This window comes from Streptomyces sp. NPDC052299, from assembly GCF_040679335.1.
In the GTDB taxonomy this organism is placed as follows: Bacteria; Actinomycetota; Actinomycetes; order Streptomycetales; family Streptomycetaceae; genus Streptomyces.
In genome coordinates, this window is the sequence record NZ_JBFAUP010000002.1 from 282994 (window position 1) to 339786 (window position 56793).

Sequence of the window (56793 nt, forward strand, 5' to 3'; positions counted from 1 at the left end):
CGGCCCGGACGACGCGGGCGACCAGGGCGTGCCCCAGCGGGTGAAGGCGCTGCTCCGACCGGCGGTCACACCCCCGCAGGGTGGCCGTGCGCGCGGGTCAGGCCGATGACAGCTGCTCTGCGATCTCCTTGACCCACGCGGCGCTCCTGGCGGGGTCGTCGAGGGAGTCCGCCCACTCGTCCGGGGTCAGGCCGTGGTGGGCGGGACCCGCTTTGAGCGCGATGAGGAGGGCTCTGGCCGATTCCCGCAGGGCGGACGACGTCTCGCCGCTTCCGTCGATCCCCGGGCCCGCCGCCAGTCCGTAGATCTTGCGCGCCATGGCCTGGCGTTCACCGTTCTCGACCTTCTTCCAGAACTTCAGGGCCTCCTTGAGCGCATCGGGGCGTGAGGCCGGTTCGGCGTGGGTTCCGTCCGCCGCCCAGCGTTCCGGGTGGCGGGCCCCGTCGTAGCGCTTCATGCCCGCGCGGCCCGCCTTGTACGCGGTGACACCGAGGATGAGGCCGGCGGCCCCGGCGGCCAGGCCCCAGCCGACGGGATTGCTCGCCAGCCCGGCTCCTCCCGCGGTGGCGGCGACCGCCGTCACGATGCCTCCGGCCGCCTTGGCGGACTCGCCCACAGCGGTGAACGCCTGCTTGCCCATCTTGTTGCGCTGCTTGCCCAAGGCGTACGAGTGCACGGTGTTCATGGTGTTCGCGTCTTCGGCACGGCGTACGTCGGCGGCCGCGTCACGGGCCGCGCCCGTCGCCGCCCAGGCGGCATCGATGGCCTCGGAGACGCGCGCCATCCGGTCCTCGCCCTCGTGGTCCCAGTGGCCGTCCAGAGCGGCGTACGCGTCGTCCGCGGCCTGTTCGGCCGCCTGCCGGGCCCGGTCGAGCCGGGCCATGGCACCCTCGTCGGTGCGGTCGTGCCTCTCAAGCCCTTTCAGAGCGTGGTACTTGCGAGCGGTCAGTCCGACACGCGTCGCCGCGCGCGCCCCCTTCACCGCTCCGACCACGCCGGAGCCGATACCGCCGGCCTCGGACAGCGCCGCGGCGTTCGCCGCCATCTGTGCCTTCGTCAGTTCCTTGGCGATGCCGAGCACGTAGTTCCCCGCTCCGGCGGCACCGATGACCGCGTCGGCCGTCTTGGAGTTGGCCTTCTTGTCCGCCGTGTGGAAGGCGGCCCCCTCCTTGTGCTTGGTGGCGTCCCTCCTGGCTTTGACCGCCTCCATGCCACTGAGCGCGGCGCCGGCGGCCTCCGTGACCAGGTTCTCGGACGCCGCGGCGGCGCCCGACGCGCCGGTGGAGTGCTTGAGACCCTCGCTCGCCGTCACGGATGCCTGCTGGGAGAAGCCCGCGTTGGCGGGCACATGGACGCCCTTGACGAACGTGTCGATGAGTTCGAGGTTCTTCTTGACCTTGTCGAGGACCGCGGCGATCCGGTCGCGGTAGCTCTTGGGGGCGGGCGGCGGACCGGCGTTCTCCGGTTCCCCGGACCGAGCGGCTTCGTCCGCGCGCTGCACCAGCGCGACTGCGGCCCGATTGCCCAGGCGGGCCTGGATCGCCAGGAGCGGGCGGTTCGGCGGGACGAGGGACGGACCCCCGGCCCGGCCCCGCTCCGGTTGCTGCGGGGCTCGGGGCAGGACCGCCTGCCGAGCCGGGGTGCGGTGGACCGGGGTGCTCATGACGTACCTCTCCTGTGCCGGGCCGGGCGACTGGAAAGTAGCCAGGCCCGGCCAACAGCAGGGGTACGGCGGGAAGATCTTTGACCGACACCGGTCGGCGCGTTCCGTACGAGGCGTCGGATGACGGCGTCGCGCCGCGTCAGGGCGTCGGCGAGGCACCGGTGAGCGCCGTCCAACCGCGGAGCGTCCCCTGATGGGATCCCTCCGCCGTACTGGCCGCCACCGCCGCGGCGTCCTCGGGGGAGCGCGGCGCTCCCGCCCGGGTGAGCAGGACGAGCGGCCACGCGGGCCCGGTGCCGACCGGTTCCCCGTCGAAGGGTGTCCAGTCCCAGGGCCCGTCGAACCGCCACGCCCGGCCGTCGGCATCGGCGACCTCATCGCCGAGTCGGAGGGACGCGTACGGGCGCAGCAGGAGCTCGAAGGCGAAGGGGATCCCGTCGCCGGGGTGGAGGGTGTATCCCGAGCCGTCGAGATGGCTTCCGTCGGGGAACTCGCGATAGGACACACCTCGGGGCAGTACGGTCACGGACCGGGTGGGGTGTGGCAGCCAGGCCGTCTCCAGCGGGGGATCGTGGTGCGCGACGGCCGTCACGTGCACGACGGTGGGGGGAACGCCGACCCGGCAGACGTCCCCCGCCTTCAGCCGCTCGGGCTGGGGCTCCGTCCGGAAGAGTTCGGCCGCGACGTCGGGCGAGACGTTCCCTCCGGTGTCCACGCCGAGGGCGACGACCCCGGTCCAGCGCGCGAACTCGTTGTCCGTGTCGATCTCCCACCACGGCCATCGCACCGAGACCTCGTTCCACCTGAGGCCCCGCTCGACGCGGGTGACGGTGAAGGGACAGGCGACCGACAGCACGTCCCCGACCCTGAAGTCGTCGTCATCGGTCATGTGGGCGGCCGTGCCTAGAGGCCCCGGCATATTTCGCGAGCACGGTTCAGATCCTTCTTCACCCTCGCGTCGAACTCGAAGACCTGGGCGTGGCGGTCCTGGGAGCGGCGGATGGTCCGTGCGAGCTCCTTGTACGTCGCGTCGCCCGCTGCCGCCGACGCGGAGAGCGCCCCGGCGGCCGCGTAGCGGTTGACGGCCACCTCACCGGCAGTTCCCTCCTCCGTGTACTTCGCCGGGTCGAACCCCTTGAGTGCCGCGCAGGCGGCACGGGCGTCCGCCGCCGGCGTCCCTGCTGCATCGATGGCGTCGGAGCGCAGCGCCCATGCGGCGCCCGTCCCCGCGATGCCGAGAACGAGCCCCGCGACGAGGCAGAGCACCATGTGCCTGGTGCGGGACGGGTGCCGGGAGGACGAGTCCGGTGCGAGCGCGGGCGGTTGCTGTGGATGCATCAGGCCAAAGTAGCGCGACCGGCCAGGACGGCCGAACCGGCTTCGGGACAGCCCTCAGGCGAGAAGGACCCCCACGCCGAGTGTCCTGAGTCGCTCGATGGCCGTGTCCTGGGGATCGGCGTCGGTGATCAGTCCGGTGATCTTCTCCCACGGCAGGACGCGGTACGGCGATGCGGTGCCGATCTTCTCGTAGGACGCGAGGATGTAGGTTTCCGCGGCCCGTGCGGCGAGGGCGCGCTTCATCGCCGCCTCCTCGGCGTCCCCCGTGGTCAGTCCGGCCTCGGGGTGGACTCCGGTGACGCCGAGCAGGCACAAGTCGGCGGAGACGTTCTGCGCGGCCTCGACCGCGGCGGCACCGCAGGCGACCGCGGAGTGCTTGAAGACGCGCCCCCCGAGGAGGAAGAGCTCTGCCCGCGGGTGGTCGATCAGTTGCGTGGCGATCGTCGGGCTGTGGGTGATCACCGTGCAGGCGAGGTCCTTCGGAAGCGCCTGCGCCACGGCGAGGGCGGTGGTGCCGCCGTCGAGGATCACCGAGCCGCCGGGCCGTACCAGTGCGGCCGCCGCCGCGGCGACCTTCCGCTTGCCGTCCGGAGCCACCGCACGCCGGGCGTCGTAGTCCACCACCGCGGGAGACGCGGGGAGCGCACCCCCGTACACCCGTTGGCACAACCCCTCGGCGGCGAGATCGCGAAGGTCACGCCGCACGCTGTCTTCGGAAATGCCCAGTTCGGCGGCGACGTCCTTGGCGACGATCTTGCCCTCGCGGACGAGCAGACCGAGCAGGTGGTCACGCCGTTCAGCAGCCAGCATTCGCGTTCTCTCCTGTTCTTGCACGTTTCTGCGTGTATCGTAGCGGCCGTGAACGACAAGCCCAAGCTCATCCTGATCGCCGGCCCCTACCGCTCCGGCACCGGCGGTGACCCGCAGGCCATGGCCGCGAATCTCGCCCGCCTCGAAGCCGCCGCCTGGCCGATCTTCGCGGCGGGACATCTCCCCGTGATCGGGGAATGGATCGCCCTGCCCGTCCTGCGCTCGGCCGACGCCGGCCCGACGGACCCGCTCGCCGACCAGGTGCTCTACCCGGCCGCCGACCGCCTGCTCGCCCATTGCGACGCCGTGCTGCGCCTGCCGGGCGCATCCGCCGGGGCCGACCAGGACGTCGCCACCGCCCGCCGCCGCGGCCTGGCCGTCTACTACGACGTGGCGGAGATCCCGCCCCGCACCTCACAGGAGGCCGCGTGAAGGGCCGCCCCGGCATCGACATCCCCGACCATCGCGGCCGCACCGGCCTCGACCGGGCCGGACGAGGACTGGACCGCAATCCCGGCGTGCGGGTACGCGACGTCGAGCTCACCTCCCAGGGGTGGCACGTCCTGCGCCGCACCACCTTCGACTACCGGCGCCGCGACGGCCGGTGGGAGACCCAGCAGCGCGAGACCTACGACCGCGGTGACGGCGCCGTCGTCCTGCCCTACGACACCGGGCGCGGCCGTGTGCTGCTCACCCGTCAGTTCCGCTACCCCGCCTACGTGAACGGCCACCCCGACGGCATGCTCATCGAAGCGGCGGCCGGACTGCTCGACGCGCAGGACCCCCGCACCGCGATCCGCCGGGAGAGCGCCGAAGAACTCGGCGTCCGACTCGGCCCCCTCACCCGCGTCTTCGACGCCTACATGAGCCCGGGCTCCGTCACCGAGCGCCTCCATTTCTTCGCCGCTCCCTACGCCCCGGCCGACCGGACCGGCAAGGGCGGAGGAGTCGCGGAAGAAGGCGAGGACATCGAAGTGCTCGAACTTCCCTTTGCCGAAGCCCTCGTCATGGCCCACGACGGACGTATCACCGACGGCAAGACCATCATGCTCCTGCAGTGGGCAGCCCTGCACGGGCCCTTCGCCCCACGGCAGAAGGTGTGAGAACCAGCCGTCACCGGACGTGGGCCGGACGTTCCGGCCGTAGGTGTCACCCCCGGCGGCCCGGCGCCGGTCCCGCGTCAGTACACCGTGTCCTGCTGGTCCGGTACGACGCTGCCGTCGCCACGCCGCACCGGGCTCAGCGTGCCGTCGGGTTCGGTGTAGGCGGCGGTCGCGCAGGGGTAGGCCGTTGCCTTGCGGGGCAGCGGATCGATGAACATGGGATTCACGACCCAGCGGCCGTCGGCGTTGTCGTAGGCGCGGCACATCACCTCGTTCTTGTTCCGGTTGAGCACCAGGTGCGCGCCCGTGGCATCGCCGACGAACGTCACGTCGGTGTCGGCGTCACCGCCGCCCAGCGCGATGCGCCGGTGGGGAGCCTGCTGGTTCCAGGCGGCCCGGCCCTTGATCCCGAAGATCTCCTGGTTGATCCAGCAGCGCTTGCCGTCGATGTAGGGGATGGCCTCGCCCTCGGTGACGCCGACGCCGCCGCAGCCCTCGTTGCGGGTCGTGATGCGCCCCTTGCCGTCGAGTACGGACCGGATGGCCACGGTGTGCGCACGGTCGATCCCGATGCCGCGCGACCACACCTCGGTGACCGGCTCGGAACCGGCCGAGACGATCCAGACGTCGAACCCGGCCTTCTGGAGCGTGCGGACGAGGTCGCGTTGCTGGTCGTAGTAGCGGACGTAGGCGGGAAGGACGTGGGTGCCGACGGTGCGGGTCGCACCGATGGGCGCGGCCAGGGCCTCCGTGCGTGCGGCCTCGGCGTACGCACGGAGTTCGGGGACGGTGTGTCCGGCGAACAGCTGGGGCACCCACGCGTACTGCGGCACCGTACGCCGGTGGTTCCACTCTCCCGCGAAGGCCGCGTCGCCGCTCATCGTCGTGCCGTGCTCACGGATTTCGAGGATCTCGTCGGCGCAGCGGGCGTTGGTTGAGGTGCGCAGGGGCGTTCCCACCTCCACCTCGGTTCCGCACGCCTCGGTGAGCGCCTTGTCCGCCGTGCTGGTCAGCCATGTGCTGGTGTCCTTCCAGCTGGCGGGGCGAAGGATCTTGTCGTGGCGCAGGGACCAGCTGATGGTGGCATCGGTGACGTCGTTCTTGGTGATCGTGTTGTCCCAGTCGAAGGCGGCGACCGGGCGCGGTCCACCTCTGCCGTGGCAGGTGCCGCGCTCGTCGATCACGCGCTGCAGCTGGGCACGGTTGCCGCCGTACCAGGGGAGTTCGTCGGAGAGCTGAGGGCAGCGGGCCGTCGGCTTCGCGGCCACGCGGCCGACCGGTGCGGCCGCCGCGGGGCCGATTGCGGCCGCGACTGCGAATGCGGCCGTCACGGCCGAGGTCCACGCGAGAACAAGTCGGGTGCGCATGCGAGTGGACCGTACATCAATGTTCCGACGATGTAGAGGGGGCACGCGCCCACGTGTGAACGCCAACTGACGGGCACTCACTTCCGCCGCTCACGACTGGGCGACCACGAGATGGGCGGCAAGCCCGACGATCACGGCGCTGGACACCAGGGAGGTGAGCAAACGTCCGCGAGCACCCGTCAGTACGCGGCCGAGCAGGGCTCCGCCGGCGGCGAGCAGCAGTTGCCAACTGGCGGAGGCCAGAAAGGCCGCCAGTACGAACACGGCCTCACCCCAGCGGTCCGGAACAGTGGTGCCCTGACCGGCGAGTACCAGCGCCGCGAAGTAGAGCACGGTGATCGGATTCATCATCGTGATGCCGAGCAACTCCGTATACGCCCGCACCGGACTCATCGCCCCCCGGCCGGTCCTGCCCGCGACCTCCCGCCTGCGGTACTGGACGATGGCCGTCCTGGCACTCCGGCAGGCCAGCGCGACGAGCACCACGGCGGAGGCCCAGTGCAGAGGCAGCGTGACGGGCTGGATGAGGGGCGCGAGCGCCGAGCCTCCGAGCACCGAGATGAGCGCGTACAGCCCGTCAGCAGTCGCGACACCCAGAGCGGCACACGCACCGACTCCGAGCGACGTCCGGGCGGTGAGGGCGACGAGATACGTCGCGACGGCTCCCACGGGCATGGCGATGCCGTAGCCGGCCAGGAGCCCGGCGACCAGAGCCGCGCTCACGAGCGGGGCGGAATCGACCTCCGCGGACAGCCGGGCTGCTGCATGCCCCGCCCCGCGGCAGCGGAGGAGCACATCGGCAGCACGGGAACAGTGGTCGTGGTCATGGGCAGATCCTCGGGGGAGCCCGGCCGGGCGTACAACCCATTTACGAGGCCGTCGCGGTCAGGTGGTGATCCGGCGGATACCCTCCGGGCATGACACGGGAGTTCGATCTTGCGGTATCCCTGGCCGGCGGCGTTGCCGACCGCGGCGGTGCGTGGACCTTCGTCCAGGGCTTCGCCGCTCACTGGGGCGAAGCGCTGCGGAACGGCGACGGATGGACGGAGGCCGATCTGGCCGCCGCGGAGGAGAGGCTCGGCGTCCGGCTGCCCGCGGCGCTGCGCGAGGCGTATCTGCTGTTCGGGCGCCGCCGGGATCTCACCAGCAACCACGACGAGCTGCTGGGCCCGGCGGACCTCTATGTCGATGACGCCGGAGAGGCCCTGGTGTTCCGGCACGAGAACCAGGGGGCCGCATCATGGGGCCTTCTCATCGAAGAACTCCGCGAAGACGATCCCGCGGTGTTCGTCCGGCTCGACCTGGCCGACAAGTCCGCCGAGCGGTGGGAGGGCTGGACCGAGCGGCTTTCGCTCTGCTTCGTCGAGATCGTCCTGTCCGAGGCCGTACAGGCCGACGGTGCGACCTGCGACTTCCTCGACCCCGATGCCGACAGCGGCCGACTGCTGGAAGAAGCCTGCGTCCAGCTGCCGTTCCCTGCCTGCCCCCTCGGTGACGAGGAAGGCGCGGCTCGCTGGTTCCTGGGCCAGGACGTCCTTCTGCGCGACGACGGCATGACCATCCTGGCCCGTGGCCGCACTCCCGAAGACCTCGACCGCCTTCGTGAGTTGATTCCGGGCGACTGGCTCAACTCCTACTAGAAGCAGAGTTCGCAGTGCGGCTCATTCATGGCCCACGGAACACGGACTGCGGGTACAGGAACGGAGCGGTCAGGGGTGTTTGCTCTCGGCGTACATGGTGAGCCCCTTGGGAGTGGGCGTGAGCTCCAGGCTCATGCCGATCTTCCGGCCCGGCCGCGCCGGGCGCAGCGTACGCGAGCCGGCCAGGGTGGCCAGGGCCACGGGCAGCATGGCATCGGCCGCGGCTGCGCCGGGGCAGTATCGGGGACCCAGGCCGTAGGCGAGCAGCGCGGCGGGCGCCGCCGGCGGCTCGGCGTGGGGGAGCCAGCGCTGCGGGTCGAACACCTCCGGGGCGGGGTAGCGCTTCCTGTCGCGGCGCAGGGCCCCGAGAGGCAGGGTGACCAGGGCTCCGGCCGGGATCTGCACACCGCCCTGGCAGGTCTGGCGGCTGGTGCGGCGGACCAGGAACGGGATGCCGTGGAGGCGGGTGACTTCGTGGAGGAAGGCGGTCGCCAGCGGGAGCTGGTGTGCCTGGAGGCGGCTCGGATCGGGCGCGGCGTCGGCTTCGTCCCGGAGCGCTTGCTGATGGTGCGGGTGGCGGCCCAGCTCGTAGCAGGCCCAGGCCAGGGTGGAGGCGCTGGTCTCCATGCCGGCCATCAGCAGGGCGCGAATGTCGCGCTGCACCACGTGGGGCTCCCCGGGCGCCGCGGCTTCGAGCAGGGACACCAGGTCCTGGCCGTCCGGGGCGGGCCGGTGGTTGGCGCGCACCTGGCGGACGGCCTCGTCCAGTTCGGCCAGCGCACGGCGGGAGGCGCGGCGCCGGGGCACGGGCACCCAGGGCCAGGGTGAGAGGGCGTAGCGCCAGAAGATGCCGCCGGACAGGGTGGAACGGGCGGCCGCGACCCCGGCAAGGGTCTCGGGAGCCAGTTCGCTGTTGAGGACACAGTCCACGAGGAGCCCGCAGGCGAGCCGGCTCATCTCGACCCGCATGTCGAGCGGTCGGTCCGTGGGCAGGTCGGCGAGGAGCCGCTGGGTACAGGTCTGGACGCCGGGGCCGACGCCGGTGAGCCGGGACGCGGCGAACGCGGGCCTCATCACGGCGCGCCGCTCCCGGTGGGCGGCACCTTCGAGGCCGACCACCCCGTGCTCGTTGAAGTCGCGCAGGCTCGGGTGAGGGCCCCAGAACCGGAAGGTTTCCTCATCACTGCCGACCTTGCGCAGGAGCGAGGGGTCGTTGACCTGGAAGGCGGTCGTCGGGCCGGTCCGGGTCCGCACGACCGGATCGGCCTCGTCGCGGGAGGTCGCGAGATTGGCCGGGTCCAGCCAGAACTGCAGGGCCCGGGAGTGGGTGAGCACTTCCTCGCCGGGCGGCACGGGCGGTTGTCCGGGGCAGGCTGTCCTGTCCACGCGCATCAGCTTCGCTGTCCTGTCTACGTTGCGTTCGTCGGCCTTCGCGGCTCCGGCGGCCGGTACGGATGGGCAACGATTCGACGGCAAGGGCGGTCACGGGTGGGCGAGCTGCCATTGCAATCGGGCCGGCTCAGGCGTGCCGTGCGCCGCCGGAACCCGGGCCGCGGGGAGCCGGCGTCGACGGAGTGACCAGGCCGGATTCGTAGGCGAGGACCACGAGTTGGGCGCGATCACGGGCGTGGAGCTTGGCCATGGCCCGGTTGATGTGGGTCTTGGCGGTCGCCGGGCTGATGACGAGGCGGTCGGCGATCTCGTCGTTGGACAGGCCGTACGCGGCCAGGGCGACCGCCTCGCGTTCGCGGCCGGTCAGTCCATCCGGGCCGCTGCCGAGACGGGCGGGCGGCGGCTGGGTGACGTACCGGTCGATGAGCTTGCGCGTGATGGCGGGCGCGAGCAGAGCGTCACCTCGGGCAGCGACGCGTACCGCGTGGAGGAAGTCCTCCGGCAGGATGTCCTTGACGAGGAAGCCCGCGGCGCCCGCGCGCAGTGCGTCGAAGACGTACTCGTCCAGGCCGTAGTTGGTCAGCACCACCACATGAACGCCGGCCAGGGCCGGGTCCGCGGCGATGCGCCGGGTCGCTTCGATGCCGTCCATGACGGGCATCTGGATGTCGATGAGGACGACGTCGGGCAGTCGCTCCCTGACGAGCGCGAGGCACGCCCGGCCGTCCGCGGCCTCGGCCACCACCTCGATGTCGTCTTCCAGGTCGAGCAGCGCGCGGAAGCCACTGCGGATGAGTGGCTGGTCATCGACCAGCAGGACCCGGATCACGGCGCTCCATTCGTGGGGAGTTCGGCCTGGACGGTGAAGCCGCCCGTGCTGCGCGGCCCGGTGTGCAGTCGGCCGCCCAGGGCCGTGACGCGTTCGCGCATCCCGAGGAGCCCGAGTCCGGGCGTCGGTGCGTGGCGCGAGGTGGCCTTTCCGTTGTCGTCGACGCGGATGGCCAGGGCGTCCGGCCGGTAGCCGATCAGCACCGAGGCAGTGGTGGCGGCGGCGTGCCGGGTGACGTTGGTGAGCGACTCCTGAACGATCCGGTAGGCGGTGCGGCTCACCGCGGTGGGCAGGGCGTGCGGAAGCCCTTCGATCGTCAGTGTCGCCTCCAGGCCGGTCACCTGGAAGCCCTCCACCAGGCCGGGGACATGGTCGAGTCCGCGCGGTGGGGTCGTGTCGTCGTCGCGCAGCGCCTCCAGGGTCGCCCGCAGCTCCCGGCTCGCCTCCCGGCCGGCTTCCTGGATCGCGAGCAGGGCTGTCGGCACCTGCTCGCCGCGACGCCGGGCCACGTGGACGGCGACCTCGGACTGCACCTTGATGACCGAGATCTGGTGGGTGAGCGAGTCGTGCAGCTCCCGCGCGATGCGCAGCCGCTCCTCGTCGGCCCGGCGGCGAGCGGTCTCCTCGCGGGTGCGCTCGGCTTCGTCCGCCCGCCGTTCGGCCTGCCGCACCGCCTCCCCGGCGGCGAAGGCGGCGATCAGCCAGGCGAGCTCAAGGGTGGCCCGGGCCTGGCCGACGGCCTCCCGCGGGGAGCCGTCATGAAGGACCAGGGCCGCCAGATGGAGCACGACCACGAGACCTACGGAGACAGCCACCGTGACGGTGCGGTGCCCGGCGCGCACCGCGCTGTAGACCGCGATCAGATAGGAAACGGCGAGGACTTCGACCCCCGCTCCCAAGGAGCCGACCGCGCAGGCCCCGGTGACAGCCAGGACCACGAGCGGTGCCCGGCGGCGGGCTGCCAGCGCGAGCCCGCCGGCCGCCAGTAGCACGGAGCCGAGCAGTTCGCGCTGTCCGCCCGGGTGCGCACCGGACAGCCCGGTGCACAGCAGCAGTGCCGCCACGCCCAGGGCGCTTGCCCAGTCGGTGACCGCTGCCGGGACAGCGAACCGTCCTTTGTCCATGGGCGCACCGTAGCCGGATGCGGATGTCGGCGAATCCGCCTGGTGGACGAGCGGTCGGCTACCGCGTGCGCGGTAGCACCGGGCCGCGTGCCGCCGCCGTGGTAACCGGCTGCCGCGGCGGCGGCAGCGGCAAGTGCCCGCATCTGCTGGACGACCGGTGCGGGGGCCGGAACGCATGCTCTCCAGGGACATCGCTTCGGAAGCGGCGACGAGGAAACGAGGAGGAGCGGCATGAGCGCTTCAACGGTACTGATGGCGGCCGCCGAGGGCGGGATCATCGGCGATGGGCGGACCGGGGCCAACCTGGCCCTCGCAGCGGGAGCGCTGGGACTGGCCATCGGCCGGCCGGCCCTGGCGCGCGGCGGTGGCCGGATCAGCGTCCGCAACGCGCGCACCTGCGCGGTGGCGGCCATCGCGACGGGCGCGATCGGCACGGTCCTCGCGGTGCTGCACCTGGCCACCGCCCGGGGCGGTCCCGGCACCGGCAACGGACTCGTCGGTGCCGTCGTGGCAGTCCCGCTGGGGCTGGGCGCCGTACTCCTGGGCCGCCGGGCCCTGAACCGTTGCCGCCGCACCGCCCGGCCGGACGGCCGGGCGACCGCCTGAGCGGCAGGATCGGACACACGTGCGGCCGCCACGCGGGCGGAGCCCGTAGGGTGCTCAAGTGACGAGAAGTGAGCGACTTGCGGACCAGTTGGACTGGTACTGGAACCAGAACCTGCGGCCACGGCTGAACGGACTTACCGACGAGGAGTACTTCTGGGAACCGGTGCCCGACTGCTGGAACGTCCGCCCGCGTGGCGCGGGGGAGTGGACGATGGATTCCGTGTCCCCCGCGCCGGTTCCGGCCCCGGTGACCACGATCGCCTGGCGGCTGGGGCACATCATCGTCTCGTGCCTGGGATATCGGGTGGCATGGCACTTCGGCGGCCAGGACGTCGACTCCCGGACATTCGCCTACGCGGGGACCGCTGACGAGGCGGTGAAACAGCTCGAAGAGATGTACGCGAGATGGAATGCGGGGGTCCGCGAGCTGTCGGACGCCGACCTGGACCATCCGCCCGCGGTCGGCCCCGAGCGGTTTCCCATGGAGAACAGAATCCTGCACGTCAACAGGGAACTGATCCATCACGGTGCAGAGATCTCCCTGCTGCGCGACCTCTACCTCCGGCAGCACGGAACCGTACCGCGCCCGGCCTGACTGCCGGCGGCCTTGCCCCCGCGCGTGAAGGCGGCCGATGATGGAGACCGGGGTGTGTGCATCTTCTCGGGGTCGCGCTGGTGCGCGCCGGCCAGGTGTTCGGGGCTGCCGCCTCCCTGCTTTCGGCTCTCGGCGAGGACGCCCGACGACGAACTGCGCTTTCCTCGACCTGCGCACCGCCGGTGCTGTGGCACCACCGCGAACTGCGGCTGCGCGCGCGGGAGCTGCGTCCTGTGCTGCAGGACGCGGACCAGGCGGCCGGATTCGTCCTCCCCCTGTGCGAGGCGCTGCTGTCCTTGTTGTACGAGTACCGCGAGGACCTTCCGTTGCCCGACGACCGCCAGCCGGAGCTGCGGGCCTTCGACCTGCATGAGGAGGCGAACGCCCGTGGGAGGGCCGAGACCTGGCACGCATGCCGCCGGCCGAACCCGTGGGCGTACCGCGACACGTGTGGGAGGGCGAGCAGCGGCTGCTGTCCATGCAGCGGCTGATGGCGGGTGGCCGGCGTCCGGACAAGGCATGGACCTGGCGAAGTTGCGCATGAGCGCCCGGAGTCCGCCGGCTGCGCAGCGCGCAACCGGCGGACTCCACGCGGGCGTTGCGCAGCGACGGCACGCTCGCTGCCCTCGTCCGTTCCTTCCTCAGCCTGATGAACCGCGAGCCGTAGAGCGCCGAGCCACTCGCTCGGGCTCGGCCGGCCCCCTGCAGGCCGGTGGCGCGCCTTCGGTGTCACCGCCGCGCGGTCGCCGCAGCCTTGCCGACCGCGGCGATCAGGCGGTGGTTCTCCGGGGCCCCGCCACCACCGCCGGGCGCGAAGCGGCGGCGGGTGTAGCTGTACGCGATGCCAGTCGCGGGGTCGGCGAAGGACTGCGCGCCGACCGCGCCGCTGTGGCCGAAGGCCCGCGCGCCCAGTAGCCCCTTGTACCGGACACCCTGAGCCTCGAAGCCGAGCAGGAAGTGGTCCTCTTCCCCCGTGACCAGGTCGGCTCCGCGGGTGTGCGGGGCCGTGAACTCCGCCAGCACGTCCGGGCCGAGAAGCGGGGCGCGCCCATCGACCGCGGAGACCCCCGCGGCGTACAGCTTGGCCAGGCCGCGTGCCGTGCCGACGCTGCCCGATGAGGCGGAGCCCAGGGCGCGAACCGTGCGCGTGTTGGCGTACTTCACCAGGTCGGTGGGCGGTTGGGCGTGCGCGTTGAAGGCGAGGGCGGTCAGCCCGGTGGGCAGCCGGCCGGGGGCGACCGGGGCGGGCTGGGCCGGCAGGTAGCGGGGCTCCTCGCTCTCCGGCAGACCGAGGTGGAAGTCCAGGCCGTACGGGATCCGCAGCCGCTCGGCGTAGTGGTCCTGGAGCGTGCGGCCGGTGACGCGGCTGATCAACTCGCCGGTCAGAGCAGTCACGGTGAAGGCGTGGTAGCCGTAGCCCGTGCCGGGCGTCCATGCCGGGCGCAGAGCTGCCAGCAGCTCGGCCAACTGCCGTTCGTCGGCCAGTTCCGCAGTGCTCAGCCCTTTCGGGTGGCCGAGGAGTCCGGCCTTGTGGGACAGCAAGTCGCGCAAGGTGAGGCCCGCTTTGCCACCGGCTGCGAACTCGGGCCAGTCGTCGGCAACGGGTCGGTCGAGGTACAGCACGCCGTCCTGGACGAGCAGCGCCGTGACGAGATGCGCCGCGCCCTTGCCGGAGGAGTAGAGGGCGAGCAGGGAGTCGCCGGTCACGTCCGGACCGGTCCACAGGTCGACCACTTGGCGCCCGTGCAGCCACACGGACAACTGCGCGCTCAGGCCCGGTTCCTCGCCCGCGATCGCGGTGAACTCGGCCCGGACAGGCGTGAATCGTTCGTCGGCCGTGCCGTGCACGGTGGTCATGGGTGAGGCGTTCATCAAGACATTCCCTTCGGTCAGGCCGAGGCCGGCGGAGGCTGCTGGAGATGCCGAGGACATCGAACTGATAGGGGCACCGGCGAGGACGGCCTGAACTGTACAGACCAGTTCATGTGAACTCAACTGTTCAGTTCAGGGGGTTGATACGATGCGGTCGATGAGCGACTCCACGAGCAAGCGGCAACCGCGACCGTCTCCAAAAGCGAAGCCGACCGGGGAACGCGCGGCTCGCAAGCACGCGGCGATCATCAGTGCTGCCCGAGAGCAGTTCCTGCGCCACGGCTTCGGCGTGGGCGTGGACCGGATCGCCGCCGAGGCAGGAGTGTCGAAGGTGACGATCTACAACCACTTCGGCAGCAAGGAGGACCTGTTCACCGAGGTGGTCGGCGACGCTCTCGAGCAGGCTTTGGGTGAATCGGCTCGCGTCATGAACGAACAGCTCGCGGCCGATGACGACATCGCTGAAGTGCTCGCCGCCGCGGCCCGCGGTTGGGTCGAGGGCATTGCCCAGGAGGAGGTGCTGGCGCTGCGCGCCCTGATCGCCGCCGAGTCCGACCGTTTCCCTCAGCTGGGCCGCGCCTGGCGCACCCAGGGGCCGGACCGCTTCGCCGAACCGCTCGCCGCCGCGCTCCGGTTGAGTGAAGAGCTGGACATCCCCGACATGGAGGTGGCGATCCTCCAGTTCTACGCGTTGGTCCTCTACCCCCACATTGTCCACAGTGCGTATGGCGAACGCCTCGGCTCCGAGCTCACCGAACGCCTGGTCGACCGGGGAGTGGACATGTTCCTCGCGTACTACCGAAGCGCGTGATCCGTGTCGGGTTCGCGGTATGTCCGACGTTCCGTGCATCGGCTACGCCGGCCCCGTGCCTGCCGACGCCGCGTGCGTGGTGTTCGCGATGACCTAAGCAAAGGGGTTCGTGTGCCGCCGTTCCTGGGGGCAGATGCAGTCATCTCCCCGCCTTCGAAAGTTTCGGTCGCCGTGCACACAGGTTCGAAGAGTTTCCTTCCTGTCCCGTCCCCGCCCTCGCGTCGGGGCACGTGAACAGGCGTCTGAACTGCGGATGCGTTTCCAGGAGACCCTTTTCCCGCAGGGAAGTGTTTCCGAAAGCATGTCGAAACTGTTGACAGGGGCATGACGGTCTACGAAAACTGTGGCCCATCGGACGACGGAAGGCCCCGGGGCGCCGTGCGGCCGTGACGACGGTCGGTCGTTGCGGTTGTGACGACCTGGGTGGCCTTGCCGTGGTCCGCGCAAGGCCGCGGGCAGCAGGAGCTGCCCGCCCCCCACCAGCCTTCATCGGGAGATCCCATGCAGCAGGACGGCTCGCAGCAGGACCGGACCCAGCAGAACCCCGCCCCCTTCGCAGGCATGAGCCGACGGGGCTTCCTCGGCGGCGCCGGCACGGTCGCGCTCGCCACCGCGTCCGGGCTGCTGCTGCCCGGCACCGCCCATGCCGCCACCACCATTACCACCAGCCAGACCGGCACCGACGGCATGTACTACTCGTTCTGGACCGACGGCGGCGGCTCCGTCTCCATGACCCTCAACGGCGGCGGCAGCTACACCACCCAGTGGAGCAACTGCGGCAACTTCGTCGCCGGCAAGGGCTGGAACACCGGCGGGCGCAGGACGGTCCGCTACAACGGCTACTTCAACCCGTCGGGCAACGGCTACGGCTGCCTCTACGGCTGGACGTCGAACCCGCTGGTGGAGTACTACATCGTCGACAACTGGGGCAGCTACCGGCCCACCGGTGAGTACAGGGGCACCGTCTCCAGCGACGGTGGAACGTACGACATCTACAAGACGACGCGGTACAACGCGCCCTCCGTCGAGGGCACCCGCACCTTCGACCAGTACTGGAGTGTCCGGCAGTCGAAGGTGACCAGCGGCTCCGGCACCATCACCACCGGCAACCACTTCGACGCCTGGGCGCGCGCGGGCATGAACATGGGCCAGTTCAAGTACTACATGATCATGGCCACCGAGGGTTATCAGAGCAGCGGGAGCTCGAACATCACGGTCAGCGGCTGACCGTCGGCGGGCGGACAACCGGTCCGGGCCCCGTCTCGCGGCGGAGCCCGAGACCGCTCTCGGTGCGCCCCCGGCTCACCCCGCTCCTCTGTAATCAACTTTGTTTGTTTCATTGACATTTCCTCGGGGGGTCGTACCGTTGGGAGCGCTCCCATGGCCCTTCGTGACTACAAGGAGTTCCCCCCATGCGTCAACCAAGCCCATTAACCGGGCGTTCCCGGTCCGTCCTCCGTCGGCCCCTCGCGGTGCTCGCCTCGCTGTTCACCGTGGTGGTCGCCGCACTCGCCTGGTCGGCACCCGCCCAGGCCCACGGCTCCGTCGTCGGACCCCCTTCCCGCGCGTACCAGTGCTGGCAGAAGTGGGGCAGTGACCACATGAACCCGGCCATGCAAACCGAGGACCCCATGTGCTGGCAGGCCTTCCAGGCCAACAGTGACACCATGTGGAACTGGATGAGCGCGCTCCGTGACGGCCTCGGCGGCCAGTTCGAGGCGCTGACCCCTGACGGCACCCTCTGCAGCAACAACCTGTCCAGGAACGCCAGCCTGGACAAGCCGGGGCAGTGGAAGGCGACCAGCGTCGGCAGCAACTTCTCGGTCCACGTGGCCGACCAGGCGTCACACGGTGCCGACTACTTCAAGGTCTACGTGAGCAAGCAGGGCTTCAACCCCGAGACCCAGACCCTGGGCTGGGGCAACCTCGACTTCATCACGCAGACCGGCCGCTTCGGCCCTTCGACGAACTACACGTTCGACGTCAGCACCAGCGGCTACACCGGACGCCACATCGTGTTCACCATCTGGCAGGCCTCGCACACCGACCAGGCCTACATGTGGTGCAGCGACGTGGACTTCGGCTGATCCCATGAGCACGGCGGGCACCGGTCCCTGCTGGGCACCGGTGCCCGCCGTGTGCTGTTCAGGCGTTCCCCGCGGTGTTCTGCCGGCGCAGGTCCGCGTCGAACGACTGCGCGGTGCCGTGCTTCCCGTACAGCGCGAAGTATCCGAGTGACTTGCCCTCGCCGATGCGGCTGGTGCTGTCCGCCGCCGCCTCGAAGGTGAGGGTGTCGTCGCCGTCCCGCATGATCACCGCGCCGAAGTGGTTGTTCCACCGACCGGGCGCGTCGCTCAGGTTCACGTAGTGGTTCTGGCCGACCGCGGGTTCGGCCGGTGCCTGTTGAAGCTCACCCGTCCTGGTGCCGAGCAGTCTCTGCGCGGCGGCCTGGCAGTCGTTGGGCATCGTGATGAGGAGCTCCTGCATCACGCGCTCCGGCTCCCGGGAGCCGGCGTACTCCATGACGATCACGCCGATGAGCCGCCCCGCCGTCTTCAGGTAATCGACCGGGTCGAGCAGCGGGTTCAGCGGGACGTGCTCGGCGGCCCACGTCGCTCCCTGGTTCTCCATCGCGAGTGCGAGCAGCCGTTGGTGCACGCCGTTGACGCTCGCGTCGCTGGGGCGGCCCCCGCCCGCCAGCCTGGCGACGTCCTGGAGGAGCAGCCCGAGCGCGGCGGGCGGCTGAACCACGTTCCGCCGGTAGGAGTCGAGCTTTGCTGCCCTGTCCTCCGCGCTCTCACCCGCGACGGGTTCGTGTTCGCTGCTCCCCTGCGCCGCCTCGGCCGCCTCCCGCGACGCGAAGACGGGCAGCACCCGATGCAGCACCCGGCCCCCGACCACCACCTCGCGGCCCGCTTCGAGGCGGACGCGGACCCGCTCCGACGCGTTCAACGCCGCGTTCGCCGATGCGATCAAGTCGGCCTCCGCGAAGGCCTCCTGGCGACCGGAGACCGCGATCCGCCCGTTCTGCGAGATCCGGTCGTACGTCACGGTGTCCGTGATGTCCCGCTCCGCGTCGGGCTCGGTGTAGCGCTGCACGGGGGTGCCGGTCAGCGCCCGGGTGACCGCCGCATTGCCGATGCCGCGCTGCAGGGAAGCCAGCCGGGGAGCGGACTCGGAAGGCCGCCTGGTCACCCCTGCCACCCGTTCGGGGAGCCGACTCTGCTGCGGCAGCCTCGCGTGCATCACGTCACCCACATTCCCGGCCGCAACCGGACGGCCCTCGCCGTCAAGGTTCGGGTCCGCCGACGTCAGAAGACAGGCCCCGTCGGGAAGACCAAGGGCAGCGCCCCGTGCCCGCGCGGGCCAGGAACGGCCTCGCCTGCCCGGCAGGTCGGCCTCGTACCTGAGCTCCATCGACCCCGGCGCGGCGGCATCGGGGGCGCGATCACCACCGTAGGCCCCGCGAAGTGAAGGATCCTCTGCAGCAGTTCGGTATCGGTGGGACCGGGGGCGGACGCGTTGCCGCTGGCGCCGGTGACCGCGTAGCCGAGGACGATGTCCTCGGCAGGTACGCCCCGGTGACGCAGGCAAAGGCCGAGCCCGGCGCGCCCGCCGGAACCGCGGCGGTGCGAAACCTCAGGGGAACCGGCGGCTTCGGCCCTACAGGCTTGTGAGGAGGTCGTCGAGCGGGGGCGGTGTGCGGTCCGGCGGGAGCGCTTCGACGAGGAGACGGCCGTAGTGGATCTTGCGGCCCTTCTTGGTGCCGAGGAAGCGGCGCATCTGCAGGTGCCGGGGCCTTCCCTCCTGCGCCGGCTGACGTTGGAACGACTGCCAGGCGCGCAGGTCGCCCTCCGCCCGGAAGATCTCCTCGACCTCCGCTGTCCCGAGCGCACGGATGAGTTCGTCCTCCAGGTCCGCGCCGCACACGTGGATGTCCCGAAGGGGCGCCTGCGCGCGTACGAAAGCGCGCTCGTAGAAGTCCCGTTCGCCCTCGTCGCACAGTCCGGTGAGGCGAAGCCCCAGACCTGCGGGGCCGAGGAGCCTGGCGTAGCGGCCCACGCTCATCGCCCCGCCCATCGGCACATTGCACACCCCTTCGGCGGCCAGGTCCCGGCCCCGCCGGGCGGCCAGCGCTTCCACGGCCGCCAAGTCGCTCCGCCCTTCGAGGAGCACCGCGGTCCGTACCCCCAGGCTCACCGCGTGAGCGCGCGCCGGCTCCTCGGGACCGCCCGCCGCCCAGTCGTCGACCGCGGCCAGGAATTCTCGCAAATCCGCCACGGGGCGAGTCTGTCCCCTCCATCGGTGACACCGCACGGGGATTAAAGGCCGCGTCCGGTGGATCGGGATCGGGCAGCGCGCGGCAAACCGGTTCGTGATCCCCGGTCCAGATAATGGCCTCGGGAGCCCGGCCCCGCCGTGCTCCCGAGGGGCAGGTTCGCCAAGTCGGCCTGATCTGGTTCTCGCTCCTGGCGACCCCCGTGCTGCTGGTCGCGTGCTCCGCCGCCCTGGTCCTCCTCTACTACACGGACCACGACCGGGCCTGGACCCTCTTCCACTACCTCTGGGTGACGAACCTCGTCTGCTACCTGCTCATCATGCTGATGGCCGCCGTGATCGACCCCGGAACCTTCCGCCGCAGCTGGTTCGAGGCGCTGATCTACCCGGGCCTGGTGGCCACCGTCATCCTCGTCGTCACCGCCCTGCCCGGCGTCTTCACCCCCCTGCTCGACCGGGCCGGACTGCTGAACGCGGACGGATCGGCGCATCCCGTCATGCTTGCCGTCTACGCCTGGCTCACCCTGTCCATGCCCCTCGCCTGGATCGCGAAGCTGCTCGCGGGCACCCGACAGCGGCGGCTGGCGCCGCCCCTCCTCCACCTCGCCGGCTACGGCTCCCTGCTGGCCGCCTGCCTGGTCGCCGCCTACGTCGAGGAGAAGCGGAATACGGAACTCACCTGGGACAAGACGGAGAAGACCGGAAAGGTGGCGGCCGGACAGTGACGAACGAGGACACCGGCGGAACGCCCCGACTGCCACGGCCCGCGGGTCCGGCGCCCGACGAACGGAGCCCGAGGTCCTGGCACGCCGCACCCACATCCTCACCCGTCAGGACCGGCGCCGAGACCGGAGGTTCCTCGGCTGGGAACTCCTTGTCCTCTTGATCATCACGGGCCTCCTCCTGGCCCGCTGGTACTGGCTCCTGTGAAGGGCTGCCCCCATCGCGCCGCCCCGCCCGGCACGAACGGGTTCGCGTCGGACCAAGCGGAACGCAAGGCCCGCTCGGTTGCTAGTGTCGCCAGATGGGCTGTTGGACGGCGTACCTCGTACGCTTCGAGGACGGCTCCGTGCGGGAGTCGGAGGAGAAATACGGCCGGTGGCACCTGGCCGGGGCCGAGGACCGTGCTTCTCTGGTGAAGCGGGTCCTGGGCGAAGGCAGGCCCGTCATCGGGGATCCGGGAACGGCGCGGTCCTGCCAGGGCATCGCCCTCGACCTGGCCACGCGGCGTTACCGCTTTTACAGCTGCGCCCTGAGCATGCCGCGCGCGGGCGCCGCGCATCGGGAGAGCATGGCCCTGCACCTGGCGGGATCGCCGGGCTGGGCGGGCTGGGACGTCGCCCATGCCTGGGGCGGCGACGAGGAGCTGCGCAGCCTTGTCCTCCCCGCACCGCCGCCCCGGCCCGTGGAGGACAACCCGGCCGAGGTGTGCCTGGCCTCGCGCGACTACTGGTTCGTCGGCTGGGACCCGGAAGGCCGCACGATCACCGTTCGCCACGACGAGTCGATCGCCGACACCCTTGCCGGGGCGACGTGCCTCGTCAGCGTCATCGACGACGACGCGACCCTCAAGCACTGGCAACTGAACAACACCATCGCCCCGCTGCTCGCGCACCAGGGGGAGCCGATGATCCGCGCCCTGGCCGCGGAGCCGCCCTACCCCCTGGCCTCCGAAGGTGCCGTGACCGATGGCGCGGTCATCGACGTGCGTGCGCGTCGCCTCCGCTACTGGACCCCAGACATCGTCCCGCCGCCATGCCTGGCGCGGATGCGCGAGACCTGGCCGGGGTGGGAGATCGAACGGCTGCCCTGGGGGCACCTGGGACACCTCGCCGCCATCGGGGAACGCCCCGGCGAACTGAGCATGACGGACGCCGAACTGCTCGACGCCCGTTGGGGCGACGAGCTGATCACCATCAGGAACCATGCCCGTGACGCCTTGCCCGCCGAGTCCCACGACCTGATCGCACCCCAGGTCCTCGTGATCGACCGATGGTGAGGGCCCGTGGGCGTGGACACGTCGTCGGAGCCTCGCGTGCACGCACCCCATCGCGGATGCCACCCCGGCGCCCCGCTGCTCGGGCTCCGGGCGTCAAGGGCCTTGACGGGAGTGGGTCGTTCAGTTCACGTCCACGTAGGCGACGGGGACATGGCTGCACCAGTGGTGTGCCAACCGCCGAATGTCGCCATCATGCGGCGCCGTTGCGCACTGCTACGGGGTGACGATCGCGAAATCGGGGTCGGGCTCGCTCCAGGACGGCGAGCAGCCGCGTCAGGGCGCCGGTGTCGCCGTTGGTGGTGACGCCGTCCAGGCCGCGGCCGGCGAGCAGACCGAGCAGCTGCGACTTGGTGTCACCGGCCGCTCGCCCCGCTGCTCCCGGTACAGGCGCAGCCCCGCCGCGGCTGTCTCCGCCGACACCAGCGGGTCGACGACCACCACGCCCCGCTCGCCCTCGACCAGGGTCATGTTGGACAGGTCCAGGCCCCGGATCTGGTAAACGCCCCCGGTGACCTCGTACAGGCCCTGCCGTGCGCACAGGGCGCCCTGGCGCCACAGGCTCGGGGCGACCGTCGGCTGCGGTTCCCCGGCCAGGAACGCGAACGCGTCCACGTCCCACACCGACCGGCCCGAGGCGTCCTTGACCACCCCCGGCTCCAGCGCGGCCACGAACCCGCGGTCCGCGTCCTCGGCATCAGTGGTGTCCTCGTACGGCAGGTCGAACGTCGTCACGCCCACTCCTCGGCTCCGGCCCTGACGGATACGGCGCTTTCATTGAGCACCGCGTCCGCAGTCCGCCGCCTGTCCTGCTCGGCCACACGGGCGCACCCCCTCCCGTCGGTTACTGCGGCTCCTTCAGGGCCCTGAGCAACTGTGCGGGGACCCGCTCCCCGTCGAAGAGGCCTCCGCAAGCTCAGTGCCCCGCGTGTTTCTTCGGGCTGCCGGCCCGCTGTCCGGGTTCGACGACGACGAACTGCCCCATCATTCCGTGGTCCTCGTGGTCCAGCAGGTGGCAGTGGTACATGTAGGGAGTGTCCGGATCGGCCGGGCCGTCGAACCGGAGCACGATCTTCATCGTGGTGCCCATGGGGATCGCGACGGTGTCCTTGCGCCCCCTGAGCGCCGGCTCCGGCTCGCGGCCGTTCACCTCCAGCACCCTGAACTGAACATCATGCACATGGAAGTTGTGCGTCATGTCGCCGCCATTGCGCAGGGTCCAGGTCTCCGTCGTCCCCCGCGTCACGACGTCGTCCACCCGGTCCATGGCCATGGGTTTGCCGTTGATGCCCGACCTGCGCAGCTCGAAGAACCGGCCCTGTGCGGTGTCCTTCGCGTCCGGCAGTTCCAGCTTGCCCAGTGCAGCCGGGAGCGGGGGCGAGGGGCGGAGCCGCTTCGCCGCGCGCAGCTGCATGACGTCGAACGAGTCGTCACCCCCGTTGAAGCGCTTCTCCCAGGCCCCGCCCTCGCGCCACGGATAGCTGCGCAACACGGTCCGCTCGCCCGGCCGCATCCGGACGACGACCTCGGCGCGTTCGCCGGGGGAGAGCTGTATGCGGTTCATCGGCGCGGGCTCCTCCAGCAGCCCGCCGTCGGTTCCGATCAGGTCGAACGTGCGGTCGTCGTCGAAACCGAAGGTGTAGATGCGGGCGGTGGACGCGTTCAGCAGCCGCAGCCGCACGCGTTCGTCACCGACCTCCAGGTACGGGTCGAGCGTGCCGTTCACCATCGTCCGCTTGCCCAGGAAACCCGTGTTGGCGAGGAAGGCGTGGCCGTGATCGAAGCGGGCCCCGTCGAACGTGACGTCCTGGACGATGACCGGGACGTCGTTCACGCCGTACTTCGCGGGCAGCTTCAGCCGCGTGGAGCGTGCGTCGTCGAGGAGGAACATACCGGCCAGTCCGCGTTGGACGTGGTCCTCGGTCGCTCCGTGCGGATGCGGGTGGTACCAGAGCGTGGCGGCCGGCTGGTCGATCTTCCACCTGGGGGTCCACGTGGCGCCGGCCGCCACCATCTGGTGCGGTCCGCCGTCCATGGCGGCGGGCAGGTGCATGCCGTGCCAGTGGACGCTGGACGCCTCGTCCAGGGCGTTGCGTATCCGCACCTTCACCCGCTCGCCGCGTTCGGCGCGCAGCGTCGGCCCGAGGTAGCTGCCATTGAAACCCCAGGTCGGCGTTCGGAGACCCTCCCGGAACTCGGTCTCGCCCGACTGCATCCGCAGGTCGAAGACCCGGGTGCCGTCCGCGTCCACGGTCGACTCCGCGAGAGGCGGTACGGCCAGTGGCCGGCTGAACCGCACTTTCCCCACCGTGCTGACGTCGGCCCGCGTCCACAGCCAGGCGAACCCGCCCCCCACCGCTGTCACCAGCACCGTCAGTATCACCGCGCACGTGATGAGTACGCGTTTCAGCCGCCTTCGTCCCCCGCTTTTCTCCATGCCTCCAGACTCCCGCCGGGGGAGGGGCCGGCACATGCGGAAGATCCCTGAGAGAGCCCTGACGGGCCCCTGACCCCAACCCCCGTCAACGGCTGCCTCTTCCGGAGTATCTGGCCCCCCCGGGGCTTGTGTCGCCTGCACCTTGTGCGTCTCCACGGCGCTGCGATACTGCCCGGGTGAATCCCGATTTCTATCCGGACGTGAGTGACGAACGGAGTCTTCCCCTCGGCGGTCGTGGTTCAGAACCCGGGCGACGCCGTGGGGGTTCAGCTCGAACGAGCGAGGTACAGGTCGCATCAACCACAGCAGGCGCTGCGCCAGAGGCCATCCCGGTAAGGGAAGGCGCAGCCGCCCTCTTCTAGGCTGGTGCGGTGACTGATGAGCCGAAGCAGGTGCAGCCGTCGGGTGTGTGGGCAACCGCGGTGGGGGTGGCCAGGGTGCGGGCGCTGGAGTCCGAGCGGGAGAACGCGCTGTTCCGCGACCCGCTGGCACAGGCCTTCGCCACCGCCGGCGGACTGTGGCCCTCCTCGCCGCCCCTCGCCGGTGACGAGGCCGCGCGCCGCCGCCGGCTTGCGGTGTCCATCTCCATCGTCATCCGGACGAAGTTCCTCGACGACCTGTTGCGGCGGGCTTCCGCGTCCGGGGTCCGGCAGGTCGTGCTGCTCGGCGCGGGCATGGACAGCCGGGCCTTTCGGATGGACTGGCCCGAGGGCACCCGCCTGTTCGAGGTCGACACCGCCGCGCCGCTGGACTTCAAGGCCTCGGTTCTTCGCCAGGAGCGGGCCGTCGCACGCTGCGAGCGGATCACGGTCGCGGTGGACCTGCGGGAGGACTGGCCGGGCGCGCTGGCCGCCGCAGGACACGACCCGGCCGCGCCGACCGTGTGGATCGCCGAAGGGCTGCTGATCTATCTGCCCCAGGACGCGGTGGAGGTGCTGCTGGCTCGGATCAGCGCGCTGTCGGTGCCGGGCAGTTGGCTGGGCCTGACGTTGGGCTCACGCGGCGTGATCGAGCGCTTCGCCGCGGATTCCGAGCCGGGGTCGGCTTCGTCCATGTGGGTCTCGGAGACGCCCGACGACCCGGTGGGCTGGCTCAGCGGGTACGGCTGGAGGGCCGACAGCCACACCCTGCGTGAGCGCGCTGCCGCATATGGCCGCCCGCTCAGCACCCCTCCGCGGCATGAGGAACGGCCCGGCGGACTGATCTCGGCAGTCCGCCGGTAGAGCTCCCCAAGCGGTTTCACCTCTGTTCGGGGCCCGGCCGGTCGGTGGCGCCGGGACGGCGGTGCAGCGGCTGTTCGGGCGTGGGCCGCCGCTTCGGCGGGGCGATCGCGAGGGTGACGGGCCCCTCACCGTTCACGTGCACCTCCGTGCCGTGGTGGTGGATCGTCAGGGGATCACCGAGGAGCAGCGAGTACGTCGCCCTGTCCGGCTCGATCTCCACCTGGAGGCACCGGCCGCGGAACTGGAGCCGGAAAGCCAGACGGCTGAACTTCTCGGGCAGCCGGGGCGTGAAGCGCAAGCTGTCGCCATCCCGCCGGGTGCCGCCGAATCCGGCGACCAGCGCCATCCACGTACCGGCCAGCGAGGCGATGTGCAGGCCGTCGCGGGTGTTGTGCTCCAGGTCGGCCAGGTCCATCAGCGCGGCCTCGGCGGTGTAGTCGTAGGCCAGCCGCAGATGCCCGGTCCGGGCGGCGACGACGGCCTGGCAGCATGCCGACAGGGAGGAGTCCCGTACGGTCAGCGGCTCGTAGTAGGCGAAGTTCGCGGCCAGCTGGTCGTCGTCGCAGTGGGCTTCGAACCAGCTGCCGCACGTGTACATGGCCAGCACGAGGTCGGACTGCTTGATCACCTGCTTGCGGTAGATGTCGAAGTAGGGGAAATGCAGCATCAGCGGGTACTGGTCGGCGCGCGTGTTCGCGAAGTCCCAGCGCTGGTGAAGGGTGAAGCCGGCATGCTGCTCATGCACGCCGATCTCCTTGTTGTACGGGATGTGCACGGCCTCGGCTGCGTCTCTCCAGGCGGCGCTCTCCTCCTCGTCCACACCCAGCCGGGCCGCCTCCTCCGGGTGGCGTTCGCACACGTCGGCCGCGGCGAGGAGATTGGAGCGGGCCATCAGGTTGGTGTACGTGTTGTCGTCCACGACGGCGCTGTACTCGTCCGGCCCGGTGATGCCGTCGATGTGGAACACGCCGTGGGGGTCGTGATGGCCCAGGGAGCGCCACAACCGTGCTGTTTCCACCAGGAGTTCCAGGGCGGTCTCGCGCTCGAAGGCCGTGTCGCCGGTCACCGCGGTGTGGCGCACCGCGGCGTGCGCGATGTCGGCGGCCACGTGGAAGGCGGCGGTGCCGGCCGGCCAGTACGCGGAGCCCTCCGAGCCGTCGATGGTCCGCCACGGGAACGCGGCTCCGCGCAGTCCGAGCTGGGTGGCCCGGTCCCGGGCGGCGGGCAGCGTGGCCTGCCGCCAGCGCAGCGCCTCGGCGACCGCCCTGGGCTCGGTGTAGGAGAGAAGGGGCAGCACGAACATCTCGGTGTCCCAGAAGGCGTGACCGTCGTACCCGGAACCGGTCAGCCCCTTGGCCGGGATCGCCCGCTGTTCGGCGCGGGCACCGGCCTGGAGCACGTGGAAGAGGGCGAAGCGGACGGCCTGCTGGATCTCCTCGTCGCCGTGCACCTCGACGTCGGCACGGGCCCAGAAGTCATCGAGGTAGGCCCGCTGCTGGGCCACCAGTTCGTCCCAGCCGCCATGTGCGGCGGCGGCCAGCGCGGCCTCCACCTGATCGCTCATCGCGGGCCGCGAGCGGGCCCCCGACCAGCCGTGGGCGACGGTCTTCTGGACCCGCAGCCGCTGTCCCGGGTCCAGGACGGAGGTGATGGTCAGACGGGCGACATCCGTGTTGCTCTCGCTGCTCGTGGTGATCTCCCCGGGCGCGTCCACGACGTGGTCGGCGGCCACGGCGACCCTGAGGCCGCTGCGCCGGGTGCGGTGGACCAGACGCAGCCGCGACCCGACGGCCTGGTCCTCCTCCGGCTCCAGCGGGGACTGCAACGCCTTCGCCGTCCGCGGGTCGCCGTCGGACGAGGGCAGACTCTCGTTGGTGACCAGCTCCGACTGGATGACCACCCTCGTCCGGCTGTCGACTGGCTCCACCTCGTACTGCACGGCGGCGATGGCGCGCTGGGTGAGGGAGACGAGGCGGGTGGAACGCACCCGGACGGTCGTGCCGGCCGGGGAGGTCCACTCGCAGCTCCGCTCCAGCACACCGCGCCTGAAGTCCAGGGTGCGTTCGTGTTTGCTGAGCCGCCCGTAGCGCAGGTCGAAGGGCTCGTCGTCCACCAGCAGCCGCAGCAGCTTTCCGTTGGTGACGTTGATGACGGTCTGGCCCGACTCGGGGTAGCCGTAGCCCGCCTCGGCGTAGGGCAGCGGGTGCAGTTCGTACACCCCGTTGAGGTAGCTGCCGGGCAGGCCGTGCGGTTCGCCCTCGTCGAGGTTGCCGCGCCAGCCGACGTGTCCGTTGGACAGGGCGAAGACGGATTCGCTCTGTGCCAGGAGATCGAGGTCGAGAGCCGTCTCTCGCACCCGCCAGGGCTCGACGGTGTAGGTCCGGTTGGTGATCACGCGTTGCCTCCGAGTTCGGCGAGGTCCTTGACGACGAGGTCGGCGCCGTGGGCGTACAGCGCGTCGGTCTGCCCGACGCGGTCGACGCCGACGACGAAGCCGAAGTGCCCGGACCGGCCCGCGTCCATGCCGGCCAGCGCGTCCTCGAAGACGGCTGACCGGGACGGCTCCACGCCGAGGTCCCGGGCGGCGGCCAGGAAGGTGTCGGGGTGCGGTTTGCCCGGCAGTTTCCGTTCTCTGGCCACCACGCCGTCGATCCGTACGTCGAACAGCTGCTCGGCGGCGATGGAGTGCAGCACGTCACGGGTGTTGGCGCTCGACGAGACGATCGCGGTGGCGAGACCGGCGGCGCGGACCGCGTCGATGTAGCGCAGCGTGCCCTCGTACGGCTCCACCCCGTCGGTACGGATCTTTTCCAGAAGGAGCTCGTTCTTGCGGTTGCCGACACCGTTGACACTCCGCGTGTCCGGTGGATCGTCGGGGGTGCCCTCGGGGAGTTCGATGCCTCGGGAGGCGAGGAAGGAGCGGACGCCGTCGGCGCGGGGGCGGCCGTCGACGAACTGGTCGTAATCGGAATCGGAGAAGGGGCGGAAGCCGGCTCCGTCACGCTCGCGCAGGAGGGCGTCGAAGGTCGCCTTCCAGGCGGCGGCGTGGACCACCGCCGTCCTGGTGACCACCCCGTCGAGATCGAAGAGACAGGCCTGGATGCCTTCGGGAAGTCCGAGCTGTGTCGTCATGAACCCACAGTTCCCCGCCGGGGCGAGTCCGGTCGGATGACACGCTGTGAGGTGCGTCGCGACTGCGGGCAGGAAGCCGTCGGCGGACTGGCGGCACCCCGAGGTCACCCTGGGCACCGACGTGTCCGGCCGCGACGGCTCTCGAGGAGGCCCTGCGTGCCGGTGACCTAGTGGGTGGAGATCGTGACCTCCAGTTCGATCGTCTCCGCGTCGTGTCGGGCGCAGCCGTTCTGCAGAGTGCTCGCCAGCTCCGCGAATGACGCGCACGGGACGACGCCGGTCTCTTCCGTCTCGCAGACCATCACCTGCCGGTCCTTCGCGTCGCGTTTCAGCCGTACGCCCATGTGGTGGGTCGGCGTCTCGATCCGCGCGTAGTGCTCCGCGCTGCCGTTGCCCGGGGAGAACTGCGTTGCCTTCAGGATGTAGGCGGCCAGGCTTTGCCCTGCCTTGTCCACCTTGCATTCGATTCTCTTGTGGGTACCGGTCTCCCAGGTGTCCAAGGCTCGCGGAGCGACCGTGGAGTCACCAAGAAGGTCGTTCACATCCCGGTATCCGGCCTCGGGTTCGAGGGCGCGCATGACATCCCACGCCGTGTTGACGGCGATGACGACTTCCTTCACCTCGTCGCCCACATCGCCCACGCCTCTGTCTCGCAGCAGTCTCGCCAGCTCCTCGAGGTCCGCCACGACAGGGGCGCCCTGGTTTCCCTCGGGCTGCCAGGCAACCAGCGCCTGCCACATCGGCTCCAGCCAAAGCGGATCCTGCTGGTGAATTCGCACCCAGCCCCCGCAGAGCCCGTTCAGCTTCAGCTCCCCGAGCCATTCCTGCATGGTGGCGGCCGCGTCAGTACCCAGATGGCTGCCGTAGAGCAATGCGCACACGTAGCCCATCCGCTGCTGGACCTCGGTCTGGTTCAAACTGAGCGAGCGGCCACCCGCCCCGGCGTCCGCTGCTCCGCTCCCCGGTTTCCAGGGGTCCTTCTCCTCCTTGGTTCCTTTGCCACGGGCGCGCTGGACCGGAGCGGCGGCAGTGGTCCCGCCGGTCGGCGACGTCGTGGCCGGAGGGGGCGCTGCGTTCCGTGCGGGCTTCCTCATGACCCTGGTCGCCGTCATCTCGGCTTCGCGCTCGAAACGGTCGGAGGGGTCGCTCAGGCTCACCCCCGTCCCGCTGTCGGTTCCGGCGACCGGGCCCCGCCGCTGCTGGATCACATGGGCGAGTTCGTGGGCCGGCGTGTGCTCGTCGGCGCCGTCCTTGCCGATGGCCACGTGCTCGCCGGAGGTGTAGGCGCGGGCGCCGATCTCTGCGGCCGAGGTGTGGGCTGCGGCGTCGTCGTGAATACGGACGTCGGAGAAGTCCGCGCCGAAGCGGGCTTCCATGGCGGTGCGTGTGTCGTCGCCCAGGGGGCGGCCCGGAGCACGCAGGACGTCGTGGACGGCGGAACGCTGTACGGCGGGCCGCTCGGACCGGTCACGGTCCCGTCCTGCGGAGTTCCCGGGCCCGTCCTCGGCCCAGCGGTGTCCGGCCCGGCGGAGCATCTGGACCGCCCCGGCGTTTCCCATGGTGGCTTGCAGAGCGCGAAACTCCGGCAGCGGCGCGGGTGGTGCGGACGCGGGACCGCGCGCCGCTCTGTGGGTAGGCTTGCTTCCGTTGGTCCTGAGGTTCTCGTGGCTGCGCAACGGACCTCTTCCGTCGTGGGCAAGTCGGTCCTACCTGCATACGGGACGGGGAAGCGACGAACCAGGTACTCCCGGGCAGCATCGTCCGGCCCTTGAGACAGGGAAACGGTGCGCAGGGGGCAACGGGGGAGGCTGCGAGGGCCGCCGGTCCCGTACGGGAACTGCGCCGGACGGGCAGCGGCTTCGGTGACGGCCTCCCCGGTCTTCGGGCGGACCAGGCCACCTCCGCCTGCCCTGGTCAGTGTTGTTGGGCCGCGTCGTCCTCGTCCTCCGCCGTGGCAGAGCCGCCCAGGAGGCGCCGCAGGCAGCGCACCGCCAGATCGGCCGGGGAGCCGGGGCCCTCGGTCGCCGCCTCGGTGCCGGACCAGATCTCCAGGGCGATCCGGATGGCGTCGGTGGCCGCGGCGGCGACCAGGCGCACGTCCAGTGGGTCGCGGCGGCCGTCCGTCAGCCGGGCGATGACCGGGACGAGCAACTCCTCGGACTCCTGGTTGACGCGGTACCAGACGGCGCGTAGCGCGGGATCCTCCGCCGCGGCGCGCAGCAGGCCCCGGGTGCGCAGAAGCGCCTCCGTTGCCTGCGGGTCCGGTGTGGCCAGGGACTGTTCGACCGCGCCGCGCAGGGCCGGCCCCAGCGCGGTGCCCGGCGGCGTCTCGGCCAGCAGGGCGCGCCACTGGTCGGCGCCGACCGTGAGCAGGGGGCCGACCGCATCCTGCTTGGAGCGGAAGTACCGGTAGAAGGTCCGCAGCGAGACCCCCGCCCGCCGGGCGATCTCCTCCGCCGTCGTGGCCTCCGGGCCCCGGGTGGCGAAGAGCTCGGCCGCTGCGTGCGCGATGTCGAGCTGTGTGGCGGCCTTGCGGCGTTCGGTCAGCGACGGGGGTGGTGGCTCGGTACTCACCCCAGAAGCGTACGGCCTGCGACCACCCGGAGGCATATTGTGACGTGATGGCAAAACGTGCCACGTAGGCGTACGGTGACGTGGAAGGCAAGGGCGCCGCGGGCAGGACAGGCCGAGACAGGCGCCGGGAAGGGCCCGACGACGCCGTCGGCGGGCCGAGTAGGAGACGCACATGACCCACGAGAACCACTCCCTCCGCTACGACGGCCGTCGTGCCCTGGTCACCGGCGGCGGTTCGGGCATAGGCCAGGCCACCGTGCTGCGCCTGCTCGCGGAGGGCGGCACCGTCGTCGCGGCGGACGTCAGTGAGCCGGGCCTGAAGGACACCCTGGACAAGGCCGGCGCCCACGCCGACCGGCTCACCACCCTCGTCGTCGACATCGCGGACGAGACATCGGTGCGCGAGGGCGTCCGGGCCGCCACCGACGCGCTCGGCGGGCTGGACGTCCTCGTCAACGCGGCCGGCATCCTGCGCTCCTCGCACACCGAGGAGACCAGCCTGGCGGACTTCACCCGGGTCCTGACGGTGAACCTGGTCGGCACGTTCCTGGTGATCCGCGAGGCCATCCCGGCGCTCCTGGCGGGCGAGGACGCGGCCGTCGTCAACTTCAGCTCGACCTCGGCGGCTTTCGCGCACCCGTACATGGCGGCCTACGCCGCGAGCAAGGGCGGCATCCAGTCGATGACCCACGCGCTGGCCTCCGAATACGCGGGCCGCGGCATCCGTTTCACGTCCGTGCAGCCCGGCTCCATCTCCTCGGGCATGACGGACGGCAGCGGGGCCAGCGGTCAGAGCGTCGGCCCGGGTCTGCCCGAGGACGCCGACATGAGCCTGTTCGCGAAGCTCTCCCCGGCGCTCGGCCAGGGATTCGCCGGTCCGGAGACGGTGGCGTCGGTCGTCGCGATGCTGGCGTCGGAGGACGGCCGGTTCATCACCGGCACCGAGGTGCGCGTCGACGGCGGCACCCACTTCTGATCCCCGCGACCCCATCAGCCCCTGGAAAGGAGCACACCATGCACGAGGCCTCCCACCACGACCTGACCGGCAAGAACCTGATCATCACCGGCGGCGCCCGGGGCCTGGGCGCGGAGGCGGCCCGGCAGGCGGTGGCCGCCGGGGCCCGCGTCCTGATCACTGACGTCCTGGACGAGGACGGCGAGCGCACGGCCTGCGAACTCGGCGACCGGGCCCGCTTCCTGCACCACGACGTGACCTCGCAGGAGGAGTGGCGGCGGGTCGCCGACTTCGCCGTCACCGAGTTCGGGGCGCTGCACGGCCTGGTGAACAACGCCGGCATCTCGACCGGCAGCCTGCTGGAGTCCGAGTCCGTCGAGCACTTCCGCAAAGTGCTCGACATCAACCTCACGGGCGTCTTCATCGGCATCAAGACCGTGATCCCCGCACTGAAGGAGGCCGGCGGCGGTTCGATCGTCAACATCTCGTCCGCGGCAGGCCTGATGGGCCTCGCCCTCACGGCCGGCTACGGCGCCTCCAAGTGGGGTGTCCGCGGGCTCACGAAGATCGGCGCCGTGGAGCTGGGTACCGCACGCATCCGCGTGAACTCCGTGCACCCGGGCATGACGTACACCCCGATGACCGCGGCCACCGGCATCCAGCGGGGCGAGGGCAACTACCCCAACACGCCCATGGGCCGGGTCGGCGAGGCCGACGAGATCGCCGGCGCGGTCGTCTTCCTGCTCTCGGACGCCGCGTCCTATGTCACCGGTGCGGAGCTCGCAGTCGACGGCGGCTGGACCACGGGCCCGACCGTCGCGTACGTCATGGGGCATTGAGCGCGCCCAGCGGATGAGCACCGCACGACCCGGGGCGGGCGCGGCGCGGCCGGGCCTTTGGCCACGCAGCGCCGCGCCGCTCGACGACCACGGCCCGATGCCGTGCCTCAGCCGAGGGTTTCGGGCGCCTTGGTCATCGGCCCACCCGCGTCGCCGGTGTTCATCGTTCCCGCCGGTTCGAGCAACAGGATCGCGGTCTCCTCGTCGGCCGCGGTGCAGTGCTCGACCCCGCGGGGAACCACGAAGAGCTCGCCGGGATCCAGCACCACATCGCCGTCCCTGAGCCGGATGGTGAGCCGCCCGCTGATGACCATGATCAGTTCATCGGTGTCCTCGTGGGTGTGCCAGACGAACTCTCCCTTCACTTTGGCCAGCTTGACCTCGTAGTCGTTGAGCGCCGCCACCTTCTTCTGCGACCACAACTCGCTGAACTGCGCCAGTTTGCCGGCGAGGTTGACGGGGACAGCTGACGTGGACATACGGAATCCTTCCAACAGGGCCGGGCACCGGGGAGCGGCCTCGGTAGGACCCCGGGCCGGTGTGACGAGCCTGCCGCGCCCCTGATCCGCTCGTCTTGTACGTTCTTGACGTGACCCCCGACCGCCCCCGCACGTCCGTCAGCGCCTGGCGGCCGACGGTCCCCGGAATCGCCGAGGTCTTCCACGCCCACTTCACCGATCACGCGTACCCGGCCCACACCCACGACACGTGGGACCTGATGATCCTCGACCACGGCACCGTGGACTTCGCGCTCGACCGCCGCCGCCACGGAGCGAGTGGCAGCACCAGCGTCCTCCTGCTGCCCCCCGGCATCCCGCATGACGGACGGACCGTCACCGCATCCGGATTCCGCAAGCGGAACCTCTACCTCGACGACTCCCTTCTCCCACAGAGCCTGGCCGGCCGGGCGGCGGACACCCCGGTCCTCGACGACGAGCAGCTGCGCGGCAGGATCGACCAGCTGCATACGTCTCTCGCCCACCCCGGAGACGCCTTCGAAGCCGAATGCCGCCTCTCGTTCATCCGAGAACGGCTCCAGGTCCACCTCACTGCGCTCCGGCCCCGCGTTCCCGGGCGTGAGGCAAACCGCCTCGCCACTGAGCTGCGCGAGCTGCTGGACGCACGGACCCGCACCGGTCTCTCCCTGCAGGAGGCCGGGGCCACCCTGCACGCCCATCCCACGCACCTTCTCCGCTGCTTCAAGCGGACGTACGGCATTCCGCCACACGCCTACCTCACCGGCAAGCGGATCGAACACGCCCGTCGCCTCCTCCTCGACGGCCACCGGCCCGCCGAGGTCGCCACAGCCGTCGGACTGCACGACCAGGCGCACCTCAACCGACACTTCACCCGCCACGTCGGGACCACCCCCGCGCGCTACCAGCGCACTCGCAACGGTTCGTACTCATAGGTGCCGACGTCCCCGCTCCGGCTGATGCTCCGGGAGGGGGCCCGGCGCGTCCGGATGTCCCGTGGCTGTCTCAGGTGTGTCACCGGGGAACACGATTCATGTATGCAACACCTTCATGGGGGTAGCGTCTGGCTCGCTCGAAGTTCGACCGCTCATGCAAGGAGCCACATGAAGTTCCGCAGGACCGGCACCGCGGCAGGCACGTTCATGCTCGCCGCCGCCGCACTCGCCATGAACGCCGGCAGCGCCTCCGCCATCGACTGGGACCACACCAAGTCCTACGACGGCGTGACCGTGTACTTCGAGGAGCACGGCGACATCGTCAAGGTCTGCGACACGGCGAAGAACGGCCGCTCGGCATCAGTCATCGTCTACGAGAACAGCCCCGGCGACGTCGGCTACTCGATGACCGTCTCCACGGGCAAGGGCGACTGCAAGTCGCACCGGGCGAGCGACGGCGCGAGGTACAACCCGCTGGAGAACCACTACGTGTACTTCCAGCTCGACCCGCACACCAGCAAGTACTACACGGTCAAGTGGTTCAACGACCACTGATCGTGAGACACGGCTGAACCGGCGGCGCCCCACCTCCCCGGAGGCGGGGCGCCGCGCGACGTCGGCGGGTCCCGAACCACAAGTCCCGTCGTACGCCCACAGCGCGTCGCGGTCCGGGCGGGGTCTCGCGGACCCGCCCTAAGCCGCCGCCCCCCGGCCCGTCCGCAGCTCCCGGCCGTTCGCCAGGCCCTCCGGGTCCAGCGACAGGGACACGGCGGCCGTCGCGCCGACATCCGCGAGGCTCGCCGCGTCGGGCAGCAGCTCCACGCCGTCCGCGCCGGGGCGGTGGATGAGCACGGGGACGTACTCACGGGTGTGGAAGGCGTGCCCGGCCGTCGGGTCGTTGCCGTGGTCGCCGGTCACGATGAGGCGGTCGCCCGGCGCGTCCAGCAGGGCGACGAGCGCGGCCAGACCCGCGTCGGTCTGTTCCAGGAGGCGTCCGTAGCGCTCCGTGTCCTGCTGGTGCCCGGCCAGGTCCGTCTCCTGGATGTTGGAGACCACCAGACCGTCGCCGCAGGCGCGCACCGCTTCGAGGGTGTGCGACAGGACGTCGGCGGTGTCCACGGCCGGGTGCCGGGCCGCACTCTCGCACGCCAGGATGTCGGCGGCCTTTCCCACCAGCGTGACCGGGATGCCCGCGCGGGCCGCCAGGCCGGGGAGCTGGCGGGTGTGGTCGATCCGGGCGCCCAGGTGCTGCACTTCGAGACCGCCGTTGCGATAGAAGCCGGTGGCGGGGGTGTCGAGGCCGACCGTGCCCTCGTCGCCGGCCCGCACGAAGCGCTCCAGCGGGCCGTCCGCGTGTCCGCCCACCGCGATGACCCGTGCCACGGGAGCGACGGCGCGCACCGTGCGGGCCACGGCGAGAATGCCGCCCGGCCCGTCGAACGGCAGGTCCTCCAGCCGCCCGGAGGCGTTCCAGTTGATGCCCGGGTCGGCCTCCAGGTTGTCGTGGACCAGCACCGTGCCGTCGACGACCAGGAGCGGTCTGCCGTCCAGCCGGCCGACCCGGTGACCGGCCGCTTCGAGCGCGGCGGTCACCTCGTCGATGTGGTCGGCGAGCCGGGCCACGGTCACCCGGCTGAAGTCGGCCCCCATCATGGTCTGGTGCCCGGCGAAGGTGTCGGCGCCCGGATAGCCGAGCGCGGCCCGGCCCGCGGCGACGGGCAGATGGGTGCGCCGGGCGAGATCGGGGTGCGGGTGGACGAGGCCGAGGCCGAGCGACCCCAGTACGGGCAGCCGCAACGGGCGGCCGAACGCCTCCCGGCAGTGGTCCAGCACGTGTCCGCAGGTGTCGGCGGTCAGATCGCCGGGGCGCGTGGTGCCCGCGTCGGGCATGGCGCCGATGCCGAACCCGTCGATCACGACGATGACGGTCTTGGCCATGGGGTGCCTCCTCAGCTCAGGGACCGGCCCTGAGCGTCGTACAGACCGTTGAGACGGGGCGTTCCGGATGAGATTCCGGAGACGACGGCGACGGTCGAGCGGGTGACGAAGATCTGGGTGCGGAAGGCGAGCAGCGCGGTGTCGCCGATGCGGACGTCCTGTCCGGGGGCCGGCGCGTCGAGCAGCCGGTAGTAGTCGATGTTCTCGGCGGGCGCGTCCAGCACGTCCAGGCGGGCCCCGGTGCGCGGCAGCAGGGCGCTCCTGATGTGGGAGCGGGCGTAGAACCCGCCGCCGAAGACGGCGGGGCGGCCGTCGTCCAGGGTGTGGGCGACCTCCGTGACGTACACGTAGGCGGGGGTCTCGGGCTGCGCAGGGTCGAGGGCGTGCAGCGGGGTCGTGCCGGTCAGGGCGTGACCCGGCTCGCCGTGGGTGGCACCGAGTTCGGCCAGCAGCGGCAGGGAGGCCATCGACGTGGCGCTGGGGGCGCTCAGCAGGAGGTTCGTGTGGCCGCGGGCGGCGAGCGTCTCACGGGCCTTCAGCGCGAGGGCGAAGTTGGGTGTGGCGTGCGGGGCACCGGTCGCCGGGTCGCACAGCACGCAGGGGAAGGCGGTGATCCCCGCGATCCGGATGCCGGGCAGTCGTTCGGCGGCCTCGGCGAAGGTGTCGAGCCGGTCGAGCGGGACGCCGCCCTCCTGGCCGGGGTAGACGTTTCCCTCGGAGCCTTCGAGACGGATCAGGACGTCCTGGACGAACCCCAGCCGTCGCGCGGCGTCGGAGACCGCCCGGGCGTTGTCCAGGTCGTAGACGGTGACGGTCTCGGGGCGCCACGCCAGCATCTCCGGCAGGGCGCGGCGCGGGATCTGGACGAGGTGGCCGAGGTTGCCGGCACGGGCGCCGGCAGCGTGCAGGGTGCGCGCCTCCGGCGGGTCGATGGCGGCGTACCGGGGGATGTGCCGGGCGACGGCCCGGATCAGTTCCGGGTTGCGGCCGAGCTGTTTGACGACGAACCAGAGGGAGAGGCCCAGCCGTTCGGCCTCGGCGGCCAGCAGCGCGGCGTTGGCGTCGACGGCGTCCAGGTCCATCACATAGGTGTCCGGCGGGATCGCGCCCTCGTCGTGGAGTGCGGCCGCGGCCTCGACGAGCCCGGGGTTACGGGTCAGCAGGGTGTCGAGAAACACGGTCAGTGGCCCTTCGGGTCGTTCAGCGCGGCCAGTGAGCGGCGCAGGATCTCGATGACGAGGTCCGCGCCCGCCCGCATCGGGTTGATGCGCACGGTCCAGTCGGCCAGTTCGGGGGAGTCGTCCAGGGCGGAGCTGGACATCCGGTAGAAGAGCGGCGTGATCTCGTAGCGGGAGTTGGAACCGACGGGGTACGGGGCCGCGCCGAAGCGAGCGGCGACGGCGGGCAGTTCCCTGGCGACGGGCCGGTCGAGCCGGACGAGCAGGCACCGGTCCTGCGCATTGGCGAGCCTGACCTCGGCGACCCCGGGCACCTCGCCCGCGGTCAGCCGCTCGGCGACCTCGGCGCCGACCTGGGACTGCACGGACCACATGAGCGGTACGTGGGTGAGCGCGCGCAGCGCGTCGAGCGCCTGGTGGCCCTGCACCTGGCCACCGCCGGAGTAGTTGTCGCGGCGGATGTGCTCGATCAGGTCGCGGGCACCGACGACGATGCCGACGCCCTCCGGGCCGTGCAGCTTGAACAGCGAGAAGCAGGAGGCGTCGGCGCCCAGTTCCACCCCGGCGGCCGGAGTGCGCATCACGGCGTAGTTGTCGTCGACGACGGTGCGGACACCCGCGGCCCGGCAGGCGGCGAGGACCGTGCCGGGGTCGTAGGAGTCGGCGAGTCGCTGCCGGGTGTGCTGGACGTAGGCCCAGCGGAACCTGCCGGAATCCAGCGCCTCGCGCAGCTCGTCGGGATCGTTGAAGTCGGCCTCGACGGTCCGGACCCCGAGGCCGCGCAACGTCACCTCGGTGGTGCGGTAGACGGGCGCCCGGTGGATGAGGAGGGGGTCGCCCGGCCGGACGGCGGCGGTGAGGGCGGCCCGGATCGCGCCGGTGCCCGCGCCCTGGACGAAGGCGGCGCCCTCGGCACCGAAGAAGTCGGCGAGGACGGACTCGACGCGGGCGGTGGTGGCGGGGCGTCCGAGACCGGGCACGACCCCGGCGTCGGAGGCGAACAGCTGCGGGCCCTCGAAGTGACGGGCGGTGGCCTCGATGAGCCGGAACTGCCGGGCCAGGGCGTCGGCCGGTGCCACGGTCGCCAGGGGGAACGTCTGGGGGAGTACGGGGTGCATGGTCAGCTCTCTTCCACGTCCGCGCCGCTGAGGAAGCGCAGCGGATTGCGGCGGGTCAGCAGGTCGATCAGGTCGTCGTCCACGCCCGCCGCACGGAGCTTGGGCAGGAAGCTGCCGAAGAGGTGGCCGTAACCCTGGCCTCCTTCGGAGGTGAGGTAGCCGTGGCGGGAGATGTCGCAACTGAGCAGGGCCCGGTCGGCGTGCCCTGCCTCCAGGAGCGCGAGCAGGAGCCGCAGCCGGGTGTCGTCGCTCTGGTAGCCGTCCTTGCCGACGGTGTCGAAGGCGACGTACGCGCCGCTCGCGGCCAGCTCCCGGTGCACCGCCGGGTCGTCCAGCAGATCCTGGTGGCCGAGCGAGATCCGGTGCGCGGGCAGCCCCTCGCCGGTGAGCAGTTCCAGCTGGGCGAGGCCGCCGCGGCCGAGCTGGGCGTGGGTGGCGACGGAGAGCCCGGTGGAGAGGGCGGCCCGGGCCGCGGCACGGAGCACCTTGCTCTCCGGTGCCGTCGGGGTGTCCCCGTGGCTGCCGATCTCGCCCAGGACGCCGGGGCGGATGCCGGTGGTGCCGATGCCGTCCTCGATCTCGTGGACGAGGGTGGCGGTGAGGTCCCCGACGCTGCCGCGGTCGATCTCGGGGGTGTGGAACGGCTCGTAGTACCAGCCGGTCGCGGCGACGACGGCGACCTGGGCGTCCCGGGAGATCCGGGCCAGGGTGCGCACGTCGCGGCCCATGCCGCGGCAGGTCAGCTCGACGACCAGGGCGAGTCCGTACTCCTCGCGGAGTGCGGTCAGTTCGGCGGTGACGGCGGCGGTATGCCGGCCGGCGGCGAGCACGGCGCCGCCGTCACCCCGGCGGTCGAGGTCGAGGACGAGGTGTTCATGGGCCAGGGCGGGGCCGCGTACCGCGTCGGGGGCGATGTCTCCGAGGACGGTACGCAGCACAGGGGCGGAGCTGTTCATCGTGGGGGGTCCTTCTCGGGTCGGCCTGCGTGATCCAGGGGCGGGGCTATCCCTTGACCGGTGTGAACAGGTCCATCCAGTACAGGAGGTTGAGGAGGATGCCGCCGACGATCACCGCGGCCGGTGCCGCGGCCATCCGGACGACCGGCCGGCCCATCGCCTCGTTCAGCAGGTAGAGCCCGCCGACGACGAGGATGCCCAGACCGCCGCCCATGGCGTTGGCCGCCATCAGGGAGCCGAAGAGGATCGCCAGCTGAAGCGTCTCGCTGATCGCGCTGCGCAGGTGCTCGGAGGAGTCGCGGACGCTGGGCAGCCGCCCGAGGAGCCTGCCGATGTAGGACAGGGCCAGCACCTCGGCCGCGAAGACCAGGGCGCCCACGAGCGCGGCCAGGAACGGGTTCGGCATCAGGTACCCGATGGGGTACACGAGCGTGAAGCCCGCGATGCCGTACGCGCCGGAGGCCAGCGCGGTGGTGGCGATCAGCGGGATGAAGCCGAAGACGCGGTAGAAGTCGACCTGCGCCGCCTCGGAGTACTGCCCCTTCGCGATCAGGAAGCTGGTTGCCTCGCCGCCGCCGAATATGTGCATCTGGGCGAGCACACAGACTCCCGCGCCCAGCACCATGAACAGCGGCAGGTACTTGCGCAGCCGGGCGGCACTCGCGCTGAAGAGCGAGGCCATCGGGTCGTCACCCTCGATGACGGGTTCGCTCACGCCCGCGGCCCTGTCCGCCTTGCGCTGGGCGACGTCCTTGGCGACGGCGAGACCGATGAGCATCAGCACACCGACGGCCATCGCCAGCGCGCCGGCGAACATGTTGGGCCACAGCTTCATGGTCATGACGACGAGCGCGAATTCCAGCAGCCCCGCGATGCCGCCCCACTTGCGCCCGAACTGCTTGGTGATGGCCAGCACCGGGAACAGCGTGAAGAGGAAGAGGATCGGGGTCGACATCTGCTGCATGGCGGTGATGAAGTCGACCGGCAGGTCATGGGCCACGTTGTTGGCGCCGTTGAGTCCGAAGACGACGACCGCGCCCCAGGCGCCGCCGAGGATCGGCGCGAGCCACTTCTTCGGCGACAGCATCCCGAGGATGTCGGTGGGCAGGAAGAGGAGCCACGGGTTCAGCACACCGGTGGACAGCGCCATCGGGGCGCCGAGCCCGAAGATGAACCCGGCCGAGAGGCCGAACGAGACCGCCGTCGTCGCGCTGCGCGTGGTGCGGCCCTGGATGAAGTCCAGGAGAAACGGCCGTACGCCGTCGTTGAAGACGGCCAGCGCCATGTGGGAGATGTACGCGGTCAGCGCACAGAGGGCTATGACGGTCAGTTGCTGGGCCAGCGAGAAGTCGAGGCTCGTACCGGCTGCGAGTGTCGTACTCACGGGGTCACTCCTTCGTGCCCGGGGTGATCAGAGCGGATGGCTGGAGTCAGCCGCGGGCGGCGATGGCGCGCGCCATGAGGGGGGCGATGGTGTCGATCTGGTCCATCGAGAAGCCGAAGACCTTCTTGCCCTCGTCCAGCAGGGCGGTGATCTGCTCCTCGGTGGGGACGTTGCGGCCGAAGGTGTGGCAGACGGCGCTGCCCATCAGGCCGACGAGGACGCCGAGCGAGGCACCGGCGCCCGTGTGGCAGGTGCCCAGGTAGTAGTCGGCCTGGGCGACGCGCAGCTTCATCGCGGCGTCCATGTCGCTGGAGGCGGTGACCTCCAGGCCCTCGATGCCGAGCTGCTCGATGGTGTGGGTGACCTCGGTCTTGCCGACGCCGCCGGCGAGGATCTTCGTCATGTCCTGCTTCTTTCCGGATGGTGGGGAAGGGGTGGTGGTTCAGGAGGAGGGCGCGGCGGGTGCCTGCTGCGCCAGTACCGCGAGGTGCATGCCGAGGAAGTTCACCTCGGACTCCGGGAGGGTGGCACCGAGTTCGCGCCGGGCGCGCTCGGCGACGGCACGGGCGCGGCTGACGGCCTCTGGGTGTCCGGCCAGTTCGGCGGCGACCTGGTCGTCGGTGAGGAACTGCTCGATGGCCTCGTCGTTCAGGAGCCGGGTGAGCGCCATCATCAGGTGACTGGTGAGCATGCCCGCGGTCGCCTCGGTCACGGTGTTGCCCTCCGCCTCCAGGGCGGCCAGCTCGGCCGTGACGAAGTCGGCGACCTCGGGCTTGATCTGTCCGCCTTCGCGGAAGAGCTGAATCCGAAGGGCCAGCTGGTCGTCCATGGCGATCCTCCTTAAATCGACAGTAACCAGGATTCTGTATTTTGTTGTGGTCGAAGGTCCTGTCGGGGCGGGACCTTCGACCCTTCCCGGCCGGCCCCCGGGCCGGGGCTCAGTACGAGGGCAGGCGCGTGCCCTCGATCACCTCGCGCTGGAGCGAGGTGATCAGTGAGAGATCCAGGGAGTCGCGGACGGCGGCCAGGGCCTTGGCTCCTTCGGTCCGGCCGATGACGGCCGCGCTCGAGTTGCGCAGTGACAGCTCGCGGGTCACCTCGTCCCCCAGGGGGAGGACGTCGACGCCGAAGCCGAGCCGGTCCTGCACCTCGTCCAGGTTCCAGACGGTGGCGTCGACCTCTTCGCGGGCGAAGAGGTCGGGCAGCTGCATGTACGAGGCCTCCAGCCGCCGGACGTCCGGGCGCCCGGCGAAGACCAGGTCGACCAGCATGCGCAGGTCCTCCGACGCGTGGTCGACTGCGACCCGCAGGCCCGGGGTGTCCAGGTCCACGCCGTGGCGCAGGAGCATGCCGTGCGCCCCGACGTAGGTGGCCGGCCCCAGGTCCGCCACCAGCTCCACCGGGTGCTCGGCGATCAGCTCGTCGGCGGCGAAGCGGGACAGTACGACGAGGTCGACCTTGCCTTCCAGCAGGGCGGCGGTGCGGGCCCCGGCGCCTCGCATGAACGTGATCGCGAAGGGGGCGCCCGCCTTCTCGAAGGCGCCGCGCAGTCCGGTGGCCAGGCCCTCGTACCGGCGGGAGTACGGGAGGGGCATCGCGGCCAGCAGTGTCCCGAGCCCGGAGAGCCGCCAGAGTATGGAGCGGTCCGAGTGGGCGAGGAAGGTGCCGAGGTGTCCCCGGGCGGTCGTTCTGATGGCGCCGGACTCCTCCAGCAGCTGCAGGGCCGCCTGGACCGTGCCGTTTCCGCAGCCCAGTTCCTCCGCGTAGTCCCGCACCCGGGGCAGTCGCGTGTCCGGCTCGTGGTTGAGCAGCAGGACCGCGAGCTGGCGGGCGGCCAGTCCGTTGCGCGTGAGGAAGCGCTCATCGAAGGCGTTCACATAGGGAACAGTAAACAGGATTCTGGATATTGACAAGGGTCCGCGCCGGAGTGCCCGGCTCCCGCTGCTGCCGCCCCCGATGCCCACGGCATCGGGGGCGGCAGCCCAAGCGTCGCGGCGTCAGCCGCGCGTCAGCCGCAGCGTCACCAGCTCGAACGGGCGCAGCGACAACCGCACGCCCTCGCCGTCGCTCTCGGGCACCGGGGCACCGGCCAGCGGCCGCTCCAGCAGGTCGGTCGCCACGACGCCCGTCGCCCGGAAGCCGGGGGCCAGGCGCACCTTCGCACGGCCGCCCGTCGACTCGTAGAGCCGCACGACGACGTCGCCGCTCCCGTCGTCCGCCAGCTTGACCGCGCTGACCACGACCGCGTCGTTGTCGACACCCACCAGCGGTGCCACCTCGCGCTCACCCTCGACCCGGCGCTCCGGCAGATTCACCCGGAACCCCTCGCGGACCGCGTCACCGATCGCCGCCCCGGGCACCAGCGCGTGCCGGAAGCGGTGCACGCCCTGGTCGGTCTCCGGGTCGGGGAAGCGCGGGGCGCGCAGCAGCGAGACCCGCACGGTGGTGGTCGTCCCCGCGTCCGTGTCCCGCACGGTGCGCGTGACGTCGTGGCCGTACGTCGAGTCGTTGACGAGGGCGACGCCCCAGCCCGGCTCCTCCAGGTGGACGAAGCGGTGGTTGCACGCCTCGAACTTGGCCGCCTCCCAGCTGGTGTTCGTGTGCGTCGGCCGGTAGAAGTGCCCGAACTGCGTCTCGGAGGCGTACCGCTCGGCATGCACGTCCAGCGGGAACGCGGCCTTCAGGAACTTCTCCGTCTCGTGCCAGTCGACCTCGGTGTCGATGTCGAGCCGCTTGGCGCCCGGCTCCAGGGTGAGCAGCTGGGTCACCTTCGAGTCGCCGAAGCGGCGGACGATCCGCACGCCGTCCGTCACCGGGGTCAGCTCGTCGAGAGCGGTCAGGTCCGTCACCGTGTTGCGGTAGAACGCGTCGACGTCCCACGCGTCCCACATGTTCGGGAAGTCCGGGTGGATCTGGAGCAGGTTCGCCGCCGCGCCGGGAGCGACGGTCTCGCGGTCCGCGGCGATGTCGTACGCGGAGACGACGAGCCCCCGGCCGTCGATCTCCACCCGGAGCAGGCCGTTGTCGAGCACGTAGCCGCCGCCCTCGCGCGGGGCGGACCGGGTGGCCCCGGCGGTCGCGGCGCCGGCCGCCGCTCCGGCGGGGACGCCGCCGCGGGCGTGCGGCGCGGCGTTGAACACGAGGGCCCGTCCGCCCGCCGGGTCACCGGCGAGCGCGCGCTGCGCGGCGTCGATGACGCCGGTCAGCTCCTCGGCGACGGCCGCGTACGTCTTCTCGGCCTCGCGGTGCACCCAGGCGATCGAGGAGCCGGGCAGGATGTCGTGGAACTGGTGCAGCAGCACCGTCTTCCAGATCCGGTCCAGCTGCTCGTACGGGTATGCGAAGCCGGTGCGCACCGCGGCGGTGGCGGCCCACAGCTCGGCCTCGCGGAGCAGGTGCTCGCTGCGGCGGTTGCCCTGCTTCGTCTTCGCCTGGCTGGTGAGCGTCGCGCGGTGCAGCTCCAGGTAGAGCTCGCCGACCCAGACCGGAGGGTTGGCGTACTCGGCCTCGGCCTTGGTGAAGAAGTCCGTGGGGGTCTCCCACGTCACCGTGGCCGAGCCCTCCAGGCTCCGCAGCCGGGCCGCCTTGGCGATCATCTCGCGGGTGGTGCCACCGCCCCCGTCACCCCAGCCGGTCGGCGCCAGCGAGTGCTGCGCGACGCCCTTGTCCTTGAAGTTCGTCGCCGCGTGCGCGATCTCGCTGCCCTTCATCGAGCAGTTGTACGTGTCGACGGGCGGGAAGTGCGTGAAGATCCGGGTGCCGTCGATGCCCTCCCAGTTGAAGGTGTGGTGCGGGAACTTGTTGGTCTGGCTCCACGAGATCTTCTGGGTGAGCAGCCACTTGGAGCCCGCGGCCTTGATGATCTGGGGCAGCCCGGCCGCGAATCCGAAGGTGTCGGGCAGCCACGCCTCGTCGTTCTCGATGCCGAACTCGTCGAGGAAGAACCGCTTCCCGTGCACGAACTGCCGGGCCATCGCCTCGGAGCCCGGCATGTTCGTGTCGGACTCGACCCACATGCCGCCGGCGGGCACGAACCGGCCCTCCGCGACGGCCGCCTTGACCTTCGCGTAGACCTCGGGGCGGTGCTCCTTGATCCAGGCGAACTGCTGGGCCTGCGACATCGCGAAGACGAAGTCCGGCTCGTCCTCCAGGAGGGCGGTCATGTTCGACGTCGTACGGGCCACCTTGCGGACCGTCTCGCGCAGCGGCCACAGCCAGGCGGAGTCGATGTGGGCGTGGCCGACCGCGCTGATGCGGTGGGCGGAGGGCGCGGCGGGCGTCGCGAGGACATCGGCCAGCTCCGCGCGCGCCGCGGCCGCCGTCCCGCCCACGTCCTGGAGGTCGACCGCGTCCAGCGCCCGGCCGACGGCGCGCAGGACGTCCCAGCGCCGGGCGCCCTCCACGGGCAGCTCCTGCATGAGCTCGCCCAGCACCTCCAGGTCCTGGACCAGGTTCCACACGTCCTCGTCGAAGACGGCGAGGTCCATCCGGGCCAGCGTGTACTGCGGCTCGCTGCCGGCGGTCTCCTTGTCACCCAGCCGCGTCGGAAGGAAGGGGTGGTAGTCGAGGATCACCGGGTTGGACGCCGCCTCGATGTGCAGCAGCACCTCCTCGCCGCCCGCCACCGGGGCGCCCACCCGCACCCACTGATTGCGCGGGTTAAGGCCCTTCACCGGGGTGCCGTCGGGCCGGTAGACCAGGCCCTCGCACTGGAAGCCCGGCATGTTCTCGTCGAAACCGAGGTCGAGCAGCGCCTCCACGGTCCGGCCCGCCCACGCCTCCGGCACCCTGCCGGAGACCTTGAACCAGGACGTGCCCCACGGAGCGCCCCACCGGTCGCCGACCGCGATCGGCTCGGTGGCCCCGGCCAGGCCCTCGGCGACGGGCACGGGCTCACCCGGCGCATTCCAGACGGCGACATCCAGCGGGACGGACTCCGGGTATACGGCGGGACGGATGCGCTCGTCGAGGACGCGCTTGAGACGGGCTTCGACCAGGCTGCGGTCGTCGTGCATGAGGGGGCTCCGTTGTGAGTGGTGGGTCGGGTGGGGGGTTACCAGCGGTGCGCGGTGGAGGCGGTGCCGGAGGTCGTGTACAGCTCGCCCACAGCCCTGACCTGGAAACGAGCGGCTTTCTCGCCCGGTTCCCGGCGCAGACCGGGCACGAAGAACGCGGTGGAGGCGGTGGCGCCCAGGAAGCGCCGGGTCCCGTCGGGCAGCACGCGGTGCAGCTCGTAGTGGCGCGGAGCCCCGGGGGAGCGGTGCCAGCGCAGGCGCAGGTCGGTCCCGCCGGCGCCCCGGGTCGCTCCGGTGACGCGGAGCCCCGACGGCGCGGCGGGCGTCTCGGCCCGGTCCCGGACGGCCACGGCGCCCAGCCGCCAGCGCACCGGACCGGCCGCCGTGAGGCGTACGCCGAGCGCGTGGACCGTACCGGACAGGGAGTTCAGCCGCAGCGTGGAGGTGGTCCACCCGCTGCCTCCCGCCCGGAGTTCGCCCGCCGGGACGTACGTGTACGCCACCGGGTCGCCCGGCCGGTCCGGCTCGTGCAGGGCGACGGCGAGCTCGACGGTGACCGGGCCCGACCCCGCGTCGGTGCGGTGGGTCAGCTCCACGACCGTGCCCCGGGACAGCGGCAGCCGGGTGCGATGGAGATCGACGGTGACCGGGGCGCCCGGCTCCCCGGCGACCAGGAGGCTGCTGCCCCCGCGCCAGGCGTCCTCGAAGTCGAAGCCCACGGACGGGCGCCGGCCCTCGGTGCGGACGACCCAGCGGCGGCCCGGCAGCCGGTCCTGGACCCCGAGGTGGTTCCACTCGGCGTCCGAGGCGACCCGGCCGTTCTCGTACCAGCGCAGTCCGTGGCCGGTGTTGAACGTGGTGGCGAACGGCAGCCGGTCCACGGTCGAGCGGTCGGCCACCGCCGTCGCGGGGGCGCGCCAGCTGTCCGCACGGTCCGGCCGGGCCGGGTCCAGGGACCGCCCGGTCCAGAACCGCTGGTCGGCGGCGTGGAACTGAGCGGGCGTACGGTCCTCCGGAAGATGGCTGCGGGTCCACTCCGGCCGGTAGAAGCCGTAGCCGACGGTGTGCGGGCGGTCCGCCGGAATGATCGCGTCCCAGTCGACGGGCGCCTCCCAGCCCTTGGACTCCACATCCACACCCGCCCACAGGGCGTACCGGCTGCGGCCGGCGGCCTCGGCGTTCGCCGCGGAGGAGACGAGCGACGCGGGCGTCCAGCGGAAGTCGACGAACATCGAGTCCGCCTCCCGGAACAGCGCGGTGTTCTCGGCGTTGAGCGCGCCCTGCCAGCCGACCTCGCCCCGCACCGTCATCGCGTCGTACCAGGTGATGCGCAGCCCCGCCGCGTCGCTGCGCGCCCGGAGCTCGGTGACGAAGGCGAGCATCTCGGCGCCGAGCGCGGCGTCCCCGCCCTCGGTCTCGGCATTGAGGAACCAGCCGTCGAAGCCGTGCGCCACGGCCGCCTCCACCAGCTTCGCGGCGAGCGGGAAGCGCCCGGCCGCGTCGCGCTGCACGAGGTCGCGGGTCCACCGGAGGTCGCCGCCGTGGTGCACGGGCGGCAGGAACACGGTCCCGAGCACGGGCACCCCGTGGCGGTGGGCGGCGTCGACGACCGGGGCGTTCGGCGCGAGGACCAGCCCCTCGCCCGCCGAGCCGCCCCAGAAGACCAGCTCGTCGATGTACGCCCAGTGGTTCAGGGCGTAGTAGTCGGCGGTGGCCGAGCCCTGGGACGGATTGCCCGCGGTGTTCCCGAAGGCCACCAGGGAGGTGATCCGCGCCTGGTCGGTCCGGACCGTGGTGTTGGCGGGGACCGGGGTGAAGCGGTCGGCGAGCGGCACGGAGGCGGTGTTGAACGGCAGGTCCGGGTCGGTCTCGGGGCGCCAGGCCTTCAGGCTCCGCCAGGTAATGCCGTCGCCGGGCGTGCCGGTGGGCAGCGAGTCGGGGAACCAGTACGAGGCGCAGGGCTGCGCTGCGGCGGGTGCGGCGGCGTGGGCGGTCGTGGCCAGGCCGGGGGCGAGCAGTGCGGCGGCGGTTCCGGCTCCGGCGAGAACCACGGTGCGGCGGCTGGGCGCGGACGGGCGCCGTGGGGACTGGGTCATGGTGTGCTCCGTATCGTGCGGGTTCGATTCCGGTGCGGTGCGGGGTGACGCGAGGTCAGCGGACCTCTTCGGGCGTGACGACCTTCGTGATGCCCCGGGCGGCCAGGTGGTCCTGGTCGGACGCCCTGCTCGCGAGGACGGTGGTGGGGCGGACGCCGTCGGCGGTGAGCCGGGCGAAGGCTTCGAAGACCGCGCCGCCGGGGGCGCAGACCGAGCGGCGGGGTGCGGTCTCGTCGTCGCCGGTGTCCACGACGAGTGCCGTGGTCCGGGGCGCGGGCCGGTGGGCGCGGTCGCGCTGCTCCCGGACGATGCGGGCGATGGTCCGGCCCGCCGGCTTGACCCGGCGGTCGTTGGTCAGCAGCCCGAGGCCGTACTCCAGCTCCGGGAAGTCGGCCAGCGAGCGGGACACGTCGTGGGAGCACCACCAGGTGACGCCCCATACGTCCTCGCAGTCCAGGGCGTTGGCCACGGTCGCCTCGGTGAATGCGGCGGCGTGCTCGGCGGGGACCAGCGGAGCGGGCGCGCCGACCTCCTGGAGCCAGACCGGCCGGTGCGGGTCGAGCGCCCACGCCTTGGAGAGTTCGATGAGGTAGGCGGCGTGGTGCTCGGTGGCGGTGCCGGTACGGCCGTGCCGCTGGGCGGTGCCGTTGAAGACCCAGGAGTGCACGGCGGTGACGGCGCCCTTGCGTGCGGCCTGCGCCGGGGTGAAGGCGTGGTCGTCCTGGTACCAGGCGGCGTCGTACTCGGCGTGCAGGTGGAGCTTGCCCGGCGCGCCCTCCTCGCAGGCCGCCAGCATCCGGGTCAGCCAGGCGTCCGCCTGCTCGGGCGTGATGCGGTCGGGGTCGGGGTGCGGGTCGCCGGAGAACTGGTTGATCTCGTTGCCCAGGGTCATCCCGATGAAGTGCGGCCGGTCGGCGAGGGCGGCGGCCAGGGTGCGCAGGTATTCGGCCTGCCCGGAGAGGACGTCCGGGTCGGTGAAGAGGTTGCGCCGGTGCCACGTACCGGTCCAGGCGGGCAGGAAGTCGAAGCTCGACAGGTGGCCCTGGAGCCCGTCGACGTTGACGTCGAGGCCGCGTTCGGCGGCGGCGTCGGCGAGCTGGACGAGCTGCTCGACGGCACGTGGGCGGATCAGAGTGCGGTTGGGCTGGAAGAGCGGCCAGAGCGGGAAGACCCGGATGTGGTCGAGGCCGAGGCCGGCGATCGAGTCGAGGTCGGCGCGTACGGCGTCGAGGTCGAAGTCCAGCCAGTGGTGGAACCAGCCCTGACTGGGCGTGTAGTTGGCGCCGAAACGCAAGGGGGAGGTGCTCATACGGAACAGGAGTCCTGGTTCTTGTGGTGCGAGGGGGCGGTCCGGGTCAGCCCTTGACGGCGCCTTCGCCGACGCCCCGGAAGAAGAAGCGCTGCAGCCCCGCGAAGAGGATGATGAGCGGCAGAACGGCGATGATCGTGCCCGCCGCGACGAGCCGTTCGTCGTTGGCGAACGTGCCGTGCAGGTAGTTCAGACCGATGGTCAGGGTGAAGTTCTCCGGGTCGCTGAGCACGATCAGCGGCCACAGGAAGTCGTCCCACGAGCCCATGAAGGCGAAGATCGCGACGACGGCGAGGGTGCCCCTGACGGAGGGCAGCGCGATCCGCAGGAAGCGCTGCCAGACGTTGGCCCCGTCCACGAACGCCGCTTCCTCGATCTCCACGGGAAGGTTGAGGAACGCGTTGCGCATCAGCAGGACGTTCATCGCGCCGACCGACCCCGGCAGCAGCACGCCCAGCAGGGTGTTGTTCAGCCCCAGGTCACGCATGGTGGTGAACTGGGCGATGATGATGCCCTCCACGGGTACGAGCATGGCGAGGATGAACGCCAGCGTCGCGGCCCTGCGCCCCCGGTAGCGGAGCCTCGCCAGGGCGTACCCCGCGAGCGCGGAGCCGACGCAGTTGGTGACCACGTTGGCGGAGGCGACCTAGAGCGAGTTCAGCGCGTAGTCCCAGACCGGGATCGTGTCGGCGACCCGGCTGTAGTTGTCCAGCGTCGGATCGCTGGGGAAGAACTTCGGCGGGGAGCTGAAGATGTCCTCGTTCGGGCCCTTCAGCGAGGTCGACAGCTGCCACAGGAACGGCCCGACGGTCAGCGCGAGGACCGCCAGCAGCAGCACGTACCGCAGCACGAGCTGCCAGGCGGGAACCCGTCGGCCCTCGGCGTCGGTGGTCTTCAGGAAGCTCACGCGTCCTCCTTGCGGTCGGCCCGCAGCACGAGCAGCATCAGGCCGACGGTGACGACGAAGATGACCACCGAGATGGCGGAGGCGTAACCGACCCGCCCGCTCAGCCCGGTGCCCACCCGCTGGACGAGCATCACCAGCGTGGTGTCCTCGCCCGCGGGTCCGCCGGACGGGCCGGCCATCAGGTAGACCTCGGAGAACACCTTGAAGGCGGAGACCGAGGAGAGGGCCGCGACCAGCACCATCGTGGACCGGATGGCGGGCACGGTGACCGTGAAGAAGCGGCGTACGACTCCGGCACCGTCCACGGACGCGGCCTCGTGCAGTTCCCTCGGTACGTTCGCGAGGGCGGCCAGGTAGATGATCATGTAGTAGCCGAGGCCCTTCCAGACCGTGACCGTCATCGCGCTGCCCAGCAGCAGCCACTGGTCGCTGAGGAAGCCGACCTTGCCGATGCCGACCGCCTCCAGGACCGCGTTGATCAGCCCGCGGTCGTCCAGCATCCACACCCAGATCAGGCCGACGACCACGATGGACGCGACGACAGGGGTGTAGAAGGCCGACCGGAAGAAGGTGATGCCGGGGATGTGCCGCTGGACGAGCATCGCCAGCAGCAGCGGCAGGATGACGAGTGCGGGGACGACGCCGACGACGTACAGCACGCTGTTGCGCAGGCCGGTCCAGAACATCTCGTCGTGCAGCAGTTCCCGGAAGTTCGCCAGGCCGACGAACGAGCCGGGGACCAGCGTCCGCCGGTCGGTGAAGGAGTTCACCAGCGTGCTGAAGAACGGGTAGAGGCTGAAGGCGCCGACGACGAGCAGACCGGGTGCGGCGAACAGCCAGGGGCTGAGGGGCAGATGGCGGCGGATCCGGCCGGCGGGCCGGCCTGCCGCTGCGGTGGGGGAGGGGAATTTCACGGGAGGGCTCAGCTCTGCTGCAACAGCCGGTCACACGCCTTGACAGCGTTGTCAAGAGCTTCCTTGGGGCTCTGCTTTCCTTGCAGCGCCTTGGCGATCTGGTTGCGCAGCTCGGTCTTCATCTGCTCGCTGAACAACACCGGGGTGTAGTTGACGGCCGTCTTCAGGGACTTCGCGGCGGCGACACGGACGCGGGTCTCGTCCGTCCCGTCCTCCTTGGTGAAGTACGGGTCGTCGAGCGAGCCGGCGGTGCTCGGGAAGATGGCGACCTGCTTGGCGAACTCCATCTGGCGGGTCGCGTCGGTCACGTAGTGGGCGAAGGCCACGGCGGCGGGTTTGCGCTTGGACTGCGCGTTCACCATGACGCCCATGACGTACATGTTGGCCTTGCCGGTATTGCTGACCTGGTCGGTGATCCCGATGTTCTTGTAGAGGCTCGGGGCCTGCTTCTTGAAGTTGGCCAGGTCCAGCGCGCTGCCCGGATTCATCGCCACGGACTCGGTGAGGAACTTGTGGCCCGAGGACTCGGGGGTCGCGGTCAGCGCCTGCGCGTCGAGCGCCTTGGCGTCGTACAACTCCTTGTAGTGGGTGAGGAGTTCGACGCCCTTCGCGTCGTTGAAGGCGAAGCCCGTGCCCTCCTTGTTCATCAGCTGCCCGCCGTACCGGCCGAAGTCCTCGATGGTGGGGACGTTGGCGAGGGTGGCGACCTTGCCGTGACTCTTCTCCGCGAGCTTCAGGCCGTCCGAGAACACCTCGTCATAGGTGGTCGGCGGCTTCGCCGGATCGAGGCCGGCATCCTTGAGCAGCCGCTTGTTGTAGAACATCGGCCCGGTGTTGAGGTACCAGGGGAAGGCGTACGTGCCCTCTGTGCCCGGTATCTGGTGGCTCTTCCACGCGCCGTCCAGGTACTCCTTGCGGTACTTCGGCGCGGCCTTGTCGAGGTCGAGGGCGATCCCGGCCTTGGCCAGCGGCGCCACCAGGTCCGGCGAGACGTTGACGACGTCGGGCAGGGTGCCCCCGGCCGCGTCCGCGCTGATCTTGTCCGCGTAGCCCTCGCCGGGGCGGTCGACCCACTTGACCTCGGTGCCCGGGTACTTCTTCTCGAAGTCCGCGATCACCCCGTTGAAGTAGTCCTTGAAGTTCGCCTGGAGGTTCCAGGTCTGGAAGGTGATCTTCCCTTCGACCTTGCCCGAGGCGTCGGACGAGTCCGAGCCGGAGCCTCCGCCGCAGGCGCTCAGTGGCAGGACGGTGGCGAGGACGGCGGCAGCGGCGACTGCTCTGCGGGAGATGTGCACGGTGAACGGCTCCTTTGCTCGGACCAGGCGCGCGGACGGTGGCCCGGAGTCCCTGACCCGGCGGGCCGCGTTCGCCCGACAGACCCTGCAATGCGCCTGCTCTCAAAGTCAATACATTCACCGGAACGTAATCTCTCTTCGTTGCATCAGTGCAGCTCAAAGGCTTGTGAGGTGCTATTGACGCCTGCTCACTAATGCGCTTTAGCTAGATGCAGCTCAAGCGCATTAGTCGGTGGGGCGACCTCTCTCGACCGAACGGCAGGGGAGGCTCTACGATGCCCCGGGGGCGACCGGGCCCGACTGTCCGTCAGTACCCCCGGGCGAGGCAGAAAGTGAGGCACGGTGGCTCCGAAGCGGCCGACCATGAAGGACATTGCCCAGCGGGCCGGGGTCTCGGAGAGCGCCGTCTCCTTCGCGCTCAACGACCGTCCGGGTGTCTCCGAGGTCACCCGCGCCCGGGTGCGGCGCGTCGCCGAACAGCTGGGCTGGCGCCCGAGCGCCGCCGCCCGCGCCCTGTCCGGCGAGGGGTCGGCCACCGTCGGCCTCGTCGTGGCGCGCCCGGCGGCCAACCTCGGTGTGGACTCCTTCTTCCTCCAGCTCATCTCCGGCATCCAGGAGGTGCTGTCCGAGCGTCATCTGGGCCTGCTCTTCCAGGTGGTGGACGACGTGGCGGACGAGTGCGGGGTCTACCGGCGCTGGTGGGCCGAACACCGGGTCGACGGCGTGCTCGTCGTGGACCCGCGCACGGACGACCCCCGCGTCTCCCTCCTCGACGAACTGGGCCTCCCCGGCGTCATCATCGGCGCCCTCCCGGGCACCGACACCGGCCCCCACCCCGGGCTCTCCCAGGTCCGCGCCGACGACGCGGGCGCGATGGCGGCGATCGTGGGCCGGCTCTACGAGCTGGGGCACCGGCGCATCGTCCACATCGCCGGCCTGCCCTCACTCGCGCACACCGACCGCCGCATCCGCTCGCTGCGCCTGGAGGCGGACCGGCGCGGCCTGACCGGGGCGCACTCGGTGACCACGGACTACTCCGACACCGAGGGAGCCGCCGCCACCCGCCGGGTCCTGGAGCGGGTCGACCCGCCGACCGCGCTGATCTACGACAACGATGTGATGGCGGCGGCCGGGGTGGCCGTGGCGACCGGCCTCGGGGTCCGGGTCCCGGGCGATGTGTCGGTGGTGTCCTGGGAGGACTCCGCGCTGTGCCGGCTGACCGCCCCGTGGCTCACCGCGCTCTCCCGCGACCCGGTCGCCTTCGGCCGGCTCGCGGCACGAGAGCTGACCACCCTGCTCGACGGCGGCTCGCCGCGCACCGTGCGGGTGGACCTGCCCGAGCTCATCGAGCGCGGCAGCACGGCGACGGCGCGCGAGACCGCCGGCACGCACTGACTGCGGAGCCTTCCGCCGCCGGGGTGCGAAGAGCGCCCGTGGTTCCGATCTCTGCCGGTCACACAAGGGCGAGGAAGAGTTTCTCCAGCTTTTCTTGTGACAGGGGAGGGGCGTCAGGGTCTCCCGTAGGGGCGGGTCGCGCGGGGTCGTGCGCTCGGCGCCGGAGGCGGCCGCCCTGGTGCGGGGCGGCCGGCGGACGCCTGTCGCCTGCAGATACCCCCCTGGGTATTTGACAAGGCGGGCGGGGCTTCGTACGGTCGGAAGCGTAATACCCCACGGGGTATTCAGTGGATCGGGGACCGAGGTCGCCGCCGAACAGGTCGGCCCGGGTCCCGCAAGCCGCACCCCTGCCCGGCGCGGGCACTCTCGCGCGGGCCATCTCTCGGTCCGATGGACACCCCGCGCGGGGCATCGGCCTGTGTTCGTTCCGGAGGTTTCCGTGTTCTTCTCGCAGTACTACCTCGAGTGCCTGTCCCAGGCGTCGTACATGATCGCCGACGAGACCACCGGCCAGGCCGTGGTCGTGGACCCGCGCCGCGATGTCTCGGAGTACCTGAACGATGCCGAGGCCCGCGGTTTCACCGTCGTCGGCGTCATCAACACGCACTTCCACGCGGACTTCGTCGCCGGCCACCTGGAGATGGCTTCCCGTACCGGTGCGTGGATCGGCTACGGGCAGCGCGCCGAGACCGAGTACGAGATCCGCAAACTGGCCGAGGGCGACACCATCAGCCTGGGCGAGGTGACGCTGAAGGTCATGGAGACCCCGGGGCACACGCCGGAGTCGATCAGCGTGCTGGTCTACGAGCGCGCCGCGGACACGGTCCCGTACGGGGTGCTGACCGGTGACGCGCTGTTCATCGGTGACGTCGGCCGCCCCGACCTGCTGGCCTCGGTCGGGGTGACCGCCGAGGAGCTGGGCGCGATGCTGCACGACAGCGTGCAGAACAAGTTGATGGGCCTGCCCGATGAGGTGCGCGTGTTCCCCGCGCACGGCGCCGGCTCCTCCTGCGGCAAGAACCTGTCCACCGAGCGGCAGTCGACGGTCGGCGAGCAGCGTGCGACGAACTACGCCTGTGCGCCGATGAGCGAGCAGGACTTCGTCGCGATCGTCACCGCCGGGCAGTCGGCGGCTCCCGGGTACTTCGCCTACGACGCGGACCTCAACCGCCGCGAGCGCGCGCTGTTCGACCCGGAGAGCGCGCCGCAGGCGCTGGAGGCGCCGGAGTTCCTGGCCCGCCGCGCCGCGGGGGCCGTGGTCGTCGACGCGCGTGACCCGCAGGAATTCGCTGCCGGTCACGTGCGCGGTGCGGTCAACGTCCCGGCCGACGGCCGGTTCGCCGAACAGGCCGGCACCGTTCTGCCGCTCGACACGGAGCTGCTGGTCGTGGCGCCCGAGGGGCGTGAGGAGGAGATCGTCACCCGGCTCGCCCGGATCGGCTTCGACCGTGCCGCCGGATACCTGGCCGCACCCGACGAGGCGATGGCCGCCATGGCCGCGGAGACCGCCCCGGCCAGCCGCCTGACCGCCGCACAGTTGCGCGCCGAACTGGACGGGAAGACCCCGCCCGTCGTCGTCGACGTGCGCAACTGCGGCGAGCGCGGCGAGAACGGGTTCATCGAGGACGCCCTGCACATCTCCCTCGGGGAACTGCCGGGCCGGCTGGACGAGATCCCCCGCGACCGGCCGGTGGTCGTGCACTGCGCCGGAGGCCACCGGTCCTCCATCGCCGCGAGTCTGCTGCGCCACCACGGATTCACCGACGTCTCCGACGTCCTCGGCGGCTACACCGCCTGGGCTCTCCTGAACGCCGCCGCCTGACGCGCCGCCGCGCCGGCTCCCCCCTTCCCGTCCCCGATTCCGCCTTCTCTCCACGGAGCAGTTTTCATGGCCACCGACGCCACCCGCACCACCGCCTTCACGCCCGCCGCCCTTCAGTACCTGATCACGACCGGCGACGGCCCTCGACTGCTCGATGTGCGTACCCCCGGCGAGTTCCGGACCAGCCACATCCCCGGCGCCTACAACGTGCCCCTGGACACCCTGCGGGAGCACCGCATGGAGCTGGGGCGGCACCTCGACGAGAACGTGGTGCTGGTCTGCCGCTCCGGAGCGCCAGCCACGCAGGCCGAGGAAGCCCTGGCCGAGGCGGGCCTGCCCAACCTGCGGGTCCTCGATGGCGGCATGATGGCCTGGGAAGCCTCCGGCGCCCCGGTCGACCGTGGCCCGCGCCACTGGGAACTGGAACGCCAGGTCCGCCTCGTCGCCGGCTCGATCGTCCTCGTCAGCGGCATCGTGGGCTTCTTCGTCCCCGGCATGCATCTGATCGGCACCGCGATCGGGGCCGGCCTGACCTTCGCCGCCCTCAGCAACACCTGCGCCATGGGCATGATGCTCTCCAAGCTGCCCTACAACCGCGGCCCGCGCACCGACATCCGCTCCGTCATCGCCTCCCTGCGGAACGAAAAGCGCGTCAGCGTCGAGGAGGCCCACCGGCGTACCCAGGGTGCCCACGCCCCGGCCGTCCTGCTGGACGTACGCGAGCGGGGCGAGTGGGACGCCGGGCGGGCGCCCGGCGCGGTGCACGCACCGCTGTCCGCCCTGGCCGCGGGTGCGGCCCTGCCGCAGGCCGCCCAGGAACGGCCCCTCGTGGTGATCTGTCGCAGCGGGAACCGCTCGCAGCAGGCCGCCGATCTCCTCCGCGGCCGGGGCGTGGCCGCGGTGGACGTCGAGGGGGGCCTGCGGCGATGGGCGGGCGCCGGACACCCGGTCGTCGGTGCGAGCGGAAACGAAGGCTCGGTGGCATGACCGCCCTGATCCTCGCGCTCGTCGCCGGAACCGTCGTCGGCCTGGCGCTCGGCGGCCTCGGCGGTGGCGGCAGCGTCCTGGCCGTCCCCGCCCTGACCTACCTGATAGGCATGCCACCGGCGGAGGCGATCACCGCCAGTCTGATCATCGTGACCCTGACGTCCGTCACCGCGCTCGCGGGGCACGCCCGGGACGGCAACGTGGTCTGGCGGACCGGGCTGCTGTTCGCGGCGGCGGGCATCGTCCCCGCCATGCTCACCGGCGCGGCCGCCGGACATCTGCCCCAGGCCGGGCTGACCATCGCCTTCGCCGGTGTGGCGGGCCTCGCGGCCCTGCGGATGCTGCGCCCCGCACCGGCCACGGCCGCGGGCGAGGTACGCCCGGTCAGGGCCGGCGCGGCCGGGGCCGGCCTCGGCGCCGTGACCGGTCTGCTGGGGGTGGGCGGCGGATTCCTCGCCGTGCCGGCCCTGGCGCGAGTGCTGAA

Annotated in this window: 50 protein-coding genes and 4 pseudogenes (1 of these 54 only partly in view); 21 read left to right on the forward strand and 33 right to left on the reverse strand. The window is 71.3% G+C overall.

Translation table 11 applies throughout. From position 1 onward, the window contains the following. Positions 1-97: 97 nt before the first annotated feature. The 4 genes from AB0L33_RS04465 to AB0L33_RS04480 all read right to left on the reverse strand — a co-directional run bounded on the left by AB0L33_RS04465 (position 98) and on the right by AB0L33_RS04480 (position 3811). On the reverse strand, positions 98-1663 hold the full coding sequence (locus AB0L33_RS04465; protein ID WP_365677635.1) for a hypothetical protein: 1566 nt from the start codon (positions 1661-1663) through the stop codon (positions 98-100). Positions 1664-1802: 139 nt separating this feature from the next. After that, positions 1803-2552 (reverse strand): hypothetical protein, encoded by a 750-nt coding sequence (locus AB0L33_RS04470; RefSeq protein ID WP_365677636.1) that lies wholly within the window; start codon positions 2550-2552, stop codon positions 1803-1805. Between the two features lie 14 nt (positions 2553-2566). Then, entirely contained in the window at positions 2567-3001 is a 435-nt protein-coding gene (locus AB0L33_RS04475; RefSeq protein WP_365677637.1) for a hypothetical protein, read from the reverse strand. Positions 3002-3055: 54 nt separating this feature from the next. Then, on the reverse strand, positions 3056-3811 hold the full coding sequence (locus AB0L33_RS04480; RefSeq protein ID WP_365677638.1) for a DeoR/GlpR family DNA-binding transcription regulator: 756 nt from the start codon (positions 3809-3811) through the stop codon (positions 3056-3058). Between the two features lie 48 nt (positions 3812-3859). Between AB0L33_RS04480 and AB0L33_RS04485 the strand changes: the two genes are divergently transcribed. Then, on the forward strand, positions 3860-4243 hold the full coding sequence (locus AB0L33_RS04485) for a DUF4406 domain-containing protein (protein ID WP_365677639.1): 384 nt from the start codon (positions 3860-3862) through the stop codon (positions 4241-4243). Continuing rightward, on the forward strand, positions 4240-4914 hold the full coding sequence (locus tag AB0L33_RS04490; protein WP_365677640.1) for an NUDIX domain-containing protein: 675 nt from the start codon (positions 4240-4242) through the stop codon (positions 4912-4914). Before AB0L33_RS04485 ends, AB0L33_RS04490 begins: the two co-directional genes overlap by 4 nt. A 77-nt stretch (positions 4915-4991) precedes the next feature. Here the strand turns inward: AB0L33_RS04490 and AB0L33_RS04495 are convergent, their stop codons facing one another. Together AB0L33_RS04495 and AB0L33_RS04500 are read right to left on the reverse strand one after the other, a co-directional pair. Then, positions 4992-6281, reverse strand: coding sequence for a haloacid dehalogenase-like hydrolase (locus AB0L33_RS04495; RefSeq protein WP_365677642.1), 1290 nt, complete (start codon positions 6279-6281; stop codon positions 4992-4994). 90 nt (positions 6282-6371) lie between these two features. Continuing rightward, entirely contained in the window at positions 6372-7004 is a 633-nt protein-coding gene (locus tag AB0L33_RS04500; RefSeq protein WP_365677643.1) for a LysE family transporter, read from the reverse strand. A 194-nt stretch (positions 7005-7198) separates the two neighbouring features. Here AB0L33_RS04500 and AB0L33_RS04505 point away from each other — a divergent pair, with 194 nt between their 5' ends. After that, on the forward strand, positions 7199-7921 hold the full coding sequence (locus AB0L33_RS04505) for an SMI1/KNR4 family protein (protein ID WP_365677644.1): 723 nt from the start codon (positions 7199-7201) through the stop codon (positions 7919-7921). A gap of 69 nt (positions 7922-7990) precedes the next feature. On the opposite strand, the gene AB0L33_RS04510 is transcribed toward AB0L33_RS04505, so the two are convergent. The 3 genes from AB0L33_RS04510 to AB0L33_RS04520 form a co-directional block, all read right to left on the reverse strand. Beyond that, positions 7991-9313, reverse strand: a complete 1323-nt coding sequence (locus AB0L33_RS04510; RefSeq protein WP_365677645.1) for a cytochrome P450 — start codon at positions 9311-9313, stop codon at positions 7991-7993. Between the two features lie 127 nt (positions 9314-9440). Then, the gene (locus AB0L33_RS04515; RefSeq protein ID WP_365677646.1) at positions 9441-10142 is read right to left on the reverse strand and encodes a response regulator transcription factor; all 702 of its coding nucleotides are present in this window, start codon (positions 10140-10142) and stop codon (positions 9441-9443) included. Further along, on the reverse strand, positions 10139-11266 hold the full coding sequence (locus AB0L33_RS04520) for a sensor histidine kinase (protein WP_365677647.1): 1128 nt from the start codon (positions 11264-11266) through the stop codon (positions 10139-10141). The genes AB0L33_RS04515 and AB0L33_RS04520 overlap by 4 nt, the downstream gene beginning before the upstream one ends. 231 nt (positions 11267-11497) lie before the next feature. On the opposite strand from AB0L33_RS04520, the gene AB0L33_RS04525 reads away from it, so the two are divergent. The 3 genes from AB0L33_RS04525 to AB0L33_RS04535 are packed head-to-tail and all read left to right on the forward strand — an operon-like array spanning position 11498 to position 12958. After that, entirely contained in the window at positions 11498-11872 is a 375-nt protein-coding gene (locus AB0L33_RS04525) for a DUF6223 family protein (protein WP_365677648.1), read from the forward strand. A 58-nt stretch (positions 11873-11930) separates the two neighbouring features. Further along, positions 11931-12467 carry a DinB family protein gene (locus AB0L33_RS04530; RefSeq protein ID WP_365677649.1) on the forward strand — a complete coding sequence of 179 codons (537 nt, stop codon included), beginning with the start codon at positions 11931-11933 and terminating at the stop codon, positions 12465-12467. A gap of 56 nt (positions 12468-12523) precedes the next feature. Continuing rightward, positions 12524-12958, forward strand: coding sequence for a hypothetical protein (locus tag AB0L33_RS04535; protein ID WP_365677650.1), 435 nt, complete (start codon positions 12524-12526; stop codon positions 12956-12958). Between the two features lie 238 nt (positions 12959-13196). On the opposite strand, the gene AB0L33_RS04540 is transcribed toward AB0L33_RS04535, so the two are convergent. After that, entirely contained in the window at positions 13197-14339 is a 1143-nt protein-coding gene (locus AB0L33_RS04540; protein WP_365677651.1) for a serine hydrolase domain-containing protein, read from the reverse strand. 157 nt (positions 14340-14496) lie between these two features. On the opposite strand from AB0L33_RS04540, the gene AB0L33_RS04545 reads away from it, so the two are divergent. The 3 genes from AB0L33_RS04545 to AB0L33_RS04555 all read left to right on the forward strand — a co-directional run bounded on the left by AB0L33_RS04545 (position 14497) and on the right by AB0L33_RS04555 (position 17237). Then, entirely contained in the window at positions 14497-15150 is a 654-nt protein-coding gene (locus AB0L33_RS04545; protein ID WP_365677652.1) for a TetR/AcrR family transcriptional regulator, read from the forward strand. A 501-nt stretch (positions 15151-15651) separates the two neighbouring features. Further along, a complete protein-coding gene (locus AB0L33_RS04550) occupies positions 15652-16377 on the forward strand; it encodes a glycoside hydrolase family 11 protein (RefSeq protein ID WP_365677653.1) in 726 nt (241 codons plus the stop codon). 185 nt (positions 16378-16562) lie between these two features. Next, on the forward strand, positions 16563-17237 hold the full coding sequence (locus tag AB0L33_RS04555) for a lytic polysaccharide monooxygenase (RefSeq protein WP_365677654.1): 675 nt from the start codon (positions 16563-16565) through the stop codon (positions 17235-17237). A gap of 58 nt (positions 17238-17295) precedes the next feature. Here AB0L33_RS04555 and AB0L33_RS04560 read toward each other — a convergent pair whose 3' ends face one another. After that, positions 17296-18345, reverse strand: a complete 1050-nt coding sequence (locus AB0L33_RS04560) for a hypothetical protein (protein WP_365677655.1) — start codon at positions 18343-18345, stop codon at positions 17296-17298. 468 nt (positions 18346-18813) lie between these two features. After that, complete coding sequence (locus AB0L33_RS04565) at positions 18814-19431, reverse strand: TOPRIM nucleotidyl transferase/hydrolase domain-containing protein (protein WP_365677656.1); 618 nt, start codon at positions 19429-19431, stop codon at positions 18814-18816. Between the two features lie 113 nt (positions 19432-19544). On the opposite strand from AB0L33_RS04565, the gene AB0L33_RS04570 reads away from it, so the two are divergent. Beyond that, complete coding sequence (locus AB0L33_RS04570; protein ID WP_365677657.1) at positions 19545-20153, forward strand: hypothetical protein; 609 nt, start codon at positions 19545-19547, stop codon at positions 20151-20153. A 299-nt stretch (positions 20154-20452) separates the two neighbouring features. Then, positions 20453-21427: a hypothetical protein gene (locus AB0L33_RS04575; RefSeq protein ID WP_365677658.1), complete on the forward strand. Its 975-nt coding sequence runs from the start codon at positions 20453-20455 to the stop codon at positions 21425-21427. 351 nt (positions 21428-21778) lie between these two features. On the opposite strand, the pseudogene AB0L33_RS04580 reads toward AB0L33_RS04575, so the two are convergent. Then, a pseudogene (locus AB0L33_RS04580) lies at positions 21779-22159 on the reverse strand (alkyl/aryl-sulfatase); the annotation flags it as partial. 181 nt (positions 22160-22340) lie between these two features. After that, positions 22341-23789 carry a multicopper oxidase domain-containing protein gene (locus AB0L33_RS04585; RefSeq protein WP_365677659.1) on the reverse strand — a complete coding sequence of 483 codons (1449 nt, stop codon included), beginning with the start codon at positions 23787-23789 and terminating at the stop codon, positions 22341-22343. Between the two features lie 443 nt (positions 23790-24232). On the opposite strand from AB0L33_RS04585, the gene AB0L33_RS04590 reads away from it, so the two are divergent. Next, on the forward strand, positions 24233-25084 hold the full coding sequence (locus AB0L33_RS04590) for a class I SAM-dependent methyltransferase (RefSeq protein WP_365677660.1): 852 nt from the start codon (positions 24233-24235) through the stop codon (positions 25082-25084). 16 nt (positions 25085-25100) lie between these two features. Here the strand turns inward: AB0L33_RS04590 and AB0L33_RS04595 are convergent, their stop codons facing one another. From AB0L33_RS04595 to AB0L33_RS04610, 4 genes and pseudogenes are all read right to left on the reverse strand, one after another. Continuing rightward, complete coding sequence (locus AB0L33_RS04595) at positions 25101-27479, reverse strand: glycosyl hydrolase family 65 protein (RefSeq protein ID WP_365677661.1); 2379 nt, start codon at positions 27477-27479, stop codon at positions 25101-25103. Next, positions 27476-28216 carry a beta-phosphoglucomutase family hydrolase gene (locus AB0L33_RS04600; RefSeq protein ID WP_365677662.1) on the reverse strand — a complete coding sequence of 247 codons (741 nt, stop codon included), beginning with the start codon at positions 28214-28216 and terminating at the stop codon, positions 27476-27478. The genes AB0L33_RS04595 and AB0L33_RS04600 overlap by 4 nt, the downstream gene beginning before the upstream one ends. Positions 28217-29304: 1088 nt before the next feature. Next, positions 29305-29775: pseudogene (locus AB0L33_RS04605) on the reverse strand (DUF4157 domain-containing protein); the annotation flags it as partial. A 355-nt stretch (positions 29776-30130) separates the two neighbouring features. Continuing rightward, entirely contained in the window at positions 30131-30790 is a 660-nt protein-coding gene (locus AB0L33_RS04610) for a TetR family transcriptional regulator (protein WP_365677663.1), read from the reverse strand. A 172-nt stretch (positions 30791-30962) separates the two neighbouring features. On the opposite strand from AB0L33_RS04610, the gene AB0L33_RS04615 reads away from it, so the two are divergent. Further along, positions 30963-31766, forward strand: a complete 804-nt coding sequence (locus AB0L33_RS04615) for an SDR family NAD(P)-dependent oxidoreductase (RefSeq protein ID WP_365677664.1) — start codon at positions 30963-30965, stop codon at positions 31764-31766. 38 nt (positions 31767-31804) lie between these two features. Further along, complete coding sequence (locus AB0L33_RS04620; protein ID WP_365677665.1) at positions 31805-32584, forward strand: glucose 1-dehydrogenase; 780 nt, start codon at positions 31805-31807, stop codon at positions 32582-32584. A gap of 107 nt (positions 32585-32691) precedes the next feature. Here the strand turns inward: AB0L33_RS04620 and AB0L33_RS04625 are convergent, their stop codons facing one another. After that, positions 32692-33063, reverse strand: a complete 372-nt coding sequence (locus tag AB0L33_RS04625) for a cupin domain-containing protein (RefSeq protein ID WP_365677666.1) — start codon at positions 33061-33063, stop codon at positions 32692-32694. A gap of 110 nt (positions 33064-33173) precedes the next feature. On the opposite strand from AB0L33_RS04625, the gene AB0L33_RS04630 reads away from it, so the two are divergent. Then, on the forward strand, positions 33174-33995 hold the full coding sequence (locus tag AB0L33_RS04630) for an AraC family transcriptional regulator (RefSeq protein WP_365677667.1): 822 nt from the start codon (positions 33174-33176) through the stop codon (positions 33993-33995). 168 nt (positions 33996-34163) lie between these two features. Then, entirely contained in the window at positions 34164-34550 is a 387-nt protein-coding gene (locus AB0L33_RS04635) for a hypothetical protein (protein WP_365677668.1), read from the forward strand. Positions 34551-34688: 138 nt separating this feature from the next. Here AB0L33_RS04635 and AB0L33_RS04640 read toward each other — a convergent pair whose 3' ends face one another. From AB0L33_RS04640 to AB0L33_RS04705, 14 genes and pseudogenes are all read right to left on the reverse strand, one after another. Continuing rightward, positions 34689-35933, reverse strand: a complete 1245-nt coding sequence (locus tag AB0L33_RS04640; RefSeq protein WP_365677669.1) for a phosphopentomutase — start codon at positions 35931-35933, stop codon at positions 34689-34691. Positions 35934-35944: 11 nt separating this feature from the next. After that, positions 35945-37111 carry a YhfX family PLP-dependent enzyme gene (locus tag AB0L33_RS04645; protein ID WP_365677670.1) on the reverse strand — a complete coding sequence of 389 codons (1167 nt, stop codon included), beginning with the start codon at positions 37109-37111 and terminating at the stop codon, positions 35945-35947. A 2-nt stretch (positions 37112-37113) separates the two neighbouring features. Next, positions 37114-38229, reverse strand: coding sequence for an aminotransferase class V-fold PLP-dependent enzyme (locus tag AB0L33_RS04650; RefSeq protein WP_365677671.1), 1116 nt, complete (start codon positions 38227-38229; stop codon positions 37114-37116). A 2-nt stretch (positions 38230-38231) separates the two neighbouring features. Next, the gene (locus AB0L33_RS04655; RefSeq protein WP_365677672.1) at positions 38232-39185 is read right to left on the reverse strand and encodes a phosphotriesterase; all 954 of its coding nucleotides are present in this window, start codon (positions 39183-39185) and stop codon (positions 38232-38234) included. Between the two features lie 46 nt (positions 39186-39231). Next, the gene (locus tag AB0L33_RS04660; protein WP_365677673.1) at positions 39232-40569 is read right to left on the reverse strand and encodes a YhfT family protein; all 1338 of its coding nucleotides are present in this window, start codon (positions 40567-40569) and stop codon (positions 39232-39234) included. A gap of 46 nt (positions 40570-40615) precedes the next feature. After that, entirely contained in the window at positions 40616-40972 is a 357-nt protein-coding gene (locus AB0L33_RS04665; RefSeq protein WP_365677674.1) for a DUF2620 domain-containing protein, read from the reverse strand. Positions 40973-41011: 39 nt separating this feature from the next. Next, positions 41012-41398 carry a transcriptional antiterminator gene (locus AB0L33_RS04670; RefSeq protein ID WP_365677675.1) on the reverse strand — a complete coding sequence of 129 codons (387 nt, stop codon included), beginning with the start codon at positions 41396-41398 and terminating at the stop codon, positions 41012-41014. Between the two features lie 109 nt (positions 41399-41507). Continuing rightward, positions 41508-42446 (reverse strand): GntR family transcriptional regulator YhfZ, encoded by a 939-nt coding sequence (yhfZ, locus tag AB0L33_RS04675; protein ID WP_365677676.1) that lies wholly within the window; start codon positions 42444-42446, stop codon positions 41508-41510. A gap of 120 nt (positions 42447-42566) precedes the next feature. Continuing rightward, positions 42567-45584 (reverse strand): glycoside hydrolase family 38 C-terminal domain-containing protein, encoded by a 3018-nt coding sequence (locus AB0L33_RS04680; RefSeq protein WP_365677677.1) that lies wholly within the window; start codon positions 45582-45584, stop codon positions 42567-42569. A gap of 38 nt (positions 45585-45622) precedes the next feature. Next, positions 45623-47680, reverse strand: coding sequence for an endo-beta-N-acetylglucosaminidase (locus tag AB0L33_RS04685; protein ID WP_365677678.1), 2058 nt, complete (start codon positions 47678-47680; stop codon positions 45623-45625). Between the two features lie 55 nt (positions 47681-47735). After that, a complete protein-coding gene (locus AB0L33_RS04690; RefSeq protein ID WP_365677679.1) occupies positions 47736-48989 on the reverse strand; it encodes a glycosyl hydrolase in 1254 nt (417 codons plus the stop codon). 46 nt (positions 48990-49035) lie between these two features. Next, positions 49036-49896: pseudogene (locus AB0L33_RS04695) on the reverse strand (carbohydrate ABC transporter permease). Then, positions 49893-50810: a sugar ABC transporter permease gene (locus AB0L33_RS04700; protein WP_365677680.1), complete on the reverse strand. Its 918-nt coding sequence runs from the start codon at positions 50808-50810 to the stop codon at positions 49893-49895. Before AB0L33_RS04700 ends, AB0L33_RS04695 begins: the two are co-directional and overlap by 4 nt. An 8-nt stretch (positions 50811-50818) precedes the next feature. Next, entirely contained in the window at positions 50819-52105 is a 1287-nt protein-coding gene (locus AB0L33_RS04705) for a sugar ABC transporter substrate-binding protein (RefSeq protein WP_365677681.1), read from the reverse strand. Between the two features lie 363 nt (positions 52106-52468). Between AB0L33_RS04705 and AB0L33_RS04710 the strand changes: the two genes are divergently transcribed. The 5 genes and pseudogenes from AB0L33_RS04710 to AB0L33_RS04730 form a co-directional block, all read left to right on the forward strand. Then, positions 52469-53500 (forward strand): LacI family DNA-binding transcriptional regulator, encoded by a 1032-nt coding sequence (locus AB0L33_RS04710; protein WP_365677682.1) that lies wholly within the window; start codon positions 52469-52471, stop codon positions 53498-53500. Between the two features lie 439 nt (positions 53501-53939). Next, positions 53940-55322, forward strand: coding sequence for an MBL fold metallo-hydrolase (locus tag AB0L33_RS04715; protein WP_365677683.1), 1383 nt, complete (start codon positions 53940-53942; stop codon positions 55320-55322). 66 nt (positions 55323-55388) lie between these two features. Next, positions 55389-55964: pseudogene (locus AB0L33_RS04720) on the forward strand (rhodanese-like domain-containing protein); the annotation flags it as partial. Beyond that, positions 55947-56309 carry a rhodanese-like domain-containing protein gene (locus tag AB0L33_RS04725; protein WP_365677910.1) on the forward strand — a complete coding sequence of 121 codons (363 nt, stop codon included), beginning with the start codon at positions 55947-55949 and terminating at the stop codon, positions 56307-56309. The pseudogene AB0L33_RS04720 and the gene AB0L33_RS04725, both read left to right, overlap by 18 nt. Then, positions 56306-56793, forward strand: the 5' portion of a protein-coding gene (locus AB0L33_RS04730; protein WP_365677684.1) for a sulfite exporter TauE/SafE family protein. 256 nt of this gene lie beyond the right edge of the window; only the first 488 of its 744 coding nucleotides appear in the window; the start codon lies at positions 56306-56308; the stop codon falls past the right edge of the window. The genes AB0L33_RS04725 and AB0L33_RS04730 overlap by 4 nt, the downstream gene beginning before the upstream one ends.

Bases quoted from the DNA above. Each gene is read 5' to 3' on its own strand.
- AB0L33_RS04475 (WP_365677637.1), bottom strand. From the start codon at position 3,001: ATGCATCCACAGCAACCGCCCGCGCTCGCACCGGACTCGTCCTCCCGG.
- AB0L33_RS04510 (WP_365677645.1), bottom strand. From the start codon at position 9,313: ATGCGCGTGGACAGGACAGCCTGCCCCGGACAACCGCCCGTGCCGCCC.
- AB0L33_RS04665 (WP_365677674.1), bottom strand. From the start codon at position 40,972: ATGACGAAGATCCTCGCCGGCGGCGTCGGCAAGACCGAGGTCACCCAC.
- AB0L33_RS04555 (WP_365677654.1), top strand. From the start codon at position 16,563: ATGCGTCAACCAAGCCCATTAACCGGGCGTTCCCGGTCCGTCCTCCGT.
- AB0L33_RS04470 (WP_365677636.1), bottom strand. From the start codon at position 2,552: ATGACCGATGACGACGACTTCAGGGTCGGGGACGTGCTGTCGGTCGCC.
- AB0L33_RS04620 (WP_365677665.1), top strand. From the start codon at position 31,805: ATGCACGAGGCCTCCCACCACGACCTGACCGGCAAGAACCTGATCATC.
- AB0L33_RS04655 (WP_365677672.1), bottom strand. From the start codon at position 39,185: ATGAACAGCTCCGCCCCTGTGCTGCGTACCGTCCTCGGAGACATCGCC.
- AB0L33_RS04600 (WP_365677662.1), bottom strand. From the start codon at position 28,216: ATGACGACACAGCTCGGACTTCCCGAAGGCATCCAGGCCTGTCTCTTC.
- AB0L33_RS04680 (WP_365677677.1), bottom strand. From the start codon at position 45,584: ATGCACGACGACCGCAGCCTGGTCGAAGCCCGTCTCAAGCGCGTCCTC.
- AB0L33_RS04710 (WP_365677682.1), top strand. From the start codon at position 52,469: ATGAAGGACATTGCCCAGCGGGCCGGGGTCTCGGAGAGCGCCGTCTCC.
- AB0L33_RS04480 (WP_365677638.1), bottom strand. From the start codon at position 3,811: ATGCTGGCTGCTGAACGGCGTGACCACCTGCTCGGTCTGCTCGTCCGC.
- AB0L33_RS04685 (WP_365677678.1), bottom strand. From the start codon at position 47,680: ATGACCCAGTCCCCACGGCGCCCGTCCGCGCCCAGCCGCCGCACCGTG.
- AB0L33_RS04520 (WP_365677647.1), bottom strand. From the start codon at position 11,266: ATGGACAAAGGACGGTTCGCTGTCCCGGCAGCGGTCACCGACTGGGCA.
- AB0L33_RS04640 (WP_365677669.1), bottom strand. From the start codon at position 35,933: ATGGCCAAGACCGTCATCGTCGTGATCGACGGGTTCGGCATCGGCGCC.
- AB0L33_RS04550 (WP_365677653.1), top strand. From the start codon at position 15,652: ATGCAGCAGGACGGCTCGCAGCAGGACCGGACCCAGCAGAACCCCGCC.
- AB0L33_RS04495 (WP_365677642.1), bottom strand. From the start codon at position 6,281: ATGCGCACCCGACTTGTTCTCGCGTGGACCTCGGCCGTGACGGCCGCA.
- AB0L33_RS04505 (WP_365677644.1), top strand. From the start codon at position 7,199: ATGACACGGGAGTTCGATCTTGCGGTATCCCTGGCCGGCGGCGTTGCC.
- AB0L33_RS04615 (WP_365677664.1), top strand. From the start codon at position 30,963: ATGACCCACGAGAACCACTCCCTCCGCTACGACGGCCGTCGTGCCCTG.
- AB0L33_RS04670 (WP_365677675.1), bottom strand. From the start codon at position 41,398: ATGGACGACCAGCTGGCCCTTCGGATTCAGCTCTTCCGCGAAGGCGGA.
- AB0L33_RS04540 (WP_365677651.1), bottom strand. From the start codon at position 14,339: ATGAACGCCTCACCCATGACCACCGTGCACGGCACGGCCGACGAACGA.
- AB0L33_RS04690 (WP_365677679.1), bottom strand. From the start codon at position 48,989: ATGAGCACCTCCCCCTTGCGTTTCGGCGCCAACTACACGCCCAGTCAG.
- AB0L33_RS04625 (WP_365677666.1), bottom strand. From the start codon at position 33,063: ATGTCCACGTCAGCTGTCCCCGTCAACCTCGCCGGCAAACTGGCGCAG.
- AB0L33_RS04650 (WP_365677671.1), bottom strand. From the start codon at position 38,229: ATGCACCCCGTACTCCCCCAGACGTTCCCCCTGGCGACCGTGGCACCG.
- AB0L33_RS04570 (WP_365677657.1), top strand. From the start codon at position 19,545: ATGGCCTCGGGAGCCCGGCCCCGCCGTGCTCCCGAGGGGCAGGTTCGC.
- AB0L33_RS04525 (WP_365677648.1), top strand. From the start codon at position 11,498: ATGAGCGCTTCAACGGTACTGATGGCGGCCGCCGAGGGCGGGATCATC.
- AB0L33_RS04465 (WP_365677635.1), bottom strand. From the start codon at position 1,663: ATGAGCACCCCGGTCCACCGCACCCCGGCTCGGCAGGCGGTCCTGCCC.
- AB0L33_RS04575 (WP_365677658.1), top strand. From the start codon at position 20,453: ATGGGCTGTTGGACGGCGTACCTCGTACGCTTCGAGGACGGCTCCGTG.
- AB0L33_RS04635 (WP_365677668.1), top strand. From the start codon at position 34,164: ATGAAGTTCCGCAGGACCGGCACCGCGGCAGGCACGTTCATGCTCGCC.
- AB0L33_RS04545 (WP_365677652.1), top strand. From the start codon at position 14,497: ATGAGCGACTCCACGAGCAAGCGGCAACCGCGACCGTCTCCAAAAGCG.